The following is a 57,671-nucleotide window of genomic DNA, read 5'->3' as shown; positions in this document are numbered from 1 at the left end:
CTGTTAAACCGACATTGGTTCCGGTTGGAATTAGCATAATAGTACGAGACATAATTCATTTCCTCTTAATTCTTTATTAAATAAAAACAAACCGCCATTTGGCGGTTTTAATTGTTTTTTAAGCAGTTAGACGCGCAGCATCTTGAGCAATAACGAGTTCTTCATTAGTTGGAATAACCATTGCAATTGCTGACCCCTCTTTAGTGATTGTACCACCTTTACCAAAACGGGCTGCTAAATTGCGTTCTTGATCAAGTTCGAAACCTAATAAACTTAATTTATTTAAAGCCATACGACGAACTTCTTCAGAGTTTTCACCAATACCACCAGTAAAGATGATTGCATCTAAACGTCCATCTAATAACATAGCATAACCACCAATATATTTGACTAAACGATGTACAAATACATCTAACGCATTTTTGGCGTTTTCGTCTGTGTCATAATTATCTGTAACGTAACGGCAATCGCTGCTAACACCGGTTAAACCTAATAAACCAGATTTTTTATTTAATAGGTTGTTAATATCAGCAACAGACATTTTTAAGTTGTCATGTAAAAAGAACATAATTGCAGGGTCGATATCACCACTACGGGTTCCCATCACCAAACCTTCAAGTGGCGTTAATCCCATAGAAGTTTCAACACATTTACCATTTTTAACAGCTGAAATAGATGCCCCATTACCTAAGTGACAAGTAATCACATTAGTTTGATCAACAGGTTTATTTAATAATTTAGCTGCTTGTTGGCTAACATAATAGTGACTTGTACCATGTGCACCATAACGACGAATACCATGTTTTTTATATAATTCGTTTGGAATAGCATATAAATAGGCTTCTTTTGGCATAGTGGTATGGAATGCTGTATCAAAAACTGCTACATTTTTGTTTTTTAAGTGAGGAAATGCAGCAAATGCTTCACGAATACCAATTAAATGAGCTGGATTGTGAAGAGGTGCGAATGCCGCTGCTTCTTCAATACCTTTTAGTACTGAATCATCAATAACAACAGATTGAGTATATTTTTCACCACCGTGAACAATTCGGTGCCCAATAGATTTAATACTATCTAATAATTCTGGTTTTTGTGGGAAGATACTATTAACAATAAATTTAATTGCTTCACTATGTGCAGCGCCTGCACCTAAAGATGCTTCGCCTTTAACACCATCGAGTTTCCACTTAATACGAGCATCGGGAAGGTTGAAACATTCAGCTAATCCAGAAAGAAATTCATCACCATTTTCAGGGTTAATAATGGCAAATTTTAAAGATGAACTTCCGCAGTTAAGAACAAGAGCGTTATTACTTGATGACATAGTAATTCCTATATTTTGAATAAAAAGATATATACCAATCAAAATTGGTAACTCAACACATGATTCAACAACCAATGTGATTACACTAAGGTGACTTCTGATATCGCACTTTTTGATATAAAATAGAGAGCCGCCAATTTGAATGGTGACTATTTTAAGACAATAAAATGTGAATGTCGAGGAATCCAAAAGATATGAGTATTATTAAAACCTTTAAGTCAGGTCAGTTATACATGCAGCTTTGCCCTAATGATAAAGAACTCGCTTATTCATTTCCTGAATTAAAAATCATTAATTACATAAAAACCGCGGCTAAATATCTTCCACCTATCATTATTGCGCTATTGGTCTGGCAATATTATATGCCAATACAACTGGCGGTAACCGTCATTACCATACTTTTTGCACTCAGTTTGCCATTACAAGGTATTTTTTGGTTAGGTAAACGCGCTAAGTCACCTTTGCCACTGAACTTAATAGACTGTTATAATCACATCAAATCACAATTGATTGCTAAAAAAATAATCATTGAAGATAAAAAAAACAATGATAAATTAACTTTTGAATCTTTTATGAGATTAATTACGCTTGCCAAATTACATTTGGGTAACTATTTTGGAGAAGATAACAATTCAACTCATGATCAGAGATAAGTATTAGTCATGCCTAATTTATTAACTACTCTTAAGCAACAAATCGACGCACTTGAACAACGGGTTAATTTTTCGGATTTTCCTGAATATCAAGAGTGTTATTTTGATGAGCAGCTATTTAATAACAATAAAGTCATTGCTGATCGCTCTTTTTATCTTGAAAAAATAAAGCAAACTTACACAGCATTAACTCAATGCGTACTTTCGCAAAAATTGACTCAAATGACATTTTTATCTGAATCATTAGTTAATCAAATAGAAGCTCTAACACGTGAATTAGCTACTCATCAATTACGTCAAAAACAGCCAGAAACTTGCATTGAAGAAACGCTATCTGAAAAGCATGCACGCCATTTAGATTATTTACGTCGATTACAAGAGATGAAATACGAACTTGAGCTTAGCACAGATTCGCTTGATTACAAGAAAATTGCAACTATTGATAACCGTATTTATCGTTGCGAACAAGCAATCCAAAAGATTGAGTTAGAGATGGAAAGTGATGTTTAATCAAATAAGCGTATTTGAGTTAGCGATGTAAGCTTAATATAGAGAAATATGGCGCCAAATTTTAAAAACTTTAGTATAGATGTGGTTGGAAAAAAAACTAAAAATCGCTTTAATCAAACACGTGATAAAAATAATATTATGGCGGGATATAGCGCTGTAAAAAAGCTTATTAGAATCAGTTTTTATACTGTTATCATTCTGAATTTTTTACTATTTTATTTTAAATCGATTAATGTCACCCTTCTTTCCAATATTTTCGACAGCAAAGTTTACATATGTTGGTCGTTAATTAACGTTATAATTAGCATAATCCTTTATAAACTAACTAAGCCCAATCTAATTGGTTTTTTAGATCCAATTTCACGCTCTAAAAGAGTTAAATATTTTGTAGGATACTTTTTTGAGTATTTTTGCGCTCTAATGGTTACGATGTATGTTGTTCCTCATAATTTAGTTTATATTGTTCCTAGCGAAATACAGACTTATACAACAGTATATAAAATGACTTCACCAGGCCCTTCGCGTGGAAAACATGGCCATTATAAAAATGGTATCAAGATCTATGAAAAATATACCGGCGATAGATTTTTTTTACCTTTTGATAAGTCCGACAATAATCAGTATCCACCCAAATTATCAGTCCAAATAAAAAATAATATATTTGGTTCTTATTTAGTGAGTTACCGTTTTTATAATAAGTGAAAACAGTTATGCATTTAAAAAGGGGTAAGATTTAACATAACAAAAGCAAATTAACGTAATAAAGCTACCATCGTTTTATTATTTTAATGATAAAAATTAAAAATCAATCATTTATAAATAGAAAATATTACAACATTGAATATATCTAAAATATCAATCAAATGTGGCTGATAAATGTTAGGACAATGCACACGATAAAACATTAATCATCAATCATGCATCTGTTAATAATACTTATTAATGCCATATCATTAGACAATTTTGATCAATTTAACCTATATCAATGTAACCACTAAATTTGTTATGCATTATGATCTTAGTAGCAATATACTCTTATTGAAATCAATGGATATTTTCAAAAATTCAACAACAAGTCGATGCCATATAGCCAAAATGCATATTGTTATAATTATTAATTAGTATCTTCTTTTTACGTTATATTTATAATAATCACTATAGTTAATAATTGATAATGTAATGCTATTTCCTTTAAAGCGACAAATAAGGATTTTAATATGAGTAAAATATTTGATGATAATTCACAAACCATTGGTTATACCCCATTGGTACGATTAAAACACTTTGGTAAGGGCAATATTTTAGCTAAAGTTGAATCACGTAATCCAAGCTTTAGCGTTAAATGTCGTATCGCTTCTAATATGATTTGGGATGCAGAAAAGCGTGGTTTACTCACCTCTGATGTCGAGCTAATTGAGCCAACAAGTGGTAATACGGGTATAGCACTTGCAGCCGTTGCAGCGGCGCGTGGTTATAAACTGACTTTAACCATGCCTGAAAGCATGAGTATCGAGCGACGTAAGTTATTAAAAGCGTTAGGTGCAAACTTAGTGTTAACCGAAGCGGCTAAAGGTATGAAAGGTGCTATAGAAAAAGCGGAAGAGATTGTAGCAAGCAATCCACAAAAAAATATTATGTTGCAACAATTTAGTAATCCTGCTAATCCAGAAATACATGAAAAAACAACTGGACCCGAAATCTGGTTAGATACAGACGGCCAAGTTGATATTTTTATTGCAGGTGTTGGTACAGGGGGAACATTTACTGGGGTTACGCGTTATATAAAAAAAACGCAAGGTAAAAAAATAACTGCCGTTGCGGTTGAACCAACTAACTCACCGGTTATCACACAAGCATTAGCGGGCGAACTTATCAAACCTGGTCCACATAAAATTCAAGGTATAGGTGCAGGTTTTATTCCGGCAAATTTGGATCTCAATTTAATCGATCTTGTCGAAAAAGTATCTAACGAAGAAGCAATTGACACAGCGCGTATTTTAATGGAAAAAGAGGGAATTTTAGCAGGAATATCATCGGGCGCAGCAGTTTTTGCCGCTGATAAGTTAGCTAATTTACCTGAAAATGCCAATAAAACCATTGTCGTTATTTTACCATCTTCCGGTGAACGTTACTTAAGTACGGATCTCTTTAGTGGCATATTTACTGAAAAAGAATTAGGCTGATTTAAAAGAAAACCACCACACAAGGTGGTGGTTTACATACTGAATAATCAACGAATCATTTACCAAACGTGCAATCCATCTAGACTTATATGTTCCACTTTATACATCTTGAATAATTCCAAAATGACGGTAAGCATGAGGCGTTGCAATTCGACCGCGAGGTGTACGCTGAATATAACCTTGTTGGATCAAAAACGGTTCGAGTACATCTTCAATGGTTTCGCGCTCTTCGCCTATTGCCGCAGCAATGTTATCCAAACCAACAGGACCGCCCATAAACTTTTCAATGATCGCCAATAATAACTTGCGATCCATAAAATCAAAACCTTCATTATCTACATCAAGCATATCGAGCGCTTGAGTTGCTATTGTTTCATCAACAATGCCTTTCGATTTTACATCCGCATAGTCTCTTACTCGTCGCAATAAACGATTGGCAATTCGAGGCGTACCACGAGAACGCTTAGCAATTAAATGCGCACCTTCTTGAGATAAATCCATACCTAAAAATTTGGCACTACGACTAACAATATATTCCAAATCTTCAACCCGATAAAACTCTAGGCGCTGCACAATGCCAAAGCGGTCACGTAGTGGTGAAGTTAATGAACCGGCGCGAGTGGTTGCCCCAATCAAAGTAAACGGAGGTAAATCGATTTTAATTGAACGTGCGGCAGGCCCTTCTCCAATCATAATATCTAATTGATAATCTTCCATTGCTGGATACAAAATTTCTTCAACCATAGGTGAAAGTCGATGAATTTCGTCAATGAAGAGCACATCGTTGGGTTCTAAATTAGTTAACATAGCTGCCAGATCACCCGCTTTTTCTAATACCGGGCCCGAAGTTGTACGCAAATTAACGTTCATTTCATTAGCAACAATATTGGCTAAAGTCGTTTTTCCAAGACCAGGCGGACCAAAGATAAGTAAATGATCTAATGCATCATGCCGCTGCTTAGCAGCTTGAATAAAAATTTTCATCTGCTCACGAACATGCGGTTGACCAATATATTCATCCAAAAATTTAGGACGAATTGCTCGATCTAATGATTCTTCTTCTTTTTGAGCCTGAGGAGCTATCAAACGATCCGCTTCAATCATATCCTTGACCTATTTTATAATGCTGATTTTAATGCTTCACGAATAAGCGTTTCACTATCCATTTCTGGCTTAATGACTTTACTAATAATGCGACTAGCTTCTTGTGGTTTATAACCCAGTGCAATGAGTGCAGAAACCGCTTCGCTTTCAATTTGATTAGACGTTTTTTTAAGGTCGCTTGATGAAATTATACTACTAGTTGCGGACAAATCTTCGCCAAATCGTTTCAGGCGATCTTTCATTTCAACAATCAAACGCTCAGCGGTTTTCGTCCCCACACCTGGTAATTTAACAAGTGTTTTGATTTCACCTTGTTCAACAGCACTAATAAATTGTTGGGCTGACATACCCGATAAGATCGCCAATGCCAATTTAGGTCCTACCCCATTCACTTTAATCAGTTCTCGAAATAGCTCTCGTTCTTGCTCATGATTAAAGCCATACAATACTTGTGCATCTTCACGAACGGCAAAATGTGTTAATACAATCACTTCTTTACCATTGTCCGGTAACTCATAAAAACAAGTCATTGGCATAAATACTTCATAGCCAACACCGCCGACCTCGATTAACACTTTGGGTGGTTGCTTTTCTATAATGAGTCCTCGTAAACGCCCTATCACATTTAATCCTTAATAAAGAGTATTATTTAACTTAATTTTAACTATCAATAACCGAGGTTTTAAACATCGCTTAAATAAAATAATAGAAATTATTTGATAGTCAGTATTAACAACATTTATAAAATAACTAGTTTGTAGTTTACCTGATAGATAATAATTAATAAAGAAAAACTGTATAAATAGACAGGCAAAATCATATACTAATTTTGGTCATTACTTATTATTGAAAGTAAGGCCTAATAATCATTTATATACATGACACGGGTAAATAGTGCTAAATCTATTTATAGTAATGGTTATAAATTATAATCAGTAACATCAGTTTTCTAGGAATAACTTGAATGATTAAGGAGTATTATGCGTGATTAGTCAAATTAAACATTTGTGTCCGAATAAGAATAATAAAGATAACTATTAGGGCTTTATAAAAGCACTAGACGAAAAAAACGATTACTATTTTGCTAAAAAAGATATCAATAACCTACCCATCGAAGAACTAAAAATTGGCAAAAAAGTTAATCTTACTGCAAATGAAAAAGACTCAGGCAAAAGATATGCAACCGATATCAAACTTATCGATGAGCGAAAAATAAAAGAGAATATTGATGTATCGGATGCCAATTTCTTTCCTGATAAAATGGATGCTAAGACTTATCAAGCATTATTAATACACTCGGTACAACAAATCGAAAACATCACCGATCCAATCGCTTTTGAAGATTCTGTTTTTAACTTATTAAAAATAATTCGATTGAATAAAATTTTTCAATTTGATAGAGATAACCAAGCCGGAAAAGCAGATGGCTTTTTTATTATTGAAAATTTAGCGGTAATGTATGATTGCACTCTCAAATCAGATTATGAAGCATTTAAAGAAGAACAAATAGAAAATTATATTAATCAACTTAATCATAAAGCACATTTAACGTTCAATACAAAAAAATGGATGGACCAACGACGCCAAAAAAAATTCCGCTGACAGGCAAAAGCAAACAAGTTTGGATTATCACTAAAGGTGAAAGCAAAAAAATCAGCAATTATGATAATGTTAAAGTCAAAGAAATATCAATTCATGATTTGTGCAAAATATTCCAAAAAAGATTACATAATATTACCTATGATAATGAAAAATTAATGAATGATTTTATTTTTATTGCTAAATAATTTCTATAAATAAATGGGAAGACTAGAAAACTAGCCTTCCCACTAAATTAGATAAAGTTAATTTTTATACCGACAATAATCAATATTCAACGGCAATCATTAAAATGGCATTTTAAAGCCTGGTGGTAATTGCATGCCACCGGTAACTTGTGCCATTCGCTCTTTTTGCGCCTCGTCTAAACGACGAGTAGCATCGTTATAAGCGGCAGCAATAAGATCTTCTAACATCTCTTTATCATCTTCTGTTAACATTGATGGGTCGATTTCAACGCGTTTGCAGCTATGTGCTCCATTGACTGTGATTTTAACCATTCCAGCACCTGATTCACCGGTCACTTCCAATTTAGCGATCTCTTCCTGAGCTTGCTGCATTTTTGCTTGCATTTGTTGGGCTTGTTTCATCAAATTACCCAAACCACCTTTTCCACCTGAAAACATATTTATTCCTCTTTTAAAACATTTAGCTGTCAATTATACAGGACGAATACTCGCTTCATCAATCTTCGCTTCAAAATATTGGCAAATCATCTCAATTTTAGTATCTCGTTTGATGATCTGCTTAGCCTGTTCTAACTTTTGTTGATATAAATCTTCGCGCATTTCTAAAGGCGTTTTATTTTCTTGATTATCATCAATCATTACCTTGAGTTTTACTAATTGTTGTCGATGGTTAGATAATGCTTTTTCTAATTTGTTAGTATTAACAGATGAATTGATCAGATGTTTAACTGACGAGCGCATATGTAAGACAACATTATTTTCATCAACTTGTTCTAAAAATGAATTTATTGCTATTTGTTTAATTAACGGAGCCAATTCTAGTTGTTCGATCTCTGCACACCATTTATCTTTTTGAGCCATTTCACCAATAAGTTTTTGAGTCATTTCTGGTGTTTTATCACCATTTAATGATTCTCGAAAAGCCTTTGTATCGATAACCATATCATCTTTAGTTTCAACCAGACCATAGGATTGCCATTGATAATTTTCAGCAGTAATCTCTTCTTCGTCATTATCATTAATTGTATGGCTATCTAGTTCAGTATTTTTCTCTTTCTCGTTAGTTAATGGCAAAATGTTTTTTATACGCGCTAATGAGGAGTGCTCCTCGCCATTTTGTGACTGCTCTTTTCCAGCCACTGATTCAGACTTTTTTGTATTTTGCTCCTCTTTGATTAATTGCATTCTCATTTCTAAAATATTTTTAGTAATCGAGGATGCTTCATCAGGGATAACTAAGTCTGATTGTGCAACATTATCCTTTACATCTTCTGTTATCGTTTGTTCAGCTTCAATCTTTTCTGTTGTCGTTGACCTTATTGGTTCCAACTTTGGTTGTTCTTTAGCATTAGACGAATTAACTGAAGTATTTTGTAAGTTTGACTTCGGTTCAATACGTTGCTGATTTTGCTGACTTGATACCATTGGCGGGACTTGTGGTTTGCTATCCGCCATTTTTGGTGATTGCTCAGCGACTTTAGCTTGCTGTTTAGGCGGTTTAACTGCCTCATTTGTTTTAGGGATAAAGGCTAACGCGCGTAGAAAGCTCATTTCAACACCAACTTTTTTATCAGGTGCATAAGCAAGTTCTTTTCTACCCATCAACAAAATTTGATAAAACAACTGGATATCATTTGGCGCCATATATTGTGCTAAAAAGCGTATGCGATCTTCATTGTCACTGTAATCCCCCAGTGCAGTAGGAACGACTTGAAGTAATGCTATTTGATGTAAAAGTGCAATGCTATCAACAAGTAGATTATCCCAATCAACACCTTGCGTCGCAGCAACATTAATTTGCTGCATTAAAGCATTACCATCCCCGTGATAAAGCGACTCTACTAGTGAAAATGGTATTGATTTATCTAACGTGCCTAGCATCATAGCAACTGACTCAGCTTCGACTTTACCATTGCCTAAAGCAATCGCTTGGTCAGTAAGACTTAGCCCATCACGCATACTGCCGTTAGCTGCTTTGGCCAATAACTGTATCGCTTTACTATCACTTTCGATCTGTTCAAGTTGTAAAATGTGTGATAACTGTTCGGCAATTAACGAGGTATCAAGTACATTTAAATGCAAATGCAAACAACGAGATAAAATCGTAATCGGTAATTTTTGTGGATCGGTTGTGGCTAATAAAAATTTTACATGTTCTGGTGGTTCTTCTAATGTTTTTAACAAAGCATTAAAACTACTACGTGAAAGCATATGGACTTCATCAATTAGGTAAACTTTGAATCGTCCTTTAGTTGGCAAATATTGAATATTATCTAAAATTTCACGCGTATCTTCGACTTTTGTCCTTGATGCTGCATCGATCTCAAGCAAATCAACAAAGCGACCTTGTTCAATATCGCGACAATTATCACAAACACCGCAAGGCGTTGCAGTTATACCTGTTTCGCAATTTAAACCTTTAGCGAGTAAACGTGCGATAGACGTTTTCCCAACGCCGCGAGTACCCGAAAACAAATAAGCATGGTGTACGCGCCCAAGTGAAAGCGCATTCGACAAAATTTTTAAAACATGCTGCTGTCCAACCACTTCAGAAAATGATTTTGGTCGCCACTTACGTGCCAGAACTTGATAACTCATAATCACCATTACTAATTGCTAATGAAATTGCCAATTATCATATCATAATGTGTCAAATTAGTCTTTACTATGCCGATAACCGATTTAATATTCGACAATGTTTTATACTAAAACGCATACCTTTCCTTAAACTTCATGTCAGGAATTTTTGGATGTAAAGTTTATTTAACAACCTATACGGCTGTGAGCATATAGTTACAGGTGCTCTTGGTGCTGGTAAATTTTTAAGCAACCTTTACGGCTGTGAGCTCGCCGATAATGAATTTAATTGAATTAACTATTTTTTAAGCAACCTTTACGGCTGTGAGCTAAACGAACAAGAGGCTTATATTTATTTGGGCTTTTTTAAGCAACCTTTACGGCTGTGAGCTAGAACGTGAGATACTATAATCGTTGTTAATGTAAAGGTAAATGGTATTTTTGGGGGTTTAAACCCTTTTTTTTGATGATTTTTTAATGTTTTGATTTTATTTAATTTTAAATTAACTCGAAAAAAAGGGGTAGCAATTGGGTTACTTGAATTCAAGTTTTTTTGTAAAATGAAACGATATAGACTCCTCAATAATTTTTACAAAAATATTTTAAACAATTAAATATTGATTGTTTTTTATGTTTAAACGCATAGGATTCATTAAACTTTTTGGCAGTCATTATTTTCATTTATTAATCAAATTTATTTCTTAAATTTCTTAATAGAATTTTTGGATTTTAGATTGGTTAAGATTTTGGACATTGGTCGTTTTGTGATGTTTTCTTTGCGGGGAAAAACGCCCGAGTAAAGAGGGGTTTATGTGCCTTCCCCAAATTACTCGTATCGTTCATTTTTGCTTGCCGATGCTATCGGCTCGGATTGCCCCTGCCGCTGCAACTGTCCTGTTGTTGCTTAACCTTTATTACGCCTTATTAAACGCCTGCGACTTAAGGATCAAAAACTAAGGATAGGCGCAAACCCCGTTGTAGTTGTAGCCGGGGAGGTAGGTGAAAACGAGGCCGTCGTCCGTGGTGACAAGGAACGGGCGCGAACCGTCGCCGTCACTTGTCCAGACGACGCTGTCAGCGAAGTCGGCAGCGGTATAACGGTTCATGATGCCCCATTCGGTAAACAAACCCGCACCAATATTACGCTGGTAATTCTCTTGAGTTGATGCCGGCGTGGCGCCATCTATGCCATTAACGCATGGAAAGTCGCTATTATTGACGCCACACTTTGCGTTAGTTAAGTCTTTGACCTGTGGCAGGCGGTAACCGCCGCCTAAATTGCTACACCAGGATGAGGTGTTAACATAAGTATCAAATTTATCTCCGCGGTTGACGAACCACTGCTTTAACTCAAAACCATAACTTACTACTTCGCTATTACTACTATCTTTACCGACTAACACAAAAGTCTGTGGCAAGCTGGGAGTAGCAAGACTACCCGGTGTGGCTGAACTCCGTTGGGATGCTGTTGCCACCGGACCCGTGAGGGTGACGCGAATGTTATTAGCATTATCGGGCGATGGCGTCATGGTGGCGGTAATACCGCCTTGGCTGACTGTTGGCCATGTCAATGCTGAACCTTTAACACCAGCTATGTCTAAATCAAAATACAGATTATTAGCACCAGTAGTCGGGAAGTTACGACTGTAACTTGATGGCTCAGTGGACTGCACCAGGAAGCCTTTACCTGGAGTCCAGATATCAGCGGGACCGGCACTGTCGCCGCCACCCCAAGACAGCGTCGGTTGGGCATAACAGATTTTTGGTGCGGCTTTAGGATTGATATAATAGGTGGCAGTACCACTGCTGAAATTACGACTATTTGGTAGCCCATACTGGGTGGTTAAACTACCAGCAGTAGTGGTTAATTCCACTTTATAAGGCGCATCACAGATATCTAAAGTAGCACTACGACTCACAGCATGATTGGCTTTATCGGTAATACGCACGCTTAAATTACCGGTAGCGGTAATACCATTAGTACCCTGACCATCACCATCTTCATCACCCCAATAATTATAGGGTGCACCAATTAAAGCACTTAAGGCAATGGAATTGGTATTGGTAGGTATTGACATAACAATATCAGCGAAACTCTGATTGGTTACCGGCAGCTGTATTGGGTTGACTGCGGTTGAAGTATTGGTTGCTGGTGTAATGTGAGTACCGTCGGATAGGGTAATCCATAACAAACCATCTGCAGTGGTAACCTTAGTTACCCCATTATCAAAGGTTAAATAAGGTGGATTACCATGAATATATTCAGTTGTACTTGCCGATAATGCTTGAGTATTAGAGCAATAAAACAACAATAACATCGGCATCCAAGCTAAACCAAGTTTAGATAACCTACCTGATGCTTGAGTTTGAGTATAAACCCCTAGTGAAGTTAAGATTAACCTTAAATTTATATCTTTAATTAAGCTTAAGGATAACGCTGAGCTCAAAGCGTATCTTTTGTTTACACTTATTGCTAAAAAACGATGATTATTTACGCTATTTCGATGAAATAAGTTAAAAGTAGAAGTAAGAATTGAATTAAATTTCAGCCTAAAGAGAGATTGATGAGTTTTTAAAACATTGTTTTGCCAGCGCTGGTGTCTGGTGTCTGGTGTCTATAATTATACTGCATGGCGTTCCATCCGTCAACTAATCTTTTATTTTATTTAGGTTTTTTTATGCTAAACGGCTATAAATTAAGCCTAAATCGTTTTAATTATAAGGGGATAATAAAAAAAAGCCACTCATTCAGCCGAATTATTTGTAAGGAAATGTAAAATAGTAAGATATATTTGAAATATATCGTATTATTTTTTATTCGAAAATATATCACCCCTTTTATTTCTTAAATTTCTTAATAGAATTTTTGGATTTTAGATTGGTTAAGATTTTGGACATTGGTCGTTTTGTGATGTTTTCTTTTCGGTGAAAACGACCGAGAAAAAAGGAGGTTTATGAACCTCCCCAAATTACTCGTATCGCCCATTTTTGCTTGCTTCTTCGAGGCTATTATCGCTATGTACTAATCTTCAAATTTGTTCCATAAAAAATTTGTCCCCACAACCGCTTGAATACTGGTCACAGCTTTACTGCTTTCGTTTCACATTAACAAACCAGCGAGAATCGTAGCTCGTGTATGCCCTCGCCTTATTCAGTATTCTGAATGTTCTAGGCCAATTCCCTCACTCGGCAAAATTTATATTGGAAATGAACATCTCGATTGGAATTAAGTAATCGCCCAAGAAAAAGGCTCAAGTATAAAACAACCTATGAAGCCTTTTTTAAACTGAATTCATACTTAGTAGTTGAATTCAAGCAAAGTTTTTATGCTAAAACGTACATATTTCCTTAAGCTTTTTGTCAAAATTTAATTTGTTAAATGATCTATTTGTCAGCAGTTGTGAAATAGTTTAGGTTAATTGATATGTTGAATTATCACGCTGCCAAGCCATTTGGCTCGGCAGAGTATCCGCCTAAATCAACTTTTTATTCAAGTTTTTGGCGTTTAGTTTTGATTTAAATAAGCCCAAGCATATTGTGCATAAAATTCTGCACCTAAGGTCATACCATCTTCGTCAACATTAAAGCAACCATGATGATGTGGCCATTGCGTGTCTTTTTCAGAATTACCGGAACCCACTAAGGCAAAAGCGCCTGGAATGTTTTCTGTATAGTAACTAAAATCTTCACCACCAGTTGTCGGCGGTTCAAAATAAAGGGTTTGTTCACCAAACGATTCGACAATAACTTTTTGTGCTAATAAGGCACTCTCTTTATCATTAATCACGGGAAGTGTACCATAAATATATTCAACTTCGGCCGTAGCTCGGTACATAGCAGCAACTTGGTTAGCATATCGACGAATTGCTGCTTCAATTTTGTCACGTACAGCAACATTAAAACAGCGTACAGTGCCCTCTAATACCGCATTTTCGGCAATCACATTAAAACGAGTACCAACATCCATTTTGCCAATGGTGACTACAGCTGGATCAAGGGGAGATACCTCACGCGAGACAATAGATTGTATATTCATTACAAATGAAGATGCGACCATAACGGCATCAACAGTGTCATGTGGCATAGATCCATGTCCACCTTTACCTTTAAAACGAACAGTTAATAAATCTGCCGAAGCAAAACTAGAACCGACCACACAAGATACTTTCCCTACAGGTGTTTGTGACCAAATATGCATGCCAAAAGCGCTATCGACATCTTCAAGCACACCCTGTTTAATCATGCTTTTTGCACCTTGGGCGATTTCTTCCGCCGGTTGAAACACTAATCTCACATTACCTTTTAGCTGATCGCGAATAGCATAAAGTGCTTTAGCCGCAGTCAGTAGCATAGAAGCATGGGTATCATGACCACAAGCATGCATTTTGCCATCAATTGTTGATTTATAATCGATGTTGGTACTTAATTCTTGCACCGGTAATGCATCGATATCTGCTCTCAGTAAGATTCTTTTACCGGGTTTACCACCTTGGATATCAGCAATAATGCCTGTTGGTTTTGTCCGGCGGTAAGGAATACCGATTTTATCAAGTTGTTCGGCTATTTTGTCGGTGGTTCTAAACTCTTCCCATGGTAATTCAGGATGTCGATGTAGGTCTCGACGAAAAGCAATCATTTCATCAATATTTTGTTGAACGAGTTTTTTGATATCTGGATTTATCATGATACTACCTTTAATATTTCAATGTATTCTATTTTTTAGGATTAGATATGCAATCATCTAATCCTTATTTATGTCATTACTTTTTTTAATTGTGTCGGTTACTTTAGCCAATCAACACCATTTTATCTGTCACTAGTGCGTAACCGCTGATGGTGCAACAATCATGTTGACCATGATACCTGCAAGCACCACAGATACGATTGTGACTGAAATAAATCCACCAATCAGCATCGGGGGTAGCATATGGCTAGTCAGCACCTCTTTTTCTTTCTGATCTTTAGTTAAATTGTTGATCACTTCATTGGTAATAATATAATCAGCAGGAAAACCATATAAGGCGGTCAGTGCGATAGAAAACGCCATCTCTTTACTGACTTTTAAAACTTTACCCACAATCACCGAAAAGATAAACATGCCAACCACCGCAGATAAAATAAAGATGATAAGTGGTGTAATTAATCGAACTAGCATTTCAGGCGTTGCTTTACTTAAGGTATCAAAAATAAAGAGCATTAATCCCATCACCGCTAAACCAAATCCACCTGCTTTTTTGAGTGGATGACGTTCTAAGAAGCCACACGATGCCGCAATAACACCAAATAGTAAACATAAGACAAATGGGCTAACACTGACAATTGGCTTTAAAATTTCAGAGACAGAGTAAGCTAAAAGCCCAATAATTGCGATACGTAAAAAAATGAAATAAGATGAATTATAGCTGGAAGGAATTTTAGCAAACATGCGTGGCATCGGATTTTCATCATCTGCGACCACTGATTGTTTGTCAATCGATGACTTTGGATCGTTATTGGCATTCCAAGTACCTGCATGATACTGGCTTAGCACTCGTCGCCCTTCTCGTTTAAGCATGATTGAGGTAAGCGGATAACCAATAAAGCCTTGCATCACATAGATAATAATGGCAAATACAGCGAGATCAGGTAATCCAGCATCGGTTGCACCTTTCGCCATAATAATGGCCGATACAATGCCGCCAACTAGAGGCGGAATCGCCACAACAACGGTATTAAAGTCAAAGAATAGATAGCCCACTATTATTGCAATAATAATGATCCCCACAATTCCTGCCAGCGAAATTAAAATAGTTTTCCACTGTAGTAATAGTTCCTTAACCGATAATAGTGTGCCCATATTAACGATCAGTAAATACATAAACATTACAGCAACGACAGTTGGGATACCCGCACGAGCGACGATATCTTTTGGGAAAAACGTCCAATAACCAAGTAAGAAAAGTACAGCACAAATAAATACAGAGGGGATCCAAGCTTTGGTTCGGGTTGAAACAATATCGCCAAGGTATAAAATAATTAACAATAATACGAGCGCTAACATTTGTGGCATGTCATTCATCGGTGACATAAAAAGCTCCATTTTTTATCTTTTTTTAATAAATTTGTTTTCTTAAGAGACGCTATTATAGTTAATTATTTATGATGTTATATATTTTTTATCATGAAATCGTTAATTTCATCTAAAAATAAATTGCCATATTTCTCTAATTTAATTTTACCTACACCTGTAACGTTAAGTAGTTGTTTTTTGCTTTCTGGCATAGTTTGCACCATTTCTAATAAGGTCGCATCGCTAAATATGACATATGGTGCAATATCTTCAACATCTGCAATATCTTTACGTAATCGTTTTAGATTATTAAATAAAATACGCTCTTCATAAGACAAAATGGTAGTTAAGTTAATTGCTCTAGCATATCGATTTAAGCGACTCTTCTTCACAATCTCTAGTCGAGGTTTAGCTAATGATAAGCTAATCTCACCTCTTAAAATTTTTCGTGCCTCTTGAGTCAGTTGTAACGTTGTAAAAGTTGAAATATTTTGACTTAAGTAACCTAAATAAATTAATTGTCTAATGACACTTAACCAATAATCTGTTGAATGCTGTTTCCCAATTCCATAAACAGACAATTTGTCATGTCCGTTTTCTTTTATTTGCGAGCGAGCTGATCCTCGTAATACATCAGAAATATATTGCGCGCCATAACGTTGCTCAACTCGATAAACACACGATAAAACTTTTTGCGCATCAATTAAACCATCGTACATTTCTGGTGGATACAGACAGATGTCACAGTTATTACAAGGCTCACTGTGATTTTCACCAAAATAATTAAGCAATACGATTCGCCGACAAGTTAAGCTTTGAGCGAATGATTCCATAGCATTAACTTTATGTTGCTCGACCTCTTTATGCTTACCATCCATTTTGTCAGCAATTTGTCGATGATACCAATTTAAATCTTTTCCATTAAAAAGTAATATTGCTTCGGCAGGTACGCCGTCTCGCCCTGCTCGTCCCGTTTCTTGATAATAAGCTTCAATTGTTCTTGGGCAATCTGCATGGATAACAAATCGAATATTCGGTTTATTAATTCCCATACCAAATGCAACTGTTGCAACAATAATTTGTACATTATCTTTTAAAAAAGATTCTTGTGCCTGTAAACGTTCGCTGTTGGTTAAACCAGCATGATAAGCTATAACAGAAAAACCACGTGCAGCAAGCCTTGTCGCCATATCTTCAACTTTAGAACGACTTGAACAATAAATTATGCCACTATTGCCTTTTTGTGTTTCAATAAAAGAGACCACTTGCTCGGTTAAATTAAATTTATCCACTACGGTATAACGGATATTGGGACGATCAAAACTACGCACGACAACTAAAGGATCCACTAGTTTTAATTGATGAATAATATCCGTCTGAGTCATCTTATCCGCTGTTGCAGTCAGTGCAACCAAAGGAATATCAGGAAAACGCGCAGAAAGCTGCCCTAATTGGCGATAATCAGGGCGAAAATCATGGCCCCATTGTGAAATACAGTGTGCTTCATCTATGGCAATTAATGAAGGGGGATGTTTTTCAATCATGGTAGAAAATGATGATACAGCAAGTCTTTCCGGTGAAATATAAAGCAATTTTATCGAGTGTGATAAATATTGTTCAATAACGGCTTGCTGTTCATCTGATGATTGAGTTGCATTTAGATATGCTGCCGAAATACCGTTGGCAATGAGTTGATCAACCTGATCTTTCATTAAAGAAATTAACGGTGAAATGACCAAAGCGGTACTTGGCAATAATACGGCGGGTATTTGGTAACATAACGATTTACCACCACCGGTAGGAATAATTGTTAAGGTATCTCGACCATCGATAATTGATTCAATAATTTCTTTTTGTTGATTTCTGAATGATTTATATCCAAAAATATTATGTAAAACATCCTCTATCTGATCTTTTATCGACATGTTAACCAAAACAAATAGCTCCTTAATTATTCCATGGAGTATAGCTAAATAAGACTAAACAAACCACAGAAAATTTACATTTATTTACAATTCGAGAAAAAAAACTAAAACTGTTTTTTAAATTGTAATAATGATAAAAATAAATCTATTTTACAACCCTTATCTTGATCATAAAAACAACGGATTCGGTTATTCTATAACCGCAATCGTTCAACAGATTAAAAAACAGGCTATTTTTAATTTTTTTACTTGATACAAATCGATTTCACAGCTAATATTTGCGTGTTTCAACATATACGCCCGTAGCTCAGTTGGTTAGAGCATCACCTTGACATGGTGGGGGTCAGTGGTTCGAGTCCACCCGGGCGTACCAATTCAAGTCCTTATCCGAAAAGACTCCGCAAGAATTAATCTTCATCTCAATTCTATTAAAGGGGTTAAATCGGGGTAAAGCTGGGGTAAAACCCATACCATTTTTTAGCAAATCTATTATTATCCACTTTCCACCGCCGCACTTCAAATTTCACCATTGCAAAATTCGTTTATTGTTAATAAAAGACCGTTTGCTTGTAACATGATAACAATTAACAACACAATACCATTTACAAACGTGGGCTATAGCTTATTTTGAATATATACAATTATTCAATTGATTATTATACTTAAAAATCAAGATAATTATTGCATATAGAATAACTTCTAAACACGAGAATAAAAAAAAAGCGATCAAAATCGCAATTGTTACAACAAATTATCTTAACTTACTTTATTGTTGGATGATATTCACTTTTTCACACGTACAAAATACGAGAAAGGCTATGCTCTTAATAACACCATATTGTGCCTGTTATTTCCCATCATCATTTTTTAATTTAATATTTATTATTATTAAATTCAGATCTGATAAGTTAGTTAACTAATGATTGTCTTCGTTGATGTCAAATTTCGATTAATCATAGGAACGGTATGACATATTTTTTATTTTGAACGTTCGATTGGCTAGCCTATCAAGATAAAACAGAGTTAACAGCATAATTCAAGTCATAAAAAAATTTTGATAAATAATAAATTAAAATTTTTTGACTGTATTTTGAATTAACCATGGTTAAATAAATTTTTACTGATATGATCTAAGTAATTAAACACTTTAATAGGAAAATACAATGAAAAAAATTTTATTAATATCATTTATTTCTGCAATGCTATTAGGTTGTGATGCTAATGTTGAAACAACCGTGACAATTTCACAGCTTGATGCTAAACCATCTTTTGTTAAGGGAAACTTAACATTAGAAGTCCCTGCCTGCTCAGATTATAAAGACTCCAGAAGTGAATCATCGTCACTCATTACAGCTAAAAAAGAGATAGCCCAACTATTCAAATCAGTTGAATATAAAGAGTGTTATACTCAAAAAATGAAATCATATGCATCATTTGAAATTCCTATTTTAGTTGGTCAAGACATATCAGACACTGAACTTTTAAAACAAGCAGATATCCTAACGGTTAAACATGATAAAGGAATATATGCTATAACTAACCCCGAGTTCACAAAAAAATTAATTCAATATAAGAAAAAAGCCATGTCAAATATTGATTTTAAAATTTCAATTTCACTTATCAATGACACCGATAAGTCTATCGATAAAATTTCTGTAACAAAAGCTTTTATCAATAATAGCCCATACGATGCGGCAGAGTTCTCTTTAACACCAAATGCTAAGGTAACAATAACACTGAGTGATGTTTCTACCCAAATACTGTTAAACCCGACTACAGATTCAAATAATAAACAAGGCATAACTGAAATCGCTAAATTTCAGTAAAATAATATTGTTAAATGCATATTATATGTCTTTATGATACTTACATAATTAAAAAAGGGCGCTTTAACCCGCCCTTTTTATATAAAAATCATCTTAGAAAAATAATCGAGAGATTGTTTGTTTCATTTAGAAATTAATCTCAGTACCAACAAAATAACGTCGACCTTCTAACGTTTTACCAAAATCATCGTTGCTTACGTCTTTATCAAACAAGTTATAAATACCAGCATATAATTTTGCTTGTTTATGGATTTTATAAGATGCACCAACATCCCAGAAAGTATAGCCCGGATATTCAATTTTATTACCATTGCGGTCTGTGGTACTTTCTACCCCATAATAAGCAATCTTAGTCCATAAATCCCACTTTTGAGTGACATTCCAATCAAGTTGCGTATTGAACTTCTGTTTCGGTGTACGATTTAGTGATCTTCCTTTATTTGGACCTGTTTTTTGTTCAGTCTTAGTCCAAGAATAATTAGTACTTAATAAGAAATCAGTAAATAATGGAGTTTTAAATGAAAGTTCAAGACCTTTAAGGTCTGCTTTATCTACATTTTCTCGTCCTTGAATAAAATCAAATTCTTTATTGAAGTTTTTATATTTACATTTTCTATTTGGAATCTTTCTAGTATCACAAATATAGTAGGACTGAATTTTATCTTTATACTTGGTATAGAAAGCAGTTGCTGAAGCATCAATACCATAATCATTGGTATAAGCTAAACCAATTTCAAAATTATCAGATTTTTCTGGTTTTAAATCTGGGTTACCAACTACTACACTATCCCAATATCCACCACCGGTTACTTGCCCCCAATCAGAAACAACTTCACGTAATTGTGGCGTTGCAAAACCGGTAGAATACCCCCCCTTCAAAGTAAAGTTATCATCAATATTCCATACACTATAAATTCTTGGATTCCAATTATTACCATAATTTTCATCTTTGTTATAACGTAAACCGGCAGTTATATTCCAATTATCAAAAATACTTATCTCATCTTCCGCATATAAAGCATAATTCCAACGATCTATTTTATTTATATTGCTATCAAGTTCATTACCTTTATCATGTAACTCTTGATAATTATATTTAGCACCAACCGTTAACATATTGATATAAAATGGAATTGTTATTCTTGAATCCACATCAGTGTTTCTAATTTTCATCTTTCTTTTTGGATTATTATTTTCTTCATAGGCAATAAACGAAGTTGTTGAAACATCGCCAAACATACCATTATGAGTTAACGCAAAAGTGTTTCTCGCATTATTTCGCTTAAAGTCATCCTTTCTGGTTTTATCTCTAGTTTTACCTCTGGTTGAAGCACTATTTTGTAAAGAACGACCAAAGTCTAAATCAAATTTTTGAGTATCGGTTGCATTCAACGATAATTTTCCATTTATACTACGTAATTTTTGCTCGGAATGACCATTTAAAAACTCATCCTCATGGCGATTAGAGTATTGGCCATAAAGTTGAATACCTAAAATATCATCAATAATAGGACCCATTGTTGAAAAGCTGCCAGTATAAGTATCTTTTTCTTTGGAACGATAAGGGATAACTGACTCTAAACGTAAACCTGAATGCCACTTATCTGATACTTTTTTGGTAATAATATTAATGACCCCGCCCATCGCATCAGAACCATACAGTGAAGACATAGGCCCTCGGACAACTTCAATACGTTCAATTGCGGTTAATGGTGGTAACCAACCTTGCTCAAAACCGGAACCATCACTATTTGGCCGTGTTTCACGAGTGTTAACTTTTTTACCATCAACTAAAATCATCGTGTATTTAGCATCCATACCACGAATACTAATATCAGTTGAATCACCACCACCTGTTATTGTGACACCTGGAATATCTTTTAAAGCGTCAGTGACATCACGGTAAGGTTTATTATCAATTTCTTCGGGCGTAATAACCGAAATTGTCGCCGGCGCTTCTTTAACTTGTTGCGCAAATCCCGAAGCGGTTACAACCATAGTATCAGTATCAGAATTAGTTGCCGCCAAAGCCGAGGTTGATAATGATATTAAAATACCTGAATTGATTGCATGTTTAGCAAGTTTAAGTTTCTTTTTGAAAGCCATGATGTATAACCCTATTATTAATAATGATATTTTTATTTCAAGTGGAATGTGAACACTACAGTATATGAGAACAATTATCAATATCTTTTCGAAAAATTATTTAAGACTAGACAATTTTAATTTATTAAATAATAATAGTTCTCATTTACACATAAACATAATGCGAGAAATTATGATGAAGATAAATAAAAAATGGTTACTAATTAGCCTTATTGCCGCGACATTAGGACTAACCGGTTGCCAATCATCAAATACGATGATAGTAACAGCCGATAATCAAACAGTAACGGTTCCCAAATTACCACATAAAGTTGTCGTGATGAATTATGGTGCCTTAGACACCTTGGATGCATTAGGCAAAGGTTCTATCGTTGTTGGCGCACCACAATCAGTAATTCCAACCTACTTAAATCAGTATAAAAAAACCAATATTAAAGATACAGGTAATATGAAAGAACCTGATTTAGAGGCGATTAAACAAGTTAAACCTGATTTAATTATTATTGATGGTCGTCAAGCTAGTCGTGCGCCTGAGTTAACTAAAATTGCGCCTGTTATTAATCTAAGTGTTGATGCTAAAAACTATATTCAATCAACAAAAGATCATATTAATGTGTTGGCAAGTATTACCGAAACAGAAACTAAAGCTACTAATTTGATTCAATCGCTTGAAAAAAAGGTAAATGATGCACAATCAATTGCTTTAGCAAGCCATAAAAAAGCGATTGTAGCAATTCATAATGATGGAAAAATGATCCTTATAAATACTAGCTCAAGTGCGGCTTTAATACATGATGTACTAAAAGTTAAACGGGCAGTACCCGTCGATGTTAAATCTAGCAATAATAACGACAAACCTAAACCGGTATTTATTGATAATCATTACATAAGCACAGTAAAACCTGATGTTATCTATATCGTTGATCGCAGTAAAGCGATTGGTAAAGAAGGCATGAGTGAAAATTACTTTGACTCAAAAGTATTGAAAAAGGCTAAAACACAGGTGATATATTTAACGCCTGATCTTTGGTACTTATCTGGCGGCGGTGCAGAAAGTTTGGATCGTCAAATTGATGAAGTGGTAAATTCACTAAAATAAATTATTATTAAATTTTTAACTTCCTATTTATGAGCTGTTATTGTCAAATAACGGCTCTTTTTTTAATTAGATAAATCAACCATAATAAATTAAAATACGAGGAATAATTAGCTACTTTTTAGCTATTCTAATTTTAATAACTCAATTCAAAAAACAGTTTACTTAAAATTCAAATTAACCCCATTAAAGCATAAGAAACTTATTTTAACGTAGAATAACCATCTATTAATACATTGATGCTAAAGATGTTTATACGCAATGAGAAATTCTTTATATCAACTAAGATGAAATATGGTAAAATGCACCCGTTTTTTTATTATTAGCTACAAAATTAAACTAATTGACTGATAAAATTCTCAAATATACCTCTAATTAATAAACACACTATAAAAATATGAATATGTCATCCCCTACTATTGGATTTGTGAGCCTTGGTTGTCCTAAAAACCTTGTTGACTCAGAGCGAATTTTAACTGAGTTACGTACTCAAGGTTATCAAGTTGTACCAAGTTATGATAATGCTGATTTAGTTATTGTTAATACCTGTGGTTTTATTGATAGTGCTGTACAAGAATCGCTTGAAGCTATCGGTGAAGCATTAAACGAAAATGGAAAAGTCATTGTCACTGGCTGCCTTGGCGCCAAAGAAGATCAGATTCGTTCTGTTCATCCTAAAGTGCTTGAAATATCAGGTCCACACAGTTACGAATCTGTGCTGACTCATGTAAACAAATACGCGCCTAAACCAGCTTATAATCCCTTTACAAGTTTAGTGCCACAACAAGGTGTTAAATTAACACCAAAGCATTATGCTTATTTAAAAATTTCTGAAGGTTGTAATCATAACTGTACATTTTGTATTATTCCATCACTTCGAGGCGAGATGGTCAGTCGCCCGATTGGTAATGTGCTTGATGAAGCTAAACGCTTAGCCGACAGTGGTGTTAAAGAATTATTAGTGATTGCACAAGATACATCAGCCTATGGTATTGATATTAAAAATCGTACCGATTTCTGGAATGGTATGCCACTAAAAACCGATATCAAAACGCTTTGTGAACAATTAGCGAGTCTCGGTATTTGGGTAAGGTTACACTATATGTATCCCTACCCGAGTGTTGATGAATTGATTCCATTAATGGCTGAAGGTAAAATTCTTCCTTATTTAGATGTACCTTTACAGCATGCCAGCCCATCAGTGCTGAAATCAATGAAACGACCGGGCACCATTGCACGTACTCTTGAACGAATTGAAAAATGGCGAAATATTTGTCCTGAAATCACCCTACGTTCAACCTTTATTGTCGGCTATCCTGGCGAAACCGAACAAGATTTTGAACTATTACTCGACTTTTTATCGCAAGCACAATTAGATCGCGTTGGCTGTTTTACTTACAGTCCTGTTGAAGGTGCAGCAGCGAATGCGCTACCAAATCAAATTCCTGACGAAATCAAACAACAACGTTATGATCGTTTTATGCAACTACAACAAATGATTTCTACCCAAAAATTACAAGATAAAATTGGGAAAACATTATCGGTCATCATAGACGAAGTAGATGAAGAAGGCGCAATTGGCCGTAGCATGGCAGATGCACCAGAAATTGATGGTGTTGTTTACCTAAATGAAGAAAACAGTGTTAAAGTTGGCGATATAGTTCAAGTTAATATTGAACATTCAGACGAATATGATTTATGGGGAACTGTTAAACAGTAATACTAACAATGAAACTACATTATCGGTTAGAGATTAAAAATATTATAAAATTAGCAGTTCCGGTATTGATTGCCCAAATATCGCAAACAGCTATCACCTTTGTTGATACCATTATGGCCGGCAATTATAGTGCTACTGCACTTTCTGGTGTAGCGATTGCGGTTTCCATTTGGCTACCAACAATTTTATTTGGTCAAGGATTACTGACAGTTTTAACACCGATTATCGCTAATTTAAATGGCGCGGCTAAACGCGATCAAATTGCAATTCATACCCGTCAAGGTGTAATTATTGCGTTATTTTTGTCGATAATCATGATGCTTTTTCTCTATCATTCCGATAAATTAATTACATTGAGAAGTTCAACTGATCATCCTATCGATCCAGAAATGGTTAATGTAGCGGTATCGTTTTTACGTGCAATTATGTGGGGAGTACCGGCTTTTTTACTCTTTTTTGTTTACCGTAATCAATGTGAAGGGTTATCAAATACTAAACCAGCAATGGTAATTATATTTATTGCATTACTTGCCAATATTCCCATTAATTACATATTAATATATGGTAAATTAGGGTTACCAGCTTTTGGCGGTGTAGGTTGCGGTATCACTGCCGCAATTATATTTTGGTTAATGTTCGCGTTAATAAGAATATACACATTAACCACCTCAAGTCAGCAAGATGTACGTAAAACACCAATGGTTAAACTATTTGATTTTTCAATCATCAAAAATATTATTGTTCTTGGTACACCTTTAGCATTAGCCTACTTTTTCGAAGTCAGTTTGTTTGCAGTTGTTGCATTATTGATAGCGCCATTAGGTCAAACAACCGTTGCTGCCCATCAAATTATCTTTACCATCAGTAGTTTAACATTTGCTATTCCCCTATCATTAGGTGTCGCAACAAGTATTCGTGTCGGTTTTTTATTGGGTAAAAGCAAGCCAATTTTAGCTAAGCAAAGCGCTTATATCAGTTTAACAATATCATTAATGTTAGCAATTATTGTGGCACTGATATTAGTAATATTTAAATCACCAATAATTGAAGTTTTCACCACCGAAAGCACTGTTATTTCTATCTGCATGCAATTAATTATTTTATTGGCTATCTATCAAGTCTCTGATTATTTACAGGTGGTTGCAAGTAACGTACTGCGTGGTTATAAAGATACACAAAGTATTTTCTTTATTACACTTATTTCTTATTGGGTAGTCGGCTTACCCGTTGGCTATATTTTGGGATTAACAAATATTATTATCGAACCAATAGGAGCTGCTGGTTTTTGGATAGGATTTATATCAGGCCTGAGTGTTGCAGCAATTTTATTGCTTGCAAGAATGGTTTATATTCAAAGACAACCTATCGATACCATTCTAGAACGAGCTGCTAGATAACTAGTTAAACTCTTTTATAAATAATAACAGAGTATTATTAGCATTCATTTGTATAAAATAGTGTTAGATATAGATTTTGAAATATCTGGCACTATAGCAATATCATTAATTATATGACCATATATAAATTAAAAATCAACGTATAAAAATGCTATTTATTTTATTGACATTAAATATATTTTAAATACCCCTTAAAACCTCCAAATTTGCAGCCTTTTAATTAAAATAACAAATAAAAACAATATAATAAATTATTTAAATTGGATTTTTGATCTTAATTTAAAAATAAAGCAAATGGATGGGTGTACAATTAGATGTCAAACATGATTATATGCAACATGAAATTACAGAAATACCCGAACAACAAAATATCAAAGTCAAAGATTGGAACATGAATAATTTATACGAGTATGATAAATTGAAAAAAGATCCAAATCCTTTCAATTAGTATTTTAAATAATATTTTATAAAAATAGCTTATCAAAATAAAAACGCCATTAGCAATCTACTGCTTATGGCGTTATGAGTTCGTTTTTTAATGTTGTTATTTTAACAAACTATTGGCTTGGGCAATTACATTTTCAACAGTAAAACCAAATGCTTTAAATAATTGCTCTGCTGGTCCTGATTCACCAAACGTTGTCATGCCGATAACTTTGCCATTTAGACCTACATATTTATACCAATAATCACTAATACCAGCTTCAATAGCAATTCTTGCTGTTACTGATGAAGGTAAAACTGATTCTTTATAAGATGGATCTTGTTTGTCAAAGGCATCTGTTGAAGGCATTGAAACGACTCTAACCTTTTTACCTGCTTGGGTAAGTTGATGATAAGCTTCTACCGCAAGTTCAACTTCAGAGCCAGTCGCAATAATGATAAGATCTGGCGTGCCTGTACAATCATTTAGAACATAACCACCACGATAAACATTAGCTAATTGCTGTGCTGTACGATCTTGTTGTTTAAGATTTTGTCTTGAGAAGATCAATGCTGTTGGACCATCTTTACGTTCAATTGCATATTGCCATGCAATGGCTGATTCAACTTGGTCACACGGTCGCCAAGTACTAACGTTTGGAGTAACGCGCAAACTAGCCATTTGTTCAACAGGTTGATGCGTTGGTCCATCTTCACCTAGACCTATTGAATCATGGGTATAGATAAATAATGAACGAATCTTCATTAACGCAGCCATTCTTACTGCATTACGGGCATATTCCATAAACATTAAGAAAGTTGCACCGTAAGGAATAAATCCGCCATGTAGAGCAATACCATTCATAATCGCTGACATACCAAATTCACGCACGCCATAATGAATATAATTGCCATCAGGATTAGACAATATCTCTTTAGAGCCTGACCACATGGTTAAGTTACTTGGTGCTAAGTCCGCTGAACCACCAAGAAATTCAGGTAGTGCTGGTGCAAAAGCTTCGATCGCATTTTGTGAGGCTTTACGCGTTGCAATAGTTGCTGGATTTGCTTGTAATTTATTAATAAAATCTTTAGCTGTTTGTTGCCAATTAGTTGGCAATTGACCTTCAACACGGCGTTTGAATTCTTTCGCTAATTCAGGATAGGCTTTAGCATAAGCATCAAAACGCACATTCCACTCTTGCTCACTTTGCTGACCTTTTGCTTTTGCATCCCAAGCTTCATAATATTCTTTCGGAATTTCAAACGGCGGATATGTCCATCCTAATGCTTTGCGAGTGGCTTCGATTTCAGCATCACCAAGTGGTGCCCCATGGCTTTCATGGCTACCAGCTTTATTTGGTGAACCAAAACCAATAATTGTTTTACACATTAATAATGATGGTTTATCTGTTACGGCTTGTGCATGTTCGATAGCTTCAGCTAACGCTTTCGCATCATGACCATCAATACCACGAATCACATGCCAGCCGTAAGCTTCAAAACGTTTTGCAGTATCATCAGTGAACCATCCTTCCACTTCACCATCAATTGAAATACCATTATCATCATAAAACGCGATAAGTTTACCTAATTTAAGGGTGCCAGCTAATGAACAGACTTCATGAGAAATACCTTCCATCATACAGCCATCACCCATAAATACATAAGTGTGATGATCAACAATATTATGACCGGCTTTATTAAATTGGGCTGCTAATGTTTTTTCTGCAATTGCCATACCAACCGCATTAGCGATACCTTGACCTAATGGGCCTGTTGTGGTTTCAATGCCTGGTAGATGACCATATTCAGGATGCCCTGCCGTTTTTGAATGCAATTGACGAAAATTCTTTAAATCATCTATCGTGACATTATAGCCTGTTAAATGTAATAAGCTATAAATCAACATTGACGCATGGCCATTTGATAATACAAATCGGTCACGGTCTGCCCAATGAGGATTAGTTGGATTATGTTTTAAAAAACCTCGCCAAAGAACTTCGGCCATATCCGCCATTCCCATAGGAGCCCCTGGATGACCTGATTTTGCTTTCTGTACGCCATCCATACTTAATGCTCTTATCGCATTCGCGAGTTCGCGGTGAGATAAAGTTGTTGCATTCATTTTGTTATCTCCAAAATATTTAATTTAAATATCATTACTATTTGCAAGTTAAATCACACTTACAAAAATCGTTAAGAAATTAACGATAAAAAATAAAAAAGAGGGGGAAACACGCTCCCCCTGACGACAGAATATAATTAGAGAAGTGCACTAATCATGTCTTCTAATTTACCTTGATCAACAGCAAAAGCACGAATACCTTCAGCTAATTTTTCAACCGCCATTGCATCACTATTATGTTGCCATCTAAATTCAGCTTCAGTCATTAATGTAGGGCGCGCAACAATGGTTTGATTAGGATCTAATTTGCGTACTACTGGCGCGTTGGATTGTTGCATTTCTGATAGTAAATTAGGCGAAATAGTTAATCTATCACAACCAGCTAAAGCTAAGATTTGGTCGACTTTACGGAAACTTGCGCCCATAACAATGGTTTTATAACCATGTTGTTTGTAATAATTATAAATATTACGAACCGAAACAACCCCTGGATCTTGATCGGCCACATAAGGTTCAATAGGTTTTTTAGCTTGATACCAATCATAAATACGACCAACAAAAGGGGAAATTAAAAAGGCATTCACTTCTGCACAGGCTCGTGCTTGGGCAAACGAAAAGAGTAATGTTAAATTACAATTAATACCCTCTTTTTCTAAAACTTCTGCGGCTTTAATACCTTCCCACGTTGAAGCAATTTTGATTAAGATTCTTGATTTATCGATCCCTTTTTGCTTATAAAGTTCGATAATTCGGCGTGCTTTTTCGATACAACCTTGTTTATCAAATGACAGGCGAGCGTCAACTTCTGTTGAGATGCGTCCTGGAATGATTTTTAAAATTTCAGCGCCTATATTTACAGCAACTTGATCACAAGCATTGACCAATTGTTGCTCTTTACTGCCACCTAATTTTTTAGCAGTTTCAACAGCAGAATCGATTAAATGACGATATTGAGGAAGTTGAGCGGCTTTAAGTACTAAAGAAGGATTAGTTGTTGCATCTTCAGGTGAAAATTGTTTAATTGAATCGATATCACCAGTATCAGCAACTACAACGGTTAATTTTTTGAATTCATCTAATTGACTCATACATCTATGTCCTCTACAACATTGCTATTTCAAATTGAGTTATCATATCATTTATTCAGTAATAAAACGACACTATCAAATCGCTATTTATATTGTTATTTTGAACTAAGAAAGTTAAAAATGTCGATAAAAACACGCGAGTTCTACTACAATATTTTATATTTTTTTATGAATTTAACTTCACTTTAACTAAAAAATTTCTTACTAACCTAATTACTTTGAATATAACTCATCGTAATAACAGATTCGTTCAACCTTAGCCGTTGATCCACCACCTTCAAATTCCGATTCTAGCCATGCTTGTACGAGCTTTTTCGCTAATTCTACCCCGATGACTCTAGCCCCCATAGTCATAATCTGTGCATTATTACTCTTTCTGGCTCGTTCGGCTGAATAGACATCATGGCACTGAGCGGCACGAATACCGGGAACTTTATTGGCAGCTATCGCTACGCCAATTCCAGTTCCACAAATTAAAATACCTCGCTCATGTTTTCCGGCTTTAATAGCAGATGCAACAGCATTAGCAACATCAGGATATAAACCATTTTCTGACTGCTTATCACTACTATAATCAACGAGTTCAATACCTTGCTTAGTTAAATATTCAACAATACTATTTCTAAATTCAAAAGCAGCATCATCTGCGCCAATTGCAATAGATTTCATGTTTTCTCCTTACTAACTTTTACTAAAATGAACATAAGTTCATATTAATATCATTTGTTATTATTTAAATATAAATTATTTCAGTTATGTGATAAAGGTCTCGAAAATAAAATATTTATTAAGCTATTGATGAGTAGAAGACGAAAATTATTGATTATTTTTTACTTAAAAGCCCTAATAACCTTAATTTCTTTCACAGAAACAATCAAAGGTTAAACATAAAAACATTTGATATAGCCTAAAGAAACATGAGAAAAATGAGATGGCGGCAAATTTATTTTATCTGTTGATACATCTCATTGAAAAGGATGAATTAACTGACGTTATTTAAGATGATGCCCAAGTATAAATGCGTTGACCAGTTAGGTCACAACCGACACAACTGACACATTTTTTTGTTCCACAGGCATTTGAATCCTCCATAATATAGAGCTTTATCTTGCCTTTTTTAATCCAAAACAACATCATTTGTTCAACTACACTTTCAGGCAAATGAAAATAGCGAGCAATATCTTGTAGATTTGCTCGCCCTTTTAATTGAATATAATCTCGAATCGAAATTAACATATGAGTAAAAAGACAAACGCTAGGTTTGCTCTTCTCCAATAAGTTTTATGATCACTTTGATGATGGATCACAGCAGCGAGATCCATTGCTAGTATCATGATACAATTTAGGCGGCATATTTAGAGACGAATATTGCCCCAACCAACGCATTAACAAAATCATTGCACCAATAAAGGCAGCGCATCCCATCAACCAATAAATTGCCGAGACTGATTGCCCTAATAAAGTTATTTGATAATATATCGTCGCAACCAGCCAACCTACTATAAATGTCCACAGGGCAACAAATACCATCCATCTAATTCCCGCTTCACGATAAATCGCTCCCAATGCTGCTGCACAAGGTGTATAAAGTAGAATAAAAATCAAATAGGCAATGGCAACATTGTACGTCATAAATGAAGTTTTAATCTTAGCCACTGTAGTAGAATCAACCGCTAAATCATTTTCAATATCATCAATATCTTCTTTTAAAGATGAGAATCCTAATGGATCTAAAATAGTATCAGTAAAATCGAGTAAATTTTTAGGAATCGATAATATTGAAGCTTTAATACTGTTATTAAAATCGAAGTTATCGCGTTGCTGTTGTTGGTTATCCATAGAATAAAGTGAGTTCAATGTCGCAATAACAGCTTCTTTGGCAAAAACACCCGTAAAAAGTCCAACGGTTGCTGGCCAGTTTTGTTTATCCAGCCCCATCGGTGCAAGTGCAGGTGTAATGGTTTGACTAAATGCAGCAAGTAATGAATCATTAGATTGTTCATGTCCAAATCGACCATCAGTACCCAATGAATTTAGCAAACTCAATACCGTTACCATAATGACAATGGCTTTACCGGCTTTAGTAATAAAACTTTTTAACCTTTGCCAAGTTAGTTTAAACATACTTTGTAATGTCGGAATTCGATAAACAGGCATTTCCATAATAAAAGGTGTTGGCTGACCTTTTAATAAGGTTAGTTTTAAAATATAACCGGTAGCAAGTGCAACGAATATACCAAGCAAATATAAAGAAAAAACAACCATTGATGCATGACGTGGAAAAAAGATAACGGCAAATAAGGCATAAACAGGTAATCTTGCACCACAAGACATAAAAGGAATCATACAAATGGACATAATACGATCACGTGTACTTTCTAGTGTTCGGGTTCCCATAATCGCAGGTACGCCACAGCCAAAACCGACCAGCATTGGCACAAAAGCTTTACCAGGCAACCCAATACAGCGCATGGCTCTATCAACCATCATTGCCGCACGGGCTAAATAACCAGAATCTTCTAAAAAAGACAAGACAAAAAACATAGCAGCAATAACCGGAATAAAGGTTGATACCGTTTTAATCCCCGTTCCAATACCGTCAGCTAAAATAATATTCATCCAAATAGGCGCATCGAGTTGATGCAATAGATAAGATAGACCTTCAACAAAAATCGTATTAAAAAAACCATCAAAAAAGTCGATAAAAATTGAGCCAAAATTGATGGCGATCGTAAACATAACATACATCGCTAACAAAAAGAGAGGTATACCTGTTATTCGTCCTAGCGCAATTTTATCGAGCTTTTCAGAAAAAGTAGAACTTAGCTCCCGGGGTTTATTAATAACGTTTTTGCACACAGTATCAATCACGTCATAACGAGCACTGGCTAAAGCAACATCAATTTCATAATCACACCATGCAGAAAGTAATAATCGACAAGCGTTAAGTTTTTCTGATTCACATGGGGTTAATTGATAACGTGAGCCGTCTAATAAAGCATCAATCAATTGCCAACGATTAAATTGATGAACCTGACTGTTTGCCGGCAATTCCTCTATATATCGAGTAATTACTGTTTGCTGATCATGACTTAAGGTATTCATTGCAGGTTGAGTCACTTGCTTAGTTGAGCTAATTTTCTCAATTTGTTGATATAATAAATCAATGCCCGTTTTTCTTTTGGATGATATGGCAATTACCGGACAACCGAGTATATGTGACAATTGTTCAGTATCAATTTGTTCACCAGTCATTTTTAACGCATCAGTCATATTTAAGACAACCACCATTGGCAGCTGTAAATCAATTAATTGTAAAGTTAAATATAAGCTACGTTGTAAATTCGTGGCATCAATAATGTTGATCATTACACTCTCTTTTTCACTCAAGACAAATTGACGCGTGATTAACTCATCTTGTGACACCGACAATGCATCAGATTCAATAGCATAGGTACCGGGCAAATCAATAATAGTATAGTGATTATTTTGATAATTAAGCACACCGGTTTTACGCTCAACAGTCACACCAGGCCAATTACCGACTCGTTGTTTTGCACCAGTAAGTAAATTAAACAGCGTCGTTTTACCACAATTTGGGTTACCAATGAGTGCAACATTCATGACTCAACCTCCATAACTTCGATAGTTGCCGCTTCACTACGCCGCAAACATAATAAAAAACCGCGTATTTTAATTTCAAGTGGATCGCCTAATGGTGCGGCTCGTATCACTAAAACTTTACAACCTGGCGTGACACCCATAGCTAACAGCCGACGACGAAATGGTAACGATTCAGGCAATAGACGCGATATAACCGCCTCCTGACCTAAGGCAAGCTGATTTAAAGTTAGGACTGACATTGTGCTCCTAGATATTACTGAACCATTCGTTTTAATCTGTATAGTTCAAGTCATGATTATCAGAATAATTTAGCTTAAAAATGCGAACAGCCCGCAATAATAATGATTTTTTCAATATAAAAAAACAAATAAACATTAAAAAAATAGAAATAATTGTGGAATTATGGTGTCAAAATGAGATTTTTAATTTAGTTTGTAACGCAATTTTATATATCTTTTTATAAAACGGTATTATATAACAACAAGTTATACTAAACCGTATGATTACCCTAAAACTTGTTGGTAAATTCTATATATTAAAATAATAGCAATAGGTTTTTATAGTTATCATCTAACGATCAAAATAACAACGAAAATTAACGCTATCAGCCTTAAGATCCTACTTTCTCATCAACCGCTATCTTATTTTTATGAACATTAGGAAAAAGATCATCTTCATCTATCTAAAAAATACCTCCACCACAAATACAATTAAACTAAAACTATAGTTAATTAAATACTATATCTTTATCCAAACTACTAGCTCACATTAATCGCAAATTGCCGAACTTAGCAGATAACTGTTATAATCTTTTTATAACAATTCAGATTAGGAAAGATCTTAATGTATATCATTTATGGTATTAAAAATTGTAATACAATGAAAAAAGCTTTCACTTGGCTTGATGAACATAATATTAGCTATCAATTTCATAATTATAAAACTGAGGGTTTGTCATCAGAACTTTTAGATTCATTTTTACAGTTAGTTAACTGGCAAAGTTTACTCAATACTCGCGGTACAACTTGGCGTAAACTTGATGAAACCATTCGAGCCAACGTTGATAATGAACAAGCGGCAAAAGATATTATGTTAGCCAATCCCTCAATATTAAAACGTCCTTTACTCATTGATGGAAAACGCGCTTTATTAGGCTTTTCTGACGAAAGCTATTCACAATTTTTTGCTACACAAAAATAAACCGAGATAATTATGACAGACCCTGTTATTACTTTAACTAAAACATTGATCGCTGAAAAATCAATAAGCCCTGATGATAAAAACTGTCAACAAATGATTATTGAACGATTAAAACCTTTAGGCTTTACTATAGAAGAAGTAAATTTAGGTCACACCAAAAATCTTTGGGCATATCATGGCGAGCCGTCACAAAAGACATTAATGTTTGCAGGGCATACCGATGTCGTGCCAGCAGGTGATGAAAGCCAATGGCTATATCCGCCTTTTCAACCTACAGTCGATAAAAACGGCATCCTATATGGGCGTGGCGCGGCAGATATGAAAAGTGGCGTTGCGGCAATGGTATGTGCAGCTGAACAATTTGTTAAAAACAATCCCAATCATTCTGGTCGTGTTGCTTTTTTAATTACCTCGGATGAAGAAGCCGATGCTTCTGATGGTACAGTCAAAGTTGTTGATCTACTTAAAAAACGTCAAGAGCGCATTGATTATTGTATTGTTGGTGAACCGTCTAGTGATCAAAAACTTGGTGATCAAATTAAAAATGGACGCCGAGGTTCACTAACAGCGAATTTAATAGTCCACGGTATCCAAGGGCATGTCGCTTATCCCCACCTTGCTGATAACCCTGTGCATCGCTTTGCTCCAGCTCTAAATGAATTAGTTACAACAATTTGGGACAATGGCAATGAGTATTTTCCACAAACTACGATGCAAGTAGCAAATATTAATGGTGGAACAGGTGCCGAAAATGTCATACCAGGTGATTTAAAAGTCCAATTCAATTTTCGCTATAGTAGCGAATTGACTGACGAGGTCATTAAATCTCGGGTTGAGCAAATTTTACAAAAGCACAAATTAAGCTATAGCCTAACTTGGCGATTATCGGGTAAACCTTTTTTAACGCCGCAAGGAGAACTTACCGATGCAGCTACACATGCTATCAAACAATTAACACAATTAGAGACCAAACTTTCGACAAGTGGTGGGACCTCCGATGGTCGCTTTATCGCCCAATTAGGGTGCCAAGTGATAGAATTAGGCGTAGTGAATAAGACTATTCATAAAATTAATGAGAATGTAAATTGTCAGGATATCATCACGTTAACAGCAATATATCATAACATTCTAGAAAAATTATTATCGATTTAGTGAATAAAGATTATCGTTACTGATACCAAGAATAAGTTGCTAGTTTTATTTTTAACAGTAAACGATAATTGCTTTTATTTTCGACCATAACCAAAGGTGATTAGATGGAGTGGCTCAAAGACTATTGGTGGATAATTGTAGTTATTTTGATTGGTATTTTTATTAATACAATTAAATCGCTAAGTAAACTTAATTACAAATCTTATCTGGAAAAAAAGAAAGGGATAAAACCTATCCCCTATAATGATGATGACGATGATTAACCAATTCAACCAACCTCAAAGTTAATCATCAACGATTATTATGACCGTCATTGAATATGACTTGATGGCGGTAGCGATCGACCCACATAGCGGTTGAACCACAAACCGCAATAGGCATAATAACAAGGTTTAAAATCGGTATCATCGTAAATAAGCTGACTAAAATACCATAAATTAAATTATCCGTTTTATCCTGCTTTAGTAGCTCACGCATTCGAGGAAAGGTAATTTTATGATTATCAAACGCATAATCGGCATATTGAATGTTAATTTGCCAAGCAGTAAATAAAAACCATATAACAGGCGTGACCGATTGCCCAATAACCGGAATAAAATACGTTAGAAAAATTAGACTTGCCCATAATAGATAATGAATCAGTTTTTGTAATTCTCGCCCCAATATTCTGGGTATATCCATAATCAAACTTATCCAAGAAGTATCAGGGGCCGGCATACCGGTTAATTGAGATTCAACATGCTCGGCTAATAGCCCATTAAATGGCGCAGCAATAATATTAGCAACTGTACTAAAAAAATAGCAAAATACGATAGCGAGTGTCACAACAACAATAAAGCTAATGATGTATCCTAACCATTGAAGCCAACTAGGAACAAAAGATAATCCCCAGTCCACCATACCAGTTATGGATACCAAAAACCAATAAAACAATAAAGACATAATCACAATATTAGCAAGTAAAGGTAAAAAGACATAGTGGCGAATGCTTGGGCTGAAAGCTAATGACCAGCCTTTAATAAAATATTCTAGACCAGTTTTTGGCTGGTAACCTGTTTTGTTACTGTGCATGTTGGTATCTGTTTTTTCAAAATTATTTAATTTCATATTTTGTCTCTTCTAATAAAATATGATCTTATGTTGAGTTTGTGATTAAATTATTTTAAACCTTGTTATCAACATTGTTTAACCACTGCTTAACTTCATACTTTATTGCCTGCATTAAAGCTGCTTTGCCGGTTAATTGATACTGTTTTATCACATGTGTTAATTTATTATCATCTTGCAATAATGATTTTAAGATAGGTAAATTGAAAGCGTTTTGTTGATGATGACTAAATTGATTCAATCGACAAAGTGCAGCATAAGTTGCTTCATAAGGGCGGTGATAGTAACAAAATCCACGAAGTTCATCAAGATCCTGATGGTTTAGTTGCTGATCGCTATTTAGTTGAAAACGATCAGCTAATGGTAGATCGATAATATTTTTTAACCAGTACCAGTTACGCTGCAATTTTTTGTTTAACTGCATGGTTAAAGATAATCCCTGCTTGGTGATAGGTTTTAATGCCATTACGGAATAACTACCACTGCTTGTTTCTTTACGACTACCAACGTGAACCAGTACAAATCCACATGCAGACCAAAACTGATCGTTTGCTTGATTAAAAGCATAACTGACCGAAATAAAATCTTTACCTTGTATAGTCCCATGCTGATAAATGCGTTCAACTAATTGCTGAGCAATATGCTGGCGACGATGAGACTCCGTAACGGCAATACGATTAATTCTAACTGATGCAAGTTTAGCTGCTAATTTTTCACCGGCATGCGCCACCAACGATTGAGCAACTAAATTACCTTTAGGTCGGCGCGTACCTTGCCACACGGCTTCAATTAAACTGTCAGATAACTGACCTTCATCTATAGTGATGGCTCCAGCAATAAGATAATTTTCTTGCTTTGCTTGCCAAACAGTTTGATTATTTGCATCAAAAATACGTCTTAAATCAATTAAAGTTGTTTGATAATGCGCAGTTTTTAATAAATAAAAAATCTGTTTTAATGCAGTAATATTATTACGGCTAACCCTGTTATATTCAATCGATTGGTTTATCTGATGCCTATCTTGTTTTTGACAAAATAAACCATTTAGCAGTAAACAATCAGTAATAGCTTCTAGCTGATCGCCAGCTTGCCAACGTATTGGGTTTGTTAAGTAGAAAAACTCACACGATTTATTTTTAAATAATTGTAATAAAAAACCCTGTCCTGTCCCTTCATAACCTTCCATCGTTGTAGTTAATAAGACTGGGCAATTATTCTCAGATGCAAATTGCAATAAGTTTTCCAGCATCGGAAGTGGAATCATGGCAGCTTCGTCAATAATTAAATAATCAACAGCACTACCAAATCCAACCTCTATTAATTCATCGGGCGCAACAAATTTAACCGATGATTTGGCAAAACGAAAAAACGTAGTTAAAGCACTTTTGTTAGGTGCGGTAATAGTCATTGATTGGTGATAATGGCTAAATAGACCGGCTAAGGCTGATTTTCCTCGTCCGCGTTTAGCCATTAACACTTTAATTGGCGCATCACTTATTAGTAGACGTTCAAGAATAGTTTGTTGCTCTGTTAAACTAAGCGGTACTGTTTGAATATTTGGAAAGTCAAATTGATCAGATTCAATGTTAAAATCCTTTAAGATTTGCTCAAGATGTTTGACAAAATTGGGAACTTCAATAGCTTGGCTGTTCTCATTCCAACGTATGCTATCTTGATCAAGCCAATGGTTAAAATCTTCTGGTAAAAGTAATATAAGTATACTTCCTTTAACCAAAGTCCCAACCAGCATGGCAAAAGCATCTAAATTAAAACCTTGCGTTGCATCAAAAATCGCATGCAAAAATTCTCGACCTAATAACGATTTGGTTTGATTGGGTAAAAAAGTTTTAGTCAAAAAAGGGGGTAAATTATTCTGTGTAGTAATGGTGATCCAATCAGCTTGATGCTGATTTATTGTATCACTCAACTGATTCAACAATTGTGTTGCTTCGCCTTTTAATACCCAGAGCTTTCTTGTGCTATCTGGACCTGACATAAGCTAGCTTTTACCAATCACGAGCGATAAAATACCTGCCGCTATCAATGGTCCAACCGGGATACCTTTGAAAAAAGCAACACCAATTAATGTACCAATAATTAAACCATTAATTATGGTCGGATGAGCACCAATTAATGATACTCCCCGAGTACCTAACCACGAAACAGCAATCCCTACAAGGATAGCCAACATTGATTGCCACGTCGTAAAGGACTTTAGAATATCTTGAATTTTTAAAGTGCCATCAGCCAAAGGAACCATCATTGCAGCAGTTAAAATCACAATGCCAATAGTTAACCCGTATTGATTTAATAGCGGGAAGTAAGTTGATAGTGGCGTTAATTTGAATAGTAATAATAACAAAACAGCAAAGGTCACTGTGTTATTATGCGTCACATAACACAGTGCAGCTAAAGCTAATAGAAGAAAAAAAGAGATATCGAACTGAGCAAACATTACAAAGGTACACCAATGCGCTTAGCGACTTCTTCATAAGCTTCAATCACGCCGCCTAAGCTTTGACGGAAACGATCTTTATCCATTTTTTTCAACGTCTCTTTTTCCCATAAACGACAACCATCAGGGGAAAACTCGTCACCTAAGGTTACTTCACCTTTGTATAAACCAAATTCAAGTTTATAATCAACTAAAATCAAACCAGCTTTATCAAATAATTCAGTCAATATTGTATTGATTTTAAAGCTCAGTGCTTTCATTGTGGCTAATTGCTCATCTGTCGCCCAGCCAAAAGCTTTACAATGCGATTCATTAACCATTGGGTCATGCAATGCATCATTTTTCAAAAATAATTCAAATGTTGGAGGATTAAGGACTGTGCCTTCTTCAACGCCTAAACGTTTGACTAAAGAGCCTGCTGCGCGATTACGCACGACACATTCAACAGGAATCATTTCTAATTTTTTAACTAAAACTTCATTATCTGATATTAAGGCTGCAACTTGTGTAGGAATGCCTTCATCACGTAATAATGTCATAATAAAATAGTTGAATTTATTATTAACCATTCCTTTACGATCTAACTGCTCAATACGTAAACCATCAAAAGCAGAGGTATCGTTACGAAATTCCAATATTAGTAGTTCCGGGTTGTCTGTTGTGTAAACAGTTTTTGCTTTACCACGATAAAGCTCATCCAACTTTTTCATGCTTATAACCTTATATCATCATAGCCAATAAATAATTAAGGAGCTTTTCGCTCCTTAAATTCGAACTCATTGTTGTTATCTTTACTTCGGATTTATTGAAAGCGTAAATATCAACATACTACTTATTATTAAAGTCATCAATTACGATAAACCAATAACACACCTGACGACTTTTTAATTAAAAACTCGATTTATCACAACAACCAACTCGATAACGACAACTATCGACGGTTGTTGTCTTTAAGATCTTCTTTTAAAGCCTTCATGGACTCAGAATCTTTATCAGACTTAGCGTCCTTTTTGGCATCATCATCTTTAGGATCTTTCACTGGTGGTTGTCGAACTGATTCGGGTGCAACCTCATCCATTATGATATTAAATAAACCAACTACGTAACGTTGTACTTCTGCTGGTTGGGTAGAAATATCTTCAGCACCACGAGTTAGCGAGTTCAACCCAAGTGTAATGGTTTCAGTGTTACCCATAATTTTTCGCTTAAAAACGTATGAAGCTTCAGTTTGTTGCGATTCATCAGCACGTACTATATACGCCTTAGCCGTTTTAATAGTTTGATTATCACGACCATCAATAGGAATATTTTTGTTAGTTAAAATATTAGGAATTCGATCCCATAGATTATAACTTAATGGTACATTGAACGTTACCATACCATTGTTGTAGATCACAAAAGCTTCAGAAATCGTTGAAAGTGGCAACACTGGTGGGCGAATATCAACTTGTTTTCCTAACGGCCCATCGATTTTGCCATTATTCACAAAATAGTCAGCAACTTCTGCTGGTACTGTAATACCTTGTGGAACAATTAATGGTTTTAAACTTGGTGAATTTAAATAGTCATCATTACCATCAACTTCACGTTTATAGTTTTGATCGCTTCCACATCCTACAAGAAAGAAAGAAGCAACAGCGGTCAAAATAGCGACTTTTTTTATGACATTATTTTGCAATACGGTTTTATTAAACATAGATGTCTGCTTATAAATTAAAAGTTATACGAAAATAAATTACAGTAAATTAGCATCTTTTAATGCTTGTTCCACCGCTGGAATTGAAGCATCAGTCAGCGATATCATCGGTAAACGAATTGTACCATCAGCGATCAAGCCCAATCTTAGGCAAGCCCATTTTGCTGGCGTGGGGTTGGGTTCAATGAACAAATTATTATGTAATGCTAATAAACTTTCATTTAACGCTCTAGCCTCTTTGATTTGGTTGTTTGCAGCTAATTGACAAACTGTAGCAACTTGTTTTGCTGCAACATTAGCAGTAACAGAAATCACTCCATCACCACCTAAAATCATAAAATCTAAAAATGTAGCATCATCACCACTTAACAGTTTAAAATCATCTCCCACTAATTTTCGCGTTTTATATACGCGAGAAAGATCACCTGTTGCGTCTTTCAATGCAACAATATTTTTGATTTTTGATAAACGACCAACGGTCTCAGGTTTGATATCGCTACTTGTGCGACCTGGTACATTATAAAGAATTTGAGGTAATGCAGTACACTCAGCAATAGCTTTAAAATGCTGATACATACCTTCTTGAGTCGGTTTGTTATAATAGGGAGCAACAGTTAAACACCCCACTACCCCAATATTTTCAACTTGACGAGTTAATTCAATTGCTTCTTTAGTGGCATTAGAGCCTGTTCCAGCAATAATATTGATTCGTCCTTGCGCATAATCAACAGTACGCTTTATAACATCGATATGTTCGTGATGATCAAGTGTCGCTGATTCACCCGTTGTTCCAACAGACACGATAGCAGATGTGCCATTAGCAATATGATATTCGACCAATTTTTTTAAGCTTACGTGGTCCACATTTCCTTTAGAATCCATTGGTGTGATAAGGGCGACCAGACTTCCTGTAAACATAAAATGACCTCTCATATTATCTGTTTAAACAACAACTTTAAAGAATAAAAAATCTGCGAATAAGTATGCGATATTTCTTAGTTAAATTCAACTTTTGTTATGCAGGATTATCAATATCAATAAAAATAACCTCAAGGCTATATTCCTTAGCTAACCATTCGCCAAGCTTTTTAATACCATAACGTTCCGTTGCGTGGTGACCTGCTGCATAAAAATTTATACCATATTCACGTGCAATGTGGATAGTGCGTTCAGAAACCTCGCCGGTAAAAAATGCATCATAACCTTGCTGAGCCGCTGCTTCGATAAAATCTTGCCCGCCACCGCTACACCAAGCGACGCGTTTTATCACTTTAGGCGCATTATCTCCACAAAATAAAATAGAACGCTGACTGTTATGCAAGACTTTTTCCAATTTATGCTTAAATTCAAAAGCGGTTAACGGTTCGGTTAGTGTTCCTTTAAAAAGTAAATCGGTGATATCAGTGCGCGGTTCAACCGAAATATTAAGCATGTTAGCTAATAAGATATTATTTCCAAGTGTGGGGTGGCCATCTAGCGGTAAGTGATAACCATACAGATTAATATCATGCGATAATAATGTCTTAAGCCTCTTATACTTAATGCCAGTAATTGTTTGTGGCTCACTTTTCCAAAAATAGCCATGATGAACTAACACCGCATCGGCTTGCAATTCAACAGCTTTATCTAACAAGTCTTGACAAGCTGTGACACCTGTCACAATTTTTTTTATCTCACTTCGCCCTTGCACTTGCAATCCATTAGGGGCATAGTCACGATAGCGCAAAACTTGCAGTTCTGTATTAATGATTTGTTGCAGTTCGTAATTATGCACAATGCTCCTCGCTACTTTTACTCAATCATAGAGTTGTTCTAAAACAACATTAACAAAAAGCTGAAAATTAGCAGATAAATGTTAAGCCCTTTTGTTTAGCGCCAATTATAGACACTTTCTTGAAATATCTCACCTGATATTATGACTAATTGTTTTTTACCATCCTAGTTGACCAAGGCTTTCATTATTCAATTAGTATCTATCATATTCATTTTAATGTTTATTCAGTTAAATAAAATAGATTAAAAATGTTGTTAGGTTTCAATTATAAGTAGTAGGAAAATGATAAGTGAAGCTTAAAAAAGCTATCTAAGTTAACTATCGTGCCAACGAGGCTTTCCACTTTTATAAAAAGCATTAACTCGTCTTTATCAAACCGCTTCTGAAATAGTATTGCAATAGGTTAACGCACTTTATGAAGATTAACAATTTGCTAAAGCAAACACTCGATTGATTAGAAAGAGAAGGATCGGGATTATTCTTCTAATGAAGGTCATTGACTTTACACAAAAATTTTGATTTTGTTGGATGGTAAAGAGCAAACTAACCAAGAGTTTGGTACACTAATTAGTGACTTTGCAAGCTTAGAAGAAACTTCTTATTTTTTATGTACATCAATCATTTGCAATCAAATTAGTCAAGCTTAAGATGTATTACAAACTGTTGTAACAACGTTTAAAACATCTGCCTAAACATTATAAACGTCTTAATTCACAATGGATTAGAAAGATTGAACTATTAAAACAACAATTATCCCATTTAGATTGATTCATAAGATTTAAACGATGATTAAATTATCGCTTAAATGCTAAGATGACTTAGGTAAAACTAGGCGAAAACAACAAAAACTGGCATAATAACCTTCATTTTTGACAAACTAAGATAAACAATTGTGCCAAACACAAAATTATGTGAACGCTTTCGGGGTTTTTACCCAGTCGTGATTGATATAGAAACTTCAGGATTTGATCCTAAACTCAATGCCATTTTAGAAATTGCCGCCATTACCCTTAAAATGAATGATGACGGTTGGCTTGAGCCTGATGAAACGTTACAATTTAACGTTAATCCTTTTGAAAATTCTATTTTAGAACCGAGTGCTTTAGCTTTTAATGGCATTGATCCTGATAATCCATTAAGGGCAGCTGTTGACGAAAAACTAGCACTGGAATCCATATTCAAAATGGTGCGTACTGGCATTAAAGCCGCTGATTGTACCCGTGCAGTCATTGTTGCCCACAATGCACACTTCGATCATAGTTTTTTAATGGCAGCGGCAGAACGTGCCGGAATTAAACGTAATCCTTTTCATCCCTTTGCGACATTTGATACGGCATCACTATGTGGTTTAGTATTTGGACAAACCGTATTAGCAAAAGCGTGTGAAGCTGCAAATATTGCCTTTGATCATAAACAAGCTCATTCGGCACTTTATGATACCGAAAAAACCGCTATTTTATTTTGTGAAATTGTCAATCGATTTAAACGATTAGGCGGCTGGCCACTGCCACAAACTAATGAACAACCTGATCAATCAGCATAAAAAAAGAGAGATATAATATCTCTCTTTTCTTTTTAAATATGCACTTACAATTTAATTAAGATTTATGTTTTTCAGCAGTCTCTTTAATTAAGGTTTGTAATTCACCAGCTTGAAACATTTCTAACATAATATCACAACCACCAACTAACTCACCTTCAACCCAAAGTTGTGGAAAAGTCGGCCAATTAGCAAATTTTGGTAGTTCGGCACGAATATCAGGATTTTGTAAAATATCAACATAAGCAAACGGTTCACCGCATTGTGATAAAACTTGCACTGCTTGGGCTGAAAAACCACAACTTGGCAACTTAGGCGACCCTTTCATGTACAAAATAATGGGGTTATCAGCAATCTGTTTTTTAATTTTTTCAAGTGTTGTCATTTCAGTTGTCATACTAGTTAATCCTTCTTTTATTTCTAGCAAATTGTGACTATTCTAACGTAGAATTATGACTTGTCATACTGCTATATTAATTTAGTTTTATTATAACGACAATTTATGAACATCTTGCCATTAGTTGACAAATAAACATCGATAAAAAATTAAGATTAAATGAACAAGGGGTTAATTAACGATATTATAAATTTTGATTTATCGACGATCCTCTATTCATTTTTTGTAAAGATTAAAACTTAACAGTTAAACTTAGCTGACTAAATGTAAATTCTTGATAAGTCATTTTGGCGATCTCTTTTCCTTGCCATCACAATATAGTATGCTTATTGCTATTAAAACGACTTTAATAATATAAATATATCGTGCATCCTTTAATCCTGACTTTACGTAAAGTTTTTTACAGCAGTAATCTCCTTTTTAGCGTTCGTATGCTAATTAGTCTTACCGGTTCTACCCTAGTGCCATGGTATTTTGGTCATGTCAATTTAGTCATCCCGTTAACTTTAGGCGTTGTGGCTGCTGGACTGACCGAGATTGACACCCGTTTACTTAGCCGTTGTATTAATATAGTTTTAACGCTATTTTGTTTTGCTATAGCAACTTTTTCGGTTGAATTGCTATTTGACTTTCCTTTGATTTTTATCGTGGGATTAGTTTTTTCAACCTTTGCATTTATTATGCTTGGCTCACTAGGACAACGCTACGGCGTCATTGCGTTTGGATCATTACTGATTGCTGCATACACAATGCTCGGGCATAATTTATATGCTGACAATTATACTTTACCTTGCTTTTTATTATTAGGCGCACTTTGGTACAACATTGTGTCGTCAATTGAATCTATCATTCAACCTATCCGCACAACCCAACAAAGTTTATCAAACTGTTTTATTAGATTAGCCCAGTATCTTGATGCTAAAGCGGCAATGTTTGATCCTGACGAGACCGATGGATTTACTAAACAAACCTTACAATTAACCGAAAGTAATACTCAATTAATCAATGCATTTAATCAAACTAAACGCTCTTTGTTCAATCGATTAAAAGGCTATCGCGGACAATCTTATGTCAAAAAAATGCTAAGTTATTATTTTGTGGCGCAAGATATTCATGAACGAGCCAGTTCAGCGCATGGACAATATCAAGCGTTAAGTGATAATTTTAAACACAGTGATATTTTGTTTCGATTTGCGCGAATTTTAAATTTACAAGCAAAAGCCTGTGCCAAACTTGCAATTTCGATCAAACTGAATCAAACCTATCATCATGATCCTTTATTTGCGCGCTATTTTTCTTATCTTGAAGAAGCGATATCTCAATATCAAAGTCACAATAAAAATTCGTCACTTTTAATAAAATCATTACAAAATTTATATCAAAACCTATTATCTATTGATCTGTTACTTGCCAACATTGATACAGAGCAGCATCTTGCTAAACAGCAAGAAGAGAATCAATTGGTTGATGATGAGTTAACGAGTTTTTACGATATTTTCGCCAAAATAAAACAAAATTTGACTATCAAATCTGCCCTATTTCGCCATGCTATCAGAATGAGTATTGTGCTCTTTGTTGGTTATGGTGTCATTTATTGCACCGATCTTTCACATGGTTATTGGATCATCCTGACCAGTCTTTTTGTTTGCCAACCCAACTATGCCACAACAAAACATCGACTAAAATTGCGAGTATTTGGCACAATATTAGGGATCATCATTGGCATACCTTTAACCTATCTATTCCCGACTATTGAAGAACAACTTATCTTAATCATTATTACTGGTTGGTTGTTTTTCTTATTTAAAAATTCACAATATGCTTATGCGACAGCGTTTATTACTTTACTGGTCTTTTTCAGTTTTAGCTTAATTGGAGAAAGTAGTATTGAGGTCGCATTGTCCAGAATTATTGCAACCTTAATCGGCTGTTTTATTGCCTGGTTTGCGGTAAGTTTTATTTGGCCCGATTGGAAATTTAGAAATCTTCCGAAATTAGTTGATCGGGTTTGTCACGATGACAGCCACTACTTAGCATTGATTGGTCGTCAGTATCTGTCAGGTAAAACAAATGATCCTCAATATCGATTAGCAAGACGATCCGCCCACGATAGTAATGCAGATTTATCATCATTAATTAGCTTAATGACTAAAGAGCCGCATATGAATCCAGCCTTAATTGATAAAGGTTTTCGATTATTAACTTTAAACCATACGCTAATCAGTTATTTATCAACATTAGGGGCACATCGTGATAAATCTATTTCTAATCAGACATTAGAGTTGTTTGATGATTTGTCGGTTTATATCATTAATTTATTGACTGATAAACAGTTAAATAGCGAATATCAACCGATTAAACAATCGGTCGCAAATTATATCGAGTCGATTTCGATCCAAGATGAACAAGCCAATAATGATTTACTCGTTATGCAACAATTAGCACTAATACTCGATATACTGCCGGAATTAATCAGTCTTGTTAGCGAATTAGACAATAAAACGACTTAGTCAAAGCGTACTAAATAAAGTGATTTGCTAACATGAAAATATTTATGAGTAAAGATGTTATACACCCAAAATATAGAAAGAACTGTATTTTTGCATATTCTCATCAATCCAAATGATTAGGTCACTAATCATTTGTGAAAAACTCAATTTATATTTCAGAAAATTTTTTGACATCTCTTTTTGCCAAGTTTTATCAAAAATGAATGCAAAATCAAACAGATCATCTCGCAGTTCAGTAAAATTTTGCGCTTTTATCACTTTCTGTTTCAGTGTGAATAATTGAGGTTTTATCAGTAACCATTGTTGTTGAGTAACCTGAGTTGCTCCCCAATGTCCAAAATTCTGATAATTAGGAACATTATAATAGATAATACTTTCAATAAAGCTAAATGCGCTTTCTGCCAGATATTTGGACGTTGCATTCCAATGAGTATTTTTGAAAGGAGGGGGCGCAAATTCAAAATTTAGCCCTTCCATCTCTGATTCTAACGATCGTAATTTAAAATTTATCATATCTCAAAACAAAGCTATAACGTTATTTATCGACGAATTACACCATTTTTGACTGAGCTAAAACCGGCGAAAGTAGATAGAATTGATCACAAATTAAAAGAGTAACCATCCCCCTCAAGAAATTATTTCGCTCAGAGATAGCAGATATTTTGACTATCCTTTAGGCTTATCGAATTCAAACTTAGATAACTTTGCTGCTAGTTTCAAAAAAAATTGGATAATCATGATGATGTCACTTATTACGTGAATGTAATTAAATCAAGACTAAAAATCACTTAAGTTAAAGCCATATTTAACCTATTGAACCATCAATAGATTAAATACAGCGTTATTGATATCACTTAAAAGTCAGGCACGGTAGCCGTTTTACTTAGACCATAACTATTAAAAACTCCCTCTACCGCAGTTGAGCTTTTTTCTTGTTTTATCCATAAAATAAAGCGTTGCTCAGTGCTTTGACTATAAAAATGTAAATGCGGATAAGTAAGATTAACACTTCCCCATTTTTCTATCATTTTTTGTTGTACATCGCTAGACCATTTACCCTGAGCAGTTAAGCGTTTTTCGGCACGTCTTAATGCACTTTGTCCTTTAGGGTTAACCCGAATTAAACGTAAATAGCCCTTAACTTCAGCTGGTATGGCTGTGATTGGCAGAATCAAAACATAGTCAGCAATGGCAGCCTGTTGTTGTAACGTACTTTTAAATTCCTGTAACTGGGTTTCAGTACCAAAAATGCGAATAATTCCACCTAGTGTTCGGCGCACATTATAACAGGGAAAACTGATACCAATATTACCTTGAAAATTAACCAAGACTTGATGCAGTTTTTGCATCACTTGATTAATCACCTGCACTTCAGTTATCTCAATTTGTGGTATGGCGCGCAGTTCAAAATAGTGTGTATGCATATCGCTTACTCCTTACCACTCGCCCCAAAGACACCACCACGAATTAATACGGCAATCACATAATGTTGTTGTTCCAAACTTGGCTTTTCCCCTTTCAAAACCCAGTTATCAAACAAGTTATAAAAGTCCAATTTTTGTTTAGGTTGACGGAAAGCATGTCCCATAGTGGTTACCGAACCATAAGGTTCAATCGCAATTGGAAATTCCGCTTTTTCATCATACCAAGTATCGATAGTACGAATTGCATTACTGACTTTTTGAGAATGCATCGCTGCTTGACCATTTTTGTCATAAAGCACTTTGCTTTTTTCTTTACCAGTATCTAAAATTAATTCTTGCGATGGGTAAACTTCTTGTCCTAAGCCCATTTTTAGTGTTGCGGTAACATCAAAGATCACAAATTTTTTATTGGCTAATCCTGCTTCAATAAGATCGGTCAATGCTTGAACAGATTTATCATCATAATCAAAACTGTTAAGCTGATAATTTTTGGCATCAACGTTAGCAACGTCAATTATCTTAGTTTCATCTTTATCATTGTGCGCTTGGTAACTCACAATAATATTAATTTGCTCGGCTGCCATACGGTTACGCCATAACCAACGACCATTTAAAATATTAATGGCATATCGTTTTGCTAACGCTTTTAAGCCAACATCTTTAATATATTCTTGAGTTGTCGTTGTTAACTGTTCTTGATATTCAACATCATTACATACTGATGGTTTACCGGTAAAAGGTAACACTTTACAGCTCCATGTTACCACTAAAGTATCTTTATCGGCATCTAAGGCCGCAACATCAACGGTTTGTAAATTGGCTTTTTGAATTTCGGCATCTAATTTAACGGGATCGCTAGCAATAGCATTTTTAAGGCGATTAGAGATAGTTCCGCGTACTGATTTTTCAGTTAATCGAACCGGAGATAATATTTCAGGATTCGCAGTACTTGGCTGTGAAAAAACAGCATCAGAAATATCAAAACTGCGTTCAAAAGCTAAAACAGATGCGGTAGTGATTTTACTTTTACTCATAATAAATTCCTTATTGTATAACGCTAAAATTATTTAATTATTTTGTTGATTAATGATGTAAATCTCTGCACCATTTGATTGCAATGTACTGCATTGATAACGCCAAAACGCTTGTGATAAGTTTTCCTTTAAGCGCAATGGAAATACCCATTTACCCAATCCATAAATACATTCAACAAATTGTGATTGATATTCATTACTTCGAGCTTCTTGCAACTTACCAGCAGCAAATAACGGTGATATTGCTTGATACCCTAATGGTATCGGGACTAACCAACCTCGTCCCTGTTTGACTGATGTGGTCTGCCAGTGTTCTTTCTCTTGAGGATGATGATGCAACATCGCTGTTTCGATTAAAGCATCAAGTGCAGTAGCATTGGGATCTTGTTGTTGTAACTCAGCTGTGATCTCTTGCAGATCTTGCTGTGCTTCAACTAATACAAAAGCAGGTAATAACAAATTTGCTAATGTTTCGTCTGATGCATCAGAGGGAATTAATTTTGCATCACCAATTTCTAACACATGACCACCAGCAATGCGTTGTTGATACAGTTTTTGTTTCATCTGATTAACGAATTCATTCTTTTGATCGTCATCATAAAGTGCTTCAAAATTTTCTATTTTGACTTCAATCAGCAATGAAACATCAAGATGCACTCGCCCCTCTTCGATAATTGCGCGGGTATCACCATTTTTAGCCACAGGATTACGGGTTAATCGAAAAGTATAATCACTATAATCATTAGGTCGATAAACTTGTACATCACACTCATGGCAAGCAATCAATACTCCATCTAAATAAATAGGATCAGTCGATTCAATTTTACGGTTTAATGCATGAATAGCACCAACAAAACCCGAAATAGCGGGAAATCCGTAGGTTAATGGGCTGGATATCGCATTAGCATTATGAATTTTGACATGATCAAAAAACAGATAGTAATTCAATGTTTCCATTAAAAGATTCCCTCCTTTTTACGCTGACTTGCTTTCACAGCGGCGCTTAATTCTTTACGCCACTCCCTAAATTCAGGATCACTAAATTGCTGTTGAATATTTTCAAATTTTTTTACTAGAGCATTTTGGATCCAAAAAGCAAAGTCTTTTTCTAGTTCAACTATCCATTCACCTTTATCATACTTTTGTTTAAAATCTTGCTCACCGTCTAAATTAGATCGCTTCGGATCTAACCATAATTTTTGATTAGATTTGAGCGAGTAATCACGGCTCCAGCCCGCCGGCATGGTTTTTTGAATGTGTCTGGCATATTTAAGTAATAGCGATAAAATAACGGCAAAAGCATCTTTGCGATTGTCACGCTCTTCAACATTGTTTTTGGGCGCTTGAACCATATCAAACAACAATCTAAAGCCAAAGCGACAAAAATATTGCATTGAATTTGTGAAAATGGTTTCTTGCGCCTTATTAATTGTTGGAAAAGGGGATTTTTCAAATTTAGGCGGCATTGACGGTAATAAAAAATTACGTCCACCTTGATTACTGGTTAATTGACTGACGCCTTGCGGATTGCTGCCCCCCAACTTAACCACGGCTAAATGGTGAAACGAAAAATAAGATTGATGTTCAATCCCTTTAATTCTTCTTTGTTCTCGAGCCTTTTTATTTTCGTCAGAAAATCTTGTTTGTACTTTTTGATAAACCAAGTGACATAATGATGAGGGATACAATGGAATTAACAGACGGTAATGATTATCAACCCCTGAAAGATAAGTATCTTCACTATTTGGCCAATATAACTGTTTATTAAGTTCTGATGCTTTTGGATTATCAAAATTATTAAAAATCGCTTTTTTTAAATTAGCTAAATAAACCGCTGCCTTTTGCTCATCATCCGATAACGCCGGCAAAACAGCAGGATGATTTTGTATAATTAATTGCAATAATGTGACATCATCTTTTACAAACTGATTAAGTAAAGAAAAAATATCAAGTGCCGCAGCATTTCCAGAACAATTAATACTTAAAGTTGATGGTGTCGCTGACGACACATAATTTAACGTAACAGGTTGATTTTGTGAAAAATAATTAACATCATCTGCTGGACTGGATGGATGAATACCCCTTGAAATATGACTACCAATAGTAATCCATGAAATTCTTCTGGTTGCGGCATCTTCCATCCAAGTTTCAAAATCAAATCGTTTAACTAATTCATTAATTTTTTGTTGAGATTCATTAATTGCCGATACATCATTTGCTTGCTTAGCTTTATCCAGTTTTGTTACTTCACTTTTATAATTAGCATTATTAGTAAGCCGCTGCTGAAGAAAGTCGACAATAACCTTTCTTATATCTTGCCAAGAAATATCTTCCATTGGCCCTCCTTAATTTCCTTTAAAAATAAAAAGGTCCATAAAAAATTATAGACCTTAGTAAATATAATTATGATGCTTTAAATCTTATATACGACGCTAATAAATTAAGTGCTTTATTGTTATACAGCCACTTATTCGCAGCATTAAGATATCGATATTTAGGTTGATCAAGTTCTAATTTCTTAATTAAATATTCGATTTCTTTGGTTGTCGAAATATTCAATATTTTCATTAGTTCTGTAATTGAAAAGTCTTCAGCAGATTCTTGTAAAAAAAATACAGACTCATCATTAGCAGCCGAAGTGCTAATTGCAAAATTTTGCAATTTATTTAACACTAACTTATCAGTCGAAAATTGACTTTTGATAATCTTAGTTTTATCCTTAGACATAATTTTGTCCCTCCTGTAAATTTTTTAGGATAAAATTTTAAACCTCAGATGTTGGCGCATCTGGGGTTTTTTATATTTTAATCAAAAAAACAAAAATTACAAGTTTGTCATCATTTTTTATCAAAAAAAAGAGCAATAATAATTTAGAATAGACATTCATAGGGGAAATAAATAAAGAAATAAAAACCGCCTACACGGCGGTAAACTATCTTACTTCTAATAAATTTGAACAAACAATCATATTTCTAAGCTACCTATTCGGCAGTCTATGTAAGTATAGTTTAATTATCTATTTATATCTAGCTATAACCAGTTTGTTTAGATATTTTGCGTACAACACTTATTTTTGGATATAAATTTTACTAACCACTATTTTTAATCTGATAAAACCCCAAATATGGATGAAAATGCCAGCGATATTGACTGTTTAAGGTAACGCTGCAAAATTCATTAGCTAATCGATATTGATTTTTATTGGGAAAATGGTCTGCCAACTTTTCTAACGCTTGTTGCACCGTATTAGTTAGCCAAGGTTGAATATACGGATGATCGAATGTCCAACTGTCATCATATGAAATTAGATTGTTTTGCGTATCTTTGCAAAGTTCATTGGGTGTTTGCCAAGCAATATCGGCATAACTGAACGAATAATCACCATTTTCATCAAGCTGACAAATAAATTCATCTTCTTTATGATTTTTCATTCTAAACGGTGAAATTAATTGTAAATGCGAACAATGATGATGCGCTAAATCGGGTTGCCAATAACTCGTAACATAATTACTATTTCGTGCATTAAGTGCAAATAGATGTGCCATCACTTTATGCTCCAATTGCGCAAGCGTAAGCTCATCTTGTGTTGAATTAGTTATGCGTGGTGTGGCATCGATATTTGCTAATTGTTGCTGCGGTATTAACTTATTACTTTGATGTGTCGTAAGTAAAAAAGGTTTTTGTTCAAAACCAGGCTTACAAAAACACGCTGAACCGACACCATAGTTCACACCCTGCTTAATTGATTCAATATTACTGCCTAAAATAGCAACATTCGGACTTTTAGCAACTTTATTGGGGCGATGGCGCCATACACGACCAACTAGCTGTATAATTGAACGCATTGATGACGGTTCAATAATGGCCCAATCGTAATCATGGTCTCGCCCGACTTCGGTTACTGGTGTACCTATCACAATAAAAATATGATTTTTTTGCTCACTATCTTTGATCGCATCAATAATTTCTGGTTGCTTAAAAATTGCTTTTGGATCAGTACGATTTAAAATTCTATCTAACTTTTGCTCTAATTGATTACGCAATAATAATAACTGTCTAGCATGATAATCGACAATATGAAATACTGTATTTTTAGGAATTTTAGTTTGCTGATAAATCTGTTTAGTTAAGGCAATTAAATCTTCAGTATGAGCAAAGCGTATTAAACCTACACTAATTTTTTTCTGGAAATTTATATTTGTCTGATGAAAATTTTTATGAAATTGATAAGCTTGTTTCAATAATTGACTAGCTAGTAAGTCATAATTTAATTTTTCATTTTCTGGTTTTTTATACTGGTAATCCAATAATTCTAAAATATGTCCTTGACGACGCACTTCGCCCTTAGCTAGTTCATTAATGCGCTCAGTAACAAATAGCTGATGTTGTTGGCTAAATGCCGCATTATCTGAAATTTGCGTAATTGATTGCTGATACTCATCAAACCAACCACAGACGATCGAATCATTATTACGTTGATGGTTTTGATTCCATATTTTTCGTCCCGCTTGATAAGCCGCAAATAACCCCGCAATTAAATCAGGCGTTAAAGTTGCCGATGACAACAACACTTTGCTCCCATAGAGCCCAGCTAAATGAACAAGCCGCGCCAAAGCTGGCAAGTCATTTTGGTCAAAATCATCAGGCTCATCTAAAATCAAATCTGAGGTAAGTAACCTTAAGGTCGGCGCAATATATTTGCCACCTCGTATGCATTCGCTGGCTTGAATAATATGATCAATAGTACATGTAACAATCGGCGCATAAATTAGTTGACGAGCTTTGCTATTTTCAATGATTGTGCATAATTCACTATCGGCAATACCACTTTCTGCCACATCAACATAGTCATCGACCAATGATTCTATCGATTCGCTACCCTCTTGCTCTAAATTATCTTTTGAGATATTTTGCTTTTCTATAATTGATTTTTGTAACTTTTCTTCATTCTCTAACTCAAATAACGTTTGCGTTGCTCGCCCACCAACTAAGATCGCTAAATGTTCATCGCTAAGCTGTAGTTTTTCACGCAGCGCTTTACCGGTTTGCAAGGTTAAAACCCGTAAACCTAAGGCAATAGTAAATCTAACGCCACGTTTAGGATTCGCCAGTGCATACATAATTCGACCATTGGCAAGCGTTTTACCGCAACCAGTGGATGCCATATTTACACCAAAAAAGCCTTGTTCATCGCTTAATGATTGATAATGCTTAGCGATATCATATGCATGATTTTGCCATTGAAATCGATCGATAGTCGTCCGTTTGGTAAAGGGTTTATGTTGATTAATAGCTGGCAATTCATCGACCATTTTCGGTAGTAAACGCGCAAAACGCGCAGAAAGATTGGCAACACCAATAAGGTGATCATCTAAACACTGTTTCGCCTTTTTAAGATAATTAGTGTTAGCAATCAAAATTTCATGATTTTCATCTGCTTCTTCATTCGATAAAGATAAACTTGAATAATTGTGATCTGCCACCATTAGGCTTAAACGCGACATATGCAATAAAAAGGCATCAATATTCGTTAATTGCATTAAAGGTGGATGAGTTAGCGCCTTATTAGCATAACGGCTGAGTTTTTTTAACCATGCTTGACTTAACGTTATATCGCTTTTAAGTTGCCAAAACTGATTAGGCGAAGGATGTTGGCTAAAACTATTTTTTACCCATTTTTCAACAGCGGTAAGGGTTTTATAAAAACTGGTTGTTTTTAAACCTGAAATATATAAATCTCTGGTTTGTTTCTTATTTTTATCACCATTTAATGAATCAATTAAAAATGGCATTCGATGATGCGATACAATCAACCAAGCTATCCACTGTGTTAATAAAGGCCACTGCATCAGATCGGTTTTTTCAGTTTTGTTAAGTTTTTGATACCAATTGGGGTATTGCTGCTGATATTGAGAAAAATTTGCCAAACGTTCAAAAACAGCTTGATCTGTTGTGCAGTCTTGAATCATTAATAAAAATAATTGTAACGAAATCCATTCATGACGGTATGGATCGCCAGCCACTTTCTCTGTTGCGCGTAATTTAGATTGAAAACCAATAGTCGCTTTACCAAGATCATGTAATAAACCGGCAATCGTTGTGATTAATTGAATCGTTGTTGCATAATGCCAATTACTTTCATTACCACTTTTTAATATATTGCGTTTAGTACGATTAGTTGGTACTCGACCTTGCTGATTAAATTGACTACGATCGCCAACAATCCATAGAAGATCGGTCAAATTTTTACCATGAGCCCAATAACAAGCAATGGCTGTATTTTTGCGAGCCGTTTTGCGCAACAATTTATATAGGGTTTGTAATCCATCTTCGGTCATGGCTGTTTGCCATGTCCGTTCACCACAACGCTCAGCAAACTGATCAATAATTCGTCTGGTTTCGGTTAATGCCCGTTTTTTACATTGGCTTACTAATAAAATATTCATGCTTTTTCTGCTATCTGTTTTAATGTATCAATTATTCGATCCAACGCGCCTAACTGTGCAAATTGTGAAATGCATGCTTGCCGAAACACTTTTTCACTGTCGCCTTGCTTTGCAGACAAAAAAGCTTGCGGTAAAACTATGCCATCTTTAATAATATCAGCGGCATCAAATACTAAACCACCACGCCGAGTTTTACCATGCAAAATCGCCAATCCATGCGGTAATCCTAACACCCAACAAGCGGTTGCACCAAGCCCATAAGCTAAGTAGTTACCATGATCTAAAAATTGGTTAGCCGGATCATAGCTTTTACAATGGGTACCTTGTTCACGTTTAAACTTATCATCCCTTAACGTTAATTGATTCGCCATAGCATATAATCTTTTACTTAAACGCCCTTCTGCTGCGAGCAATGCTTGACTATTATTAACATTAGCAAATTGCGTTATTGCATCATTTATAATGCTGTCTAATTGACGTTGATCTATCGTCCAATCAAACTTTGACCAACACTCGCGAATGATTTCCAGGCGACTTTGTTGCAACATTTTAGCCGCTTGCAATCTATGTTCATCGTCAAACCAAAATTGACACCAACGTTGTAGGTATTCCGTTGCACGATATTCACTTTGAGGAGAGAAAAACTGACACGCAAACTCAGCTTCGGTAGAGGAAAATAGCGGCGTTCCACCACCACCACAAAATCCAATCATCACGCCAGCACGGGAAAGCTCGCGTACAGCCGCTTGCGTTAAAGAGGTACCGGTTCCTAACAAAATACAAGTAGTATTAGCAATCGGAATATTCCAATAAAGCGATTGTTGCCCCTGATCGATAACATACTCAACGCGCCCACCATTAACCAATACACGGCAATGCTCTAGGTAATAAATGTTGGCACGTTTTGAATGTAAGATGGTTTTAAGATCGGAAGAATGAATCATATCCATATTGATGATTAATCTAATTTAATTTGAATATGAACATCAAATTACCATGATTGTGAATAAAAAACGAGGAAAAATAGTTATAAATTAAGTAATAATAACTGAAATTTCTAAACCACTTATGCAGTGTTGAACTAGTGCAGGTGGAAAGAAACGCATAGCGAGCCTTTCCGCTTGGACGGCTTTTAAAAAATTGTTTATAATTCAGCCGTCAATATCACAAAACTACCTAAGGAGTGCAGTATGAGAGACCAAAAAGAACGAGTTTACAGTATTGAAAGATTAACTAAAAATGAGTTCAGACATGCTTTAGCCGTAAATTTAATTACGCAAGAACAACATGACAATTATCTGCAGGAGCTCAATGAATTAACATCATATATTTATGAAAAGTATAAAGATGACCCAAGTTTTTATCCTGATGATTGGGATAAGATAAATTATTACTATGAAAAAATTGTAGCCTTAG

The 57,671-nt window shown here is 35.1% G+C and carries 49 protein-coding genes and 1 tRNA gene (1 of these 50 running past the window's edge); 17 read left to right on the top strand and 33 right to left on the bottom strand.

All coding sequences use genetic code 11. The features are described 5' to 3' along the window. Both pta and J3U56_RS10910 read right to left on the bottom strand, forming a co-directional pair. Nucleotides 1-52, bottom strand: the 5' portion of a protein-coding gene (pta, locus tag J3U56_RS10915; protein ID WP_065632904.1) for a phosphate acetyltransferase. 2,096 nt of this gene lie to the left of the window's left edge; 52 of the gene's 2,148 nt are visible here — the first part of the coding sequence; its start codon is at nt 50-52; its stop codon lies off the left edge, out of view. Between the two features lie 66 nt (nt 53-118). Beyond that, nucleotides 119-1,324, bottom strand: coding sequence for an acetate kinase (locus J3U56_RS10910; RefSeq protein WP_267332902.1), 1,206 nt, complete (start codon nt 1,322-1,324; stop codon nt 119-121). A gap of 194 nt (nt 1,325-1,518) precedes the next feature. Here J3U56_RS10910 and yfbV point away from each other — a divergent pair, with 194 nt between their 5' ends. From yfbV to cysK, 4 genes are all read left to right on the top strand, one after another. Then, nucleotides 1,519-1,977: a terminus macrodomain insulation protein YfbV gene (gene yfbV, locus J3U56_RS10905; protein ID WP_267344642.1), complete on the top strand. Its 459-nt coding sequence runs from the start codon at nt 1,519-1,521 to the stop codon at nt 1,975-1,977. Nucleotides 1,978-1,986: 9 nt separating this feature from the next. After that, the gene (gene priC / locus J3U56_RS10900; RefSeq protein ID WP_267332904.1) at nt 1,987-2,487 is read left to right on the top strand and encodes a primosomal replication protein PriC; all 501 of its coding nucleotides are present in this window, start codon (nt 1,987-1,989) and stop codon (nt 2,485-2,487) included. Between the two features lie 48 nt (nt 2,488-2,535). Continuing rightward, nucleotides 2,536-3,189 carry a hypothetical protein gene (locus tag J3U56_RS10895; protein ID WP_267367713.1) on the top strand — a complete coding sequence of 218 codons (654 nt, stop codon included), beginning with the start codon at nt 2,536-2,538 and terminating at the stop codon, nt 3,187-3,189. 515 nt (nt 3,190-3,704) lie between these two features. After that, nucleotides 3,705-4,670: a cysteine synthase A gene (gene cysK / locus J3U56_RS10890; protein ID WP_267332906.1), complete on the top strand. Its 966-nt coding sequence runs from the start codon at nt 3,705-3,707 to the stop codon at nt 4,668-4,670. A 99-nt stretch (nt 4,671-4,769) separates the two neighbouring features. Here the strand turns inward: cysK and ruvB are convergent, their stop codons facing one another. Together ruvB and ruvA are read right to left on the bottom strand one after the other, a co-directional pair. Beyond that, a complete protein-coding gene (gene ruvB / locus J3U56_RS10885; protein ID WP_065799120.1) occupies nt 4,770-5,774 on the bottom strand; it encodes a Holliday junction branch migration DNA helicase RuvB in 1,005 nt (334 codons plus the stop codon). Between the two features lie 14 nt (nt 5,775-5,788). After that, on the bottom strand, nt 5,789-6,397 hold the full coding sequence (ruvA, locus tag J3U56_RS10880) for a Holliday junction branch migration protein RuvA (RefSeq protein WP_267367711.1): 609 nt from the start codon (nt 6,395-6,397) through the stop codon (nt 5,789-5,791). A gap of 637 nt (nt 6,398-7,034) precedes the next feature. On the opposite strand from ruvA, the gene J3U56_RS10875 reads away from it, so the two are divergent. Beyond that, nucleotides 7,035-7,376 carry a hypothetical protein gene (locus J3U56_RS10875; protein WP_267367709.1) on the top strand — a complete coding sequence of 114 codons (342 nt, stop codon included), beginning with the start codon at nt 7,035-7,037 and terminating at the stop codon, nt 7,374-7,376. A 284-nt stretch (nt 7,377-7,660) separates the two neighbouring features. Here the strand turns inward: J3U56_RS10875 and J3U56_RS10870 are convergent, their stop codons facing one another. The 6 genes from J3U56_RS10870 to recQ form a co-directional block, all read right to left on the bottom strand. Continuing rightward, the gene (locus tag J3U56_RS10870; RefSeq protein ID WP_065633450.1) at nt 7,661-7,999 is read right to left on the bottom strand and encodes a YbaB/EbfC family nucleoid-associated protein; all 339 of its coding nucleotides are present in this window, start codon (nt 7,997-7,999) and stop codon (nt 7,661-7,663) included. A gap of 33 nt (nt 8,000-8,032) precedes the next feature. Next, nucleotides 8,033-10,159: a DNA polymerase III subunit gamma/tau gene (dnaX, locus tag J3U56_RS10865; protein ID WP_267367707.1), complete on the bottom strand. Its 2,127-nt coding sequence runs from the start codon at nt 10,157-10,159 to the stop codon at nt 8,033-8,035. Nucleotides 10,160-11,091: 932 nt separating this feature from the next. Next, nucleotides 11,092-12,585, bottom strand: coding sequence for a hypothetical protein (locus tag J3U56_RS10860; protein WP_267367705.1), 1,494 nt, complete (start codon nt 12,583-12,585; stop codon nt 11,092-11,094). A gap of 1,058 nt (nt 12,586-13,643) precedes the next feature. Then, a complete protein-coding gene (locus J3U56_RS10855) occupies nt 13,644-14,822 on the bottom strand; it encodes a M20 family metallopeptidase (RefSeq protein ID WP_267332911.1) in 1,179 nt (392 codons plus the stop codon). Nucleotides 14,823-14,954: 132 nt separating this feature from the next. Continuing rightward, on the bottom strand, nt 14,955-16,187 hold the full coding sequence (locus tag J3U56_RS10850) for a hypothetical protein (RefSeq protein ID WP_416380354.1): 1,233 nt from the start codon (nt 16,185-16,187) through the stop codon (nt 14,955-14,957). 95 nt (nt 16,188-16,282) lie between these two features. Further along, nucleotides 16,283-18,112, bottom strand: coding sequence for a DNA helicase RecQ (gene recQ, locus J3U56_RS10845; protein ID WP_267344628.1), 1,830 nt, complete (start codon nt 18,110-18,112; stop codon nt 16,283-16,285). 296 nt (nt 18,113-18,408) lie between these two features. On the opposite strand from recQ, the gene J3U56_RS10840 reads away from it, so the two are divergent. Next, nucleotides 18,409-18,485 (top strand) — tRNA-Val (locus tag J3U56_RS10840). Nucleotides 18,486-19,275: 790 nt separating this feature from the next. Then, nucleotides 19,276-19,938, top strand: coding sequence for a DUF7424 family protein (locus J3U56_RS10835; RefSeq protein WP_267332914.1), 663 nt, complete (start codon nt 19,276-19,278; stop codon nt 19,936-19,938). A gap of 126 nt (nt 19,939-20,064) precedes the next feature. On the opposite strand, the gene J3U56_RS10830 is transcribed toward J3U56_RS10835, so the two are convergent. Beyond that, nucleotides 20,065-22,044: a TonB-dependent receptor domain-containing protein gene (locus tag J3U56_RS10830; RefSeq protein WP_267367698.1), complete on the bottom strand. Its 1,980-nt coding sequence runs from the start codon at nt 22,042-22,044 to the stop codon at nt 20,065-20,067. A 172-nt stretch (nt 22,045-22,216) separates the two neighbouring features. Between J3U56_RS10830 and J3U56_RS10825 the strand changes: the two genes are divergently transcribed. From J3U56_RS10825 to J3U56_RS10810, 4 genes are all read left to right on the top strand, one after another. Beyond that, entirely contained in the window at nt 22,217-23,143 is a 927-nt protein-coding gene (locus J3U56_RS10825; protein WP_267367696.1) for a siderophore ABC transporter substrate-binding protein, read from the top strand. A 400-nt stretch (nt 23,144-23,543) separates the two neighbouring features. Then, entirely contained in the window at nt 23,544-24,860 is a 1,317-nt protein-coding gene (gene rimO / locus J3U56_RS10820) for a 30S ribosomal protein S12 methylthiotransferase RimO (protein ID WP_267367694.1), read from the top strand. 8 nt (nt 24,861-24,868) lie between these two features. Next, nucleotides 24,869-26,257 carry an MATE family efflux transporter gene (locus J3U56_RS10815; RefSeq protein ID WP_267367691.1) on the top strand — a complete coding sequence of 463 codons (1,389 nt, stop codon included), beginning with the start codon at nt 24,869-24,871 and terminating at the stop codon, nt 26,255-26,257. Between the two features lie 298 nt (nt 26,258-26,555). Then, nucleotides 26,556-26,705, top strand: a complete 150-nt coding sequence (locus J3U56_RS10810; protein ID WP_267367689.1) for a hypothetical protein — start codon at nt 26,556-26,558, stop codon at nt 26,703-26,705. Between the two features lie 96 nt (nt 26,706-26,801). Here J3U56_RS10810 and tkt read toward each other — a convergent pair whose 3' ends face one another. The 6 genes from tkt to J3U56_RS10780 all read right to left on the bottom strand — a co-directional run bounded on the left by tkt (nt 26,802) and on the right by J3U56_RS10780 (nt 33,759). Next, nucleotides 26,802-28,808 carry a transketolase gene (gene tkt / locus J3U56_RS10805; RefSeq protein WP_267367687.1) on the bottom strand — a complete coding sequence of 669 codons (2,007 nt, stop codon included), beginning with the start codon at nt 28,806-28,808 and terminating at the stop codon, nt 26,802-26,804. A gap of 137 nt (nt 28,809-28,945) precedes the next feature. Further along, the gene (gene tal / locus J3U56_RS10800) at nt 28,946-29,896 is read right to left on the bottom strand and encodes a transaldolase (protein WP_267348462.1); all 951 of its coding nucleotides are present in this window, start codon (nt 29,894-29,896) and stop codon (nt 28,946-28,948) included. A 213-nt stretch (nt 29,897-30,109) separates the two neighbouring features. Continuing rightward, nucleotides 30,110-30,565 (bottom strand): ribose 5-phosphate isomerase B, encoded by a 456-nt coding sequence (gene rpiB / locus J3U56_RS10795; protein WP_267332921.1) that lies wholly within the window; start codon nt 30,563-30,565, stop codon nt 30,110-30,112. Nucleotides 30,566-30,892: 327 nt separating this feature from the next. Further along, entirely contained in the window at nt 30,893-31,132 is a 240-nt protein-coding gene (locus J3U56_RS10790) for a FeoC-like transcriptional regulator (RefSeq protein ID WP_267332922.1), read from the bottom strand. A gap of 51 nt (nt 31,133-31,183) precedes the next feature. Next, entirely contained in the window at nt 31,184-33,520 is a 2,337-nt protein-coding gene (feoB, locus tag J3U56_RS10785) for a Fe(2+) transporter permease subunit FeoB (protein ID WP_267367685.1), read from the bottom strand. Beyond that, nucleotides 33,517-33,759: a FeoA family protein gene (locus J3U56_RS10780; protein WP_267332924.1), complete on the bottom strand. Its 243-nt coding sequence runs from the start codon at nt 33,757-33,759 to the stop codon at nt 33,517-33,519. The genes feoB and J3U56_RS10780 overlap by 4 nt, the downstream gene beginning before the upstream one ends. Before the next feature lie 604 nt (nt 33,760-34,363). On the opposite strand from J3U56_RS10780, the gene J3U56_RS10775 reads away from it, so the two are divergent. The 3 genes from J3U56_RS10775 (at nt 34,364) to J3U56_RS10765 (ending at nt 36,135) form a co-directional block, all read left to right on the top strand. Further along, complete coding sequence (locus J3U56_RS10775) at nt 34,364-34,720, top strand: ArsC family reductase (protein WP_267332925.1); 357 nt, start codon at nt 34,364-34,366, stop codon at nt 34,718-34,720. A 12-nt stretch (nt 34,721-34,732) separates the two neighbouring features. After that, complete coding sequence (dapE, locus tag J3U56_RS10770) at nt 34,733-35,872, top strand: succinyl-diaminopimelate desuccinylase (protein ID WP_267367683.1); 1,140 nt, start codon at nt 34,733-34,735, stop codon at nt 35,870-35,872. 104 nt (nt 35,873-35,976) lie between these two features. Further along, nucleotides 35,977-36,135 (top strand): YpfN family protein, encoded by a 159-nt coding sequence (locus J3U56_RS10765; protein WP_082209445.1) that lies wholly within the window; start codon nt 35,977-35,979, stop codon nt 36,133-36,135. Nucleotides 36,136-36,163: 28 nt separating this feature from the next. Here J3U56_RS10765 and cysZ read toward each other — a convergent pair whose 3' ends face one another. The 7 genes from cysZ to J3U56_RS10730 all read right to left on the bottom strand — a co-directional run bounded on the left by cysZ (nt 36,164) and on the right by J3U56_RS10730 (nt 42,904). Continuing rightward, the gene (gene cysZ, locus J3U56_RS10760; RefSeq protein ID WP_267367718.1) at nt 36,164-36,943 is read right to left on the bottom strand and encodes a sulfate transporter CysZ; all 780 of its coding nucleotides are present in this window, start codon (nt 36,941-36,943) and stop codon (nt 36,164-36,166) included. A gap of 91 nt (nt 36,944-37,034) precedes the next feature. Next, the gene (locus J3U56_RS10755; RefSeq protein ID WP_267367681.1) at nt 37,035-38,975 is read right to left on the bottom strand and encodes a GNAT family N-acetyltransferase; all 1,941 of its coding nucleotides are present in this window, start codon (nt 38,973-38,975) and stop codon (nt 37,035-37,037) included. 3 nt (nt 38,976-38,978) lie between these two features. Continuing rightward, complete coding sequence (locus J3U56_RS10750; RefSeq protein ID WP_267332928.1) at nt 38,979-39,434, bottom strand: DUF441 domain-containing protein; 456 nt, start codon at nt 39,432-39,434, stop codon at nt 38,979-38,981. Then, entirely contained in the window at nt 39,434-40,144 is a 711-nt protein-coding gene (purC, locus tag J3U56_RS10745; protein ID WP_267344616.1) for a phosphoribosylaminoimidazolesuccinocarboxamide synthase, read from the bottom strand. The genes J3U56_RS10750 and purC overlap by 1 nt, the downstream gene beginning before the upstream one ends. 221 nt (nt 40,145-40,365) lie before the next feature. Next, on the bottom strand, nt 40,366-41,130 hold the full coding sequence (gene bamC / locus J3U56_RS10740) for an outer membrane protein assembly factor BamC (protein ID WP_267344615.1): 765 nt from the start codon (nt 41,128-41,130) through the stop codon (nt 40,366-40,368). Nucleotides 41,131-41,169: 39 nt separating this feature from the next. Then, nucleotides 41,170-42,048 (bottom strand): 4-hydroxy-tetrahydrodipicolinate synthase, encoded by an 879-nt coding sequence (gene dapA / locus J3U56_RS10735; protein ID WP_267344614.1) that lies wholly within the window; start codon nt 42,046-42,048, stop codon nt 41,170-41,172. Nucleotides 42,049-42,145: 97 nt separating this feature from the next. Continuing rightward, a complete protein-coding gene (locus J3U56_RS10730; RefSeq protein ID WP_267344613.1) occupies nt 42,146-42,904 on the bottom strand; it encodes a Nif3-like dinuclear metal center hexameric protein in 759 nt (252 codons plus the stop codon). 889 nt (nt 42,905-43,793) lie between these two features. Between J3U56_RS10730 and rnt the strand changes: the two genes are divergently transcribed. After that, nucleotides 43,794-44,447: a ribonuclease T gene (rnt, locus tag J3U56_RS10725; RefSeq protein ID WP_416379553.1), complete on the top strand. Its 654-nt coding sequence runs from the start codon at nt 43,794-43,796 to the stop codon at nt 44,445-44,447. Between the two features lie 55 nt (nt 44,448-44,502). Here rnt and J3U56_RS10720 read toward each other — a convergent pair whose 3' ends face one another. After that, a complete protein-coding gene (locus tag J3U56_RS10720) occupies nt 44,503-44,829 on the bottom strand; it encodes a Grx4 family monothiol glutaredoxin (RefSeq protein ID WP_323849467.1) in 327 nt (108 codons plus the stop codon). A 377-nt stretch (nt 44,830-45,206) separates the two neighbouring features. On the opposite strand from J3U56_RS10720, the gene yccS reads away from it, so the two are divergent. Beyond that, on the top strand, nt 45,207-47,351 hold the full coding sequence (gene yccS, locus J3U56_RS10715; protein ID WP_267367678.1) for a YccS family putative transporter: 2,145 nt from the start codon (nt 45,207-45,209) through the stop codon (nt 47,349-47,351). A gap of 57 nt (nt 47,352-47,408) precedes the next feature. Here yccS and J3U56_RS10710 read toward each other — a convergent pair whose 3' ends face one another. From J3U56_RS10710 to cas1f, 8 genes are all read right to left on the bottom strand, one after another. Continuing rightward, nucleotides 47,409-47,864, bottom strand: coding sequence for a hypothetical protein (locus J3U56_RS10710; protein WP_267344611.1), 456 nt, complete (start codon nt 47,862-47,864; stop codon nt 47,409-47,411). A 341-nt stretch (nt 47,865-48,205) separates the two neighbouring features. Next, nucleotides 48,206-48,775, bottom strand: a complete 570-nt coding sequence (gene cas6f / locus J3U56_RS10705; RefSeq protein ID WP_267332936.1) for a type I-F CRISPR-associated endoribonuclease Cas6/Csy4 — start codon at nt 48,773-48,775, stop codon at nt 48,206-48,208. Nucleotides 48,776-48,780: 5 nt separating this feature from the next. Then, entirely contained in the window at nt 48,781-49,809 is a 1,029-nt protein-coding gene (csy3, locus tag J3U56_RS10700; protein ID WP_267367675.1) for a type I-F CRISPR-associated protein Csy3, read from the bottom strand. A 33-nt stretch (nt 49,810-49,842) separates the two neighbouring features. Then, nucleotides 49,843-50,766, bottom strand: a complete 924-nt coding sequence (csy2, locus tag J3U56_RS10695; RefSeq protein ID WP_267367672.1) for a type I-F CRISPR-associated protein Csy2 — start codon at nt 50,764-50,766, stop codon at nt 49,843-49,845. After that, nucleotides 50,766-52,145, bottom strand: coding sequence for a type I-F CRISPR-associated protein Csy1 (gene csy1 / locus J3U56_RS10690; RefSeq protein ID WP_267367669.1), 1,380 nt, complete (start codon nt 52,143-52,145; stop codon nt 50,766-50,768). Before csy1 ends, csy2 begins: the two co-directional genes overlap by 1 nt. A 67-nt stretch (nt 52,146-52,212) precedes the next feature. Then, nucleotides 52,213-52,536, bottom strand: a complete 324-nt coding sequence (locus J3U56_RS10685; protein WP_267367667.1) for a hypothetical protein — start codon at nt 52,534-52,536, stop codon at nt 52,213-52,215. A gap of 362 nt (nt 52,537-52,898) precedes the next feature. Beyond that, nucleotides 52,899-56,255 carry a type I-F CRISPR-associated helicase Cas3f gene (gene cas3f, locus J3U56_RS10680; protein WP_267367665.1) on the bottom strand — a complete coding sequence of 1,119 codons (3,357 nt, stop codon included), beginning with the start codon at nt 56,253-56,255 and terminating at the stop codon, nt 52,899-52,901. After that, nucleotides 56,252-57,205, bottom strand: coding sequence for a type I-F CRISPR-associated endonuclease Cas1f (gene cas1f, locus J3U56_RS10675; protein WP_416380353.1), 954 nt, complete (start codon nt 57,203-57,205; stop codon nt 56,252-56,254). The genes cas3f and cas1f overlap by 4 nt, the downstream gene beginning before the upstream one ends. A gap of 240 nt (nt 57,206-57,445) precedes the next feature. On the opposite strand from cas1f, the gene J3U56_RS10670 reads away from it, so the two are divergent. Continuing rightward, nucleotides 57,446-57,671: hypothetical protein (locus J3U56_RS10670; protein ID WP_267367660.1), on the top strand; the 226-nt coding region annotated here is incomplete at its 3' end.

This window comes from Gilliamella sp. B2824 (assembly GCF_026536245.1).
In the GTDB taxonomy this organism is placed as follows: Bacteria; Pseudomonadota; Gammaproteobacteria; order Enterobacterales; family Orbaceae; genus Gilliamella.
This window is presented reverse-complemented; position numbering and strand designations above follow the sequence as displayed.

What these genes read in the sequence shown, in the direction of transcription:
- J3U56_RS10910 (WP_267332902.1), bottom strand. Translation starts at nt 1,324, where the DNA reads ATGTCATCAAGTAATAACGCTCTTGTTCTTAACTGCGGAAGTTCATCT.
- yfbV (WP_267344642.1), top strand. Translation starts at nt 1,519, where the DNA reads ATGAGTATTATTAAAACCTTTAAGTCAGGTCAGTTATACATGCAGCTT.
- priC (WP_267332904.1), top strand. Translation starts at nt 1,987, where the DNA reads ATGCCTAATTTATTAACTACTCTTAAGCAACAAATCGACGCACTTGAA.
- J3U56_RS10895 (WP_267367713.1), top strand. Translation starts at nt 2,536, where the DNA reads ATGGCGCCAAATTTTAAAAACTTTAGTATAGATGTGGTTGGAAAAAAA.
- cysK (WP_267332906.1), top strand. Translation starts at nt 3,705, where the DNA reads ATGAGTAAAATATTTGATGATAATTCACAAACCATTGGTTATACCCCA.
- ruvB (WP_065799120.1), bottom strand. Translation starts at nt 5,774, where the DNA reads ATGATTGAAGCGGATCGTTTGATAGCTCCTCAGGCTCAAAAAGAAGAA.
- J3U56_RS10875 (WP_267367709.1), top strand. Translation starts at nt 7,035, where the DNA reads ATGGATGCTAAGACTTATCAAGCATTATTAATACACTCGGTACAACAA.
- J3U56_RS10870 (WP_065633450.1), bottom strand. Translation starts at nt 7,999, where the DNA reads ATGTTTTCAGGTGGAAAAGGTGGTTTGGGTAATTTGATGAAACAAGCC.
- dnaX (WP_267367707.1), bottom strand. Translation starts at nt 10,159, where the DNA reads ATGAGTTATCAAGTTCTGGCACGTAAGTGGCGACCAAAATCATTTTCT.
- J3U56_RS10855 (WP_267332911.1), bottom strand. Translation starts at nt 14,822, where the DNA reads ATGATAAATCCAGATATCAAAAAACTCGTTCAACAAAATATTGATGAA.
- J3U56_RS10850 (WP_416380354.1), bottom strand. Translation starts at nt 16,187, where the DNA reads ATGCCACAAATGTTAGCGCTCGTATTATTGTTAATTATTTTATACCTT.
- recQ (WP_267344628.1), bottom strand. Translation starts at nt 18,112, where the DNA reads ATGTCGATAAAAGATCAGATAGAGGATGTTTTACATAATATTTTTGGA.
- J3U56_RS10835 (WP_267332914.1), top strand. Translation starts at nt 19,276, where the DNA reads ATGAAAAAAATTTTATTAATATCATTTATTTCTGCAATGCTATTAGGT.
- J3U56_RS10830 (WP_267367698.1), bottom strand. Translation starts at nt 22,044, where the DNA reads ATGGCTTTCAAAAAGAAACTTAAACTTGCTAAACATGCAATCAATTCA.
- J3U56_RS10825 (WP_267367696.1), top strand. Translation starts at nt 22,217, where the DNA reads ATGATGAAGATAAATAAAAAATGGTTACTAATTAGCCTTATTGCCGCG.
- rimO (WP_267367694.1), top strand. Translation starts at nt 23,544, where the DNA reads ATGTCATCCCCTACTATTGGATTTGTGAGCCTTGGTTGTCCTAAAAAC.
- J3U56_RS10815 (WP_267367691.1), top strand. Translation starts at nt 24,869, where the DNA reads ATGAAACTACATTATCGGTTAGAGATTAAAAATATTATAAAATTAGCA.
- J3U56_RS10810 (WP_267367689.1), top strand. Translation starts at nt 26,556, where the DNA reads ATGGGTGTACAATTAGATGTCAAACATGATTATATGCAACATGAAATT.
- tkt (WP_267367687.1), bottom strand. Translation starts at nt 28,808, where the DNA reads ATGAATGCAACAACTTTATCTCACCGCGAACTCGCGAATGCGATAAGA.
- tal (WP_267348462.1), bottom strand. Translation starts at nt 29,896, where the DNA reads ATGAGTCAATTAGATGAATTCAAAAAATTAACCGTTGTAGTTGCTGAT.
- rpiB (WP_267332921.1), bottom strand. Translation starts at nt 30,565, where the DNA reads ATGAAATCTATTGCAATTGGCGCAGATGATGCTGCTTTTGAATTTAGA.
- J3U56_RS10790 (WP_267332922.1), bottom strand. Translation starts at nt 31,132, where the DNA reads ATGTTAATTTCGATTCGAGATTATATTCAATTAAAAGGGCGAGCAAAT.
- feoB (WP_267367685.1), bottom strand. Translation starts at nt 33,520, where the DNA reads ATGAATGTTGCACTCATTGGTAACCCAAATTGTGGTAAAACGACGCTG.
- J3U56_RS10780 (WP_267332924.1), bottom strand. Translation starts at nt 33,759, where the DNA reads ATGTCAGTCCTAACTTTAAATCAGCTTGCCTTAGGTCAGGAGGCGGTT.
- J3U56_RS10775 (WP_267332925.1), top strand. Translation starts at nt 34,364, where the DNA reads ATGTATATCATTTATGGTATTAAAAATTGTAATACAATGAAAAAAGCT.
- dapE (WP_267367683.1), top strand. Translation starts at nt 34,733, where the DNA reads ATGACAGACCCTGTTATTACTTTAACTAAAACATTGATCGCTGAAAAA.
- J3U56_RS10765 (WP_082209445.1), top strand. Translation starts at nt 35,977, where the DNA reads ATGGAGTGGCTCAAAGACTATTGGTGGATAATTGTAGTTATTTTGATT.
- cysZ (WP_267367718.1), bottom strand. Translation starts at nt 36,943, where the DNA reads ATGCACAGTAACAAAACAGGTTACCAGCCAAAAACTGGTCTAGAATAT.
- J3U56_RS10755 (WP_267367681.1), bottom strand. Translation starts at nt 38,975, where the DNA reads ATGTCAGGTCCAGATAGCACAAGAAAGCTCTGGGTATTAAAAGGCGAA.
- J3U56_RS10750 (WP_267332928.1), bottom strand. Translation starts at nt 39,434, where the DNA reads ATGTTTGCTCAGTTCGATATCTCTTTTTTTCTTCTATTAGCTTTAGCT.
- purC (WP_267344616.1), bottom strand. Translation starts at nt 40,144, where the DNA reads ATGAAAAAGTTGGATGAGCTTTATCGTGGTAAAGCAAAAACTGTTTAC.
- bamC (WP_267344615.1), bottom strand. Translation starts at nt 41,130, where the DNA reads ATGTTTAATAAAACCGTATTGCAAAATAATGTCATAAAAAAAGTCGCT.
- dapA (WP_267344614.1), bottom strand. Translation starts at nt 42,048, where the DNA reads ATGTTTACAGGAAGTCTGGTCGCCCTTATCACACCAATGGATTCTAAA.
- J3U56_RS10720 (WP_323849467.1), bottom strand. Translation starts at nt 44,829, where the DNA reads ATGACAACACTTGAAAAAATTAAAAAACAGATTGCTGATAACCCCATT.
- J3U56_RS10710 (WP_267344611.1), bottom strand. Translation starts at nt 47,864, where the DNA reads ATGATAAATTTTAAATTACGATCGTTAGAATCAGAGATGGAAGGGCTA.
- cas6f (WP_267332936.1), bottom strand. Translation starts at nt 48,775, where the DNA reads ATGCATACACACTATTTTGAACTGCGCGCCATACCACAAATTGAGATA.
- csy3 (WP_267367675.1), bottom strand. Translation starts at nt 49,809, where the DNA reads ATGAGTAAAAGTAAAATCACTACCGCATCTGTTTTAGCTTTTGAACGC.
- csy2 (WP_267367672.1), bottom strand. Translation starts at nt 50,766, where the DNA reads ATGGAAACATTGAATTACTATCTGTTTTTTGATCATGTCAAAATTCAT.
- csy1 (WP_267367669.1), bottom strand. Translation starts at nt 52,145, where the DNA reads ATGGAAGATATTTCTTGGCAAGATATAAGAAAGGTTATTGTCGACTTT.
- J3U56_RS10685 (WP_267367667.1), bottom strand. Translation starts at nt 52,536, where the DNA reads ATGTCTAAGGATAAAACTAAGATTATCAAAAGTCAATTTTCGACTGAT.
- cas3f (WP_267367665.1), bottom strand. Translation starts at nt 56,255, where the DNA reads ATGAATATTTTATTAGTAAGCCAATGTAAAAAACGGGCATTAACCGAA.
- cas1f (WP_416380353.1), bottom strand. Translation starts at nt 57,205, where the DNA reads ATGGATATGATTCATTCTTCCGATCTTAAAACCATCTTACATTCAAAA.